Raw genomic sequence first — 57,107 nt, 5'->3', positions numbered from 1 at the left:
GCCCACGTGAAACTGCTGGCTGGGATCCGAATAGTGGTTCCAGAGGGTCTGGCTCGGGTTGCCGGCCCGGATCCGCTCGGGGGCGGGCATCAGCGGGGTAGGGGAGACGGGGTGCTGGTCCAGCAGGATCCAGTCGTTCAGGCTCTTCATGGTGCGTCCTTGGGGTGGCGAGGGGAGCGTCCTGCTCCCGTTTAGTTTGTTTAACAATGTTGCGCTTACGTTAAACGATGTGTGTCGCCTTGCCAAGGGGGCACCGATGACGGGGATCAGACGATATCGATGTCCACCACGGAGTCGAAGATGTGATTCGGTCTGAACGGCATGCGGTCGATGTCCGCCACCTTGCTCACCCCGGAGAGCACCAGCACCGTCTCGAGGCCGGCCTGGAAGCCCGCCAGGATGTCGGTGCGCAGGTTGTCGCCGATGATGATGGTGTCGTCGGAGTGGGCCTCCATCCGGTTGAGCGCCGCGCGAATGATCCAGGCGCTCGGCTTGCCGACGTAGAACGGCTTCTTGCCGGTCATCCGTTCTATGGGGGCGCAGAGGGCGCCGCAGGCCGGGTGCATCATGGGGCCGTGGGTATCGGGGTTGGTGGCGATGAAGCGGGCACCCTGATCCACGAACTTGGCCCCCAGCTGCATCATGGTCCAGTTGTAGTTGCGGGTCTCGCCCACCACCACGAAGTCGGGGTCGATGTCGGTGATGGTGAAGCCAGCCTTGTAGAGCTCGTGGGTCAGGGCCCCTTCGCCGATCACATAGGCCTTCTTGCCATCCTGGCGCTTGAGAAAGTCAGCGGTGCCCATGGCGGAGGTATAGAAGCACTCCTCTGGCACCTCGATCCCGGCGGAGCGGAAGCGGTTTTGCAGATCTTTCTGGGTCTGGGCCGGGTAGTTGGTGAGGAACAACAGCTTGCTGCCCTGCTCCAGCAGGCGATGAACGAAACGGTCGGCGCCGGGCACCAGATCGTTGTTGTGCAGGATGACGCCGTCGATATCGCAGATGACGCTTTTCTTCATGGAAACTCCTTGTAGGGGGAGGTGGTTGCCAACCTCGAATGTCTTCAATCACTTATGGCTTTTTTGTGCCGCCATTATAAGGCGCTTTGATGACAAGTCTCCCCCGGCGAGTCAGATGGGTGCACAATGACGGCAGAGGGAGGGCGCCGTTGGCGCCTGTACTTGCCTTAACCATCAGGCGCTGACGATGGAGCCGTCATCATGGAGAACTTTATTGCCGGCTTGCCCAAGCTGGAGTTGCACCTGCATATCGAGGGCACCCTGGAGCCCGAGTTGATGTTTGCCCTTGGCCAGCGCAACGGGGTGACCCTGCCCTGGCCCGACGTGGCGAGCCTGCGAGCCGCCTATGAGTTTGACTGCCTGCAATCCTTTCTCGATCTCTACTACCTGGGGGCCAGCGTGCTGGTCACCGAGCAGGATTTCTTCGACCTCACCTGGGCCTATCTGGAACGCTGCGCCGCCGACAAGGTGGTGCATGTGGAGATCTTCTTCGACCCCCAGACCCACAGTGCCCGCGGCATTCCCTTCGAGACGGTGCTCGACGGCATAGAGCGGGCATTGCAGCAGGGTGAGCGGCAGCTTGGCATCAGCTGGCGCATCATCATGAGCTTTTTGCGGCACTTAAGCGAAGAGGCTGCCTTTGCTACCCTGGACGAGGCGCGGCCTCATCTGTCCCGTATCCATGGCATCGGCCTCGACTCGAGCGAGCTCGGCAATCCGCCCGGCAAGTTTGCCCGGGTCTTCGCCCGCTGCCGTGAGCTGGGACTGCCGGTGGTGGCCCACGCGGGGGAGGAGGGACCGGCGACCTACATCTGGCAGACCATCCAGGAGCTGCAGGTCAAACGCATCGATCACGGGGTGCGCTGCGCCGAGGATCCAGCGCTGGTGCGCTACCTGGCCGATACCCGGTTGCCCCTGACCGTCTGTCCCCTCTCCAACGTACGGCTCAGGGTGTTTGACAAGATGGCGGATCACAACGTGCTGACCCTGCTGGAGCAAGGGCTCTGCGTCACCATCAACTCCGACGATCCTGCCTATTTTGGCGGCTACATGGGGGCCAACTTCCAGGCGCTGGCGAACAGTCTCGGTGCCACGCGGGAGCAGCTCTGCCGTCTCTCCCTCAATGGGGTGGAAGCGAGCTGGCTGAGCCTCGCCGACAAGGTGAAGCTGACCCAGGAGATCAGAGGTTATGGTGCCTGCCACGGGGTGGCTCTCTACTAGCGCCCGGATGTTCAACAACAACGCGCCCGCCGATAAGGGCGGGCGCGTGGCTCCGAGGCCAGGCTGGTTGCCAGTCTCAGGCAGGCTGTGACGCTGTCTCGGCCTGATAGACGGGATAGTCGATGAGCCCCTGCTCACCACCGCCAAACAGGGTGGCGGGATCGTGGGGGGCAAAGGGATAGCCGTGGCGCAGCCGGTTCGGCAGATCCGGGTTCGCCACGAAGGGGCGGCCGAAGCCAATCAGGTCTGCCCAGCCCGCCTGCAGCGCGGCTCTGGCTCGCTCGCCGTCATATTTTCCCGCATAGATGAGGGTGTTGGGGAAGGCGTCCCGCAGCCCCTGCTTGAAGCCCTCCGCCATCAGGGGCGCGTCGTCCCAGTCCGCTTCGGCGATGTGCAGATAGGCGACATCGAGTGCTCCCAGCAGTCTGGCGGCGGCCAGATAGGTCTCCTGCGGGTTCGCATCCACGGTGCCGTTGAGGGTGGTGAGTGGCGCGAGGCGCACGCCCACTCTGTCTGCCCCGATTTCGCTGCTCACCGCCTCGGTTACCTCTTTCAGGAAGCGCAGCCGGTTCTCAAGGGAGCCGCCGTAGTTGTCGGTGCGGGCATTTGACTCGGAGTCGAGGAACTGGTTGATGAGGTAGCCGTTGGCGGCGTGCAGCTCGATGCCGTCAAAGCCGGCCTCCATGGCATTGCGGGCGGCCTGGCGGAACTGACCCACCACGGCGTCGATGTCGGCCTGGGTCATGGCACGGGGAGTGACCGTCTCCACAAAGCCGGGGGCGTCGCTGCCGTTGTCGACAAACACTTTCACCCCTTCGGCCTTGATGGCGGACGAGGAGATGGGCTGGGCGCCGCCTATGTTGTCCGGGTGGGTGACCCGGCCCACGTGCCAGAGCTGGGCAAACATGATACCCCCCTTGGCGTGCACCGCATCGGTCACCTGCTTCCAGCCAGCCACTTGTTTGGCGCTGTGGATCCCCGGCGTCCACGCATAGCCCTTGCCCATGGGATCAATCTGGGTGCCTTCACTGATGATGAGACCGGCGCCCGCGCGCTGGGCGTAGTAGGTGGCCATCATGGCATTGGCCACGTCACCGGGCTGGCTGGCGCGGGAGCGGGTCATGGGCGGCATGACGATGCGGTTGGAAAGGTGCAACTGGCCGAGGCGAAGGGGGCAGAACAGGGGATCGTGGTTCATGGTGAATTCCTCGTGTTGAGATGGAGGAGACTCTAGAGGGGATTGTCATTGTGAAAAAGAGGGGTAATTGCAGAAGAGAATTGCCCTTGGCACAGCAATGGGCCTGAGGCCATGAAAAAGAGGGCCTGTCGGCCCTCTTTTGAGGTTGCGGCAGATCAGGCGGCGCTGGCGCCTATCGGGGTGACCCGCACCCGCTCTATCCGGCGCTCGCTCACCGCCAGCACCTCGAAGCAGAGCTGACCGAGGCGCAGTTGCTGGCCGCTGGTGGGCAGGCTGCCGAAGTGGGAGAGCAGCATGCCGGCGAGGGTCACGTACTCATCGCTCTCGCTCACCAGGCCGTCATGACCCAGGGTCTGTTCTATCTGGTGGATGTTGGTGCTACCGTTGATGAGCCAGCTCTCCCCCTCCTGGACGATGTCCGGGGTCTCATCCTCGTCCGGCAACTCGCCGACGATGGCCTCCAGCAGATCGTGGTTGGTGACCAGCCCCTGGATGATGCCGAACTCGTCCGCCACCAGAATGAAGCTGCCCCTGGCCTGGCGCAGCTCTGCCAGCAGCCGGATCACGTTGATGGTCTGGGGTATTATGATGGGGTCGTTCTGCTTGGCGAGCTCGGCCAGGGACTGCCCCTCGTTGAGGGAAAACAGCAGATCCCGCGCCTTCACCACCCCGATGATCTCGTCCAGCTCCCCGTCGCAGACCGGGAACAGGCTGTGGGGTGCCCGCTGCAGCAGGGCCCGGATCTCGTCCGGGGAGTCATTGACGTCGATCCACTCCATCTCGGCGCGGGGGGTCATGATGGTGCGGATGGAGCGCTCGGCGAGCGACAGCACCCCGGTCACCATGTAGCGCTCTTCTTCTCCGAAACTGATGGGGCGGGGGGCGTCCAGCTCCTCTTCCTCATCCTGCTGCGGGTGCTGGTTGGCCCGGCTGCCCCCCATCAGTTTGAAGATGGCGGCCGTGGTGCGCTCACGCAGGGGCTGCCTGGATTCGTGGCGCTGGGCACTGCGCTGGGCGAGCTGGTTGAAGAACTCGATGAGCACAGAGAAGCCGATGGCCGCATAGAGATAGCCCTTGGGGATGTGGAAGCCGAAGCCCTCCGCCACCAGGCTGAAGCCTATCATCAGCAGGAAGCTCAGGCAGAGCACCACCACGGTGGGGTGGGCGTTGACGAAGCGGGTCAGGGGCTTGGAGGCGATCACCATCACCACCATGGCGATGGTCACGGCCGCCATCATGACGCCCAGGTGTTCCACCATGCCGACCGCAGTGATGATGGAGTCCAGGGAGAAGACGGCATCCAGCACCAGGATCTGGGCGATCACCACCCCGAATCCGGCATAGACACCGGCCGGGCCCTGCTCCTCCGGCTTGGCCTCCAGCCGTTCATGCAGCTCTGAGGTGGCCTTGAACAGCAGGAACAGGCCGCCCCCCATCAAGATGAGATCACGACCCGAGAAGGGGTGATCCCAGATGTGCAGTATGGGGGTGGTCAGCGTGACCAACCAGGACATCACGCTCAGCAGGGCGAGGCGCATGATCAGGGCCAGGGAGAGGCCGATGAGCCGGGCCTTGTCCCGCTGGGCGGGGGGCAGCTTCTTCACGAGGATGGCGATGAAGACCAGGTTGTCGATCCCGAGCACTATCTCGAGGATGATCAGGGTGAACAGACCGACCCAGATAGACGGGTCCAGCAAGAATTCCATTAGGATGACCTCAATAAAAACAGACGCAGTGGATGTCGCTCACGGCAAGGGCCGTGGCAGGCTAAGGCTCGAGTGTTTTCAGAGGCGCTGATTGAGCAGGTACAGATAGGCTTTGATGGGGAAAGACGAAGGGCTACTTCGGGGGTTGTCCATGATGGGCAATAAAACCTCGGGTCAAAAGTGAGCCCTGATGATAACGGGAATCCCGTATTTGGCAAGAGAACACCCAAGGAAGAGCAAAGGGAAGAGGCATGCCGCCCACTGTGGGGGACAGGGGCGGGCGGAGCTTGCCGGGCAGGCTCCGCCTTGCTGCTTACTACAGCCAGCGCTTCTCGCGGGTGAAGCAGACCGAGAGCCAGGCATCCCCCAGGGTATCGCCGAGGCGGGACCAGAGCTCCTGGCGCAGGGCATCCTGGCGCTCGACGGGCCATTCCTGGCCGGGGGCCACCAGAATGTTGAGTTCGAGATCGAAGCGGCGGCCGCTTTTCGCCAGATGGCTGTAGCACTCGATGCCATGGCGCTGGCGCAGGGCATCTATCTCGCTCTCGACCCGCGCTGAAACATCCCCCTTGGGAGCGATTTTCAACACTTCTCGCAGGTTGCGACCGAGTACCTTGATGGGGATCAGGGTGGCGCACAAGGCGAGCAGGGTGACCAGCACGGGATCGATGTAGCGGTTGTAGTGGCCGTAGCCGAGGGCGTCGAGGCCGATGGCGACCACGAAGCCGATGAGCAGGGTGGCGCTGAGCAGGGTGTCGACCAACCACTCCTTGGCGTCGACCCGCACCAGTTCGGAGTTGAGCCGCTCGGCAACGCCCGCCTCGATCCGGTAGATGATGGCGCAGAAGAAGGTACAGACGGCGGCGTAGATGAGAGCGTGGCCGAGGTCTATCTCCCGTCCCCCTTCGAGCAGGGAGGTGATGCCGCTATAGAGGGCGCCGAGGCAGAGCAGCAGGATGACGGTGCCGTTGATGACGTTGGTGATGGGCTCGAAGTGGGCATAGCCGTACTGGAAGCGTGAGTCGGAGGGGCGAGTCACCAGGTAGGCGGTGATGAGTCCGAGTCCCGTCATGCCCATGCTGAACAGGGTGAAGATGCCATCGAGCATGATGGCGTTGGAACCGACGAACAGGCCGTAGCCGATCCCGAAGATGGCGAAGCTGATGCAACCGAACAGCGACAGGGTCAGCGCCTGTTTCTCGGTGCGAACCAGCGTACTGATAACATGGCTGTGATGAGCCATAAGAGTCCTCCTTTCAAATGGTGAAGATTGCACGCGCAAGCGGTTTTCTAGCTGATATACTGCCCGCTCACATGTGAGCGGACTGGTTCGGGGGCCCGCGAAGAGGCTGGCCCGAACGGTCGTTGTCGCCGGAGTTCCGGCATCAAGCAAAGGATGGGAACAAGGATTCATGATCCCGAGACTCGATTACCAGGACAGTTTGTCACCTACAACCCTGCAGTTTCTTGAGTTGCTGGCGCGCTCAGCATTTCGTGGTGATATCGAAAAGTCTTATGCAAGCCGGTTGGCGATGGCGACGGATAACAGCGTCTATCAGGTCGTACCTCAGGCGGTGCTCTATCCGCGTAGCGCGGATGACATAGCGGTGATGCTCAAGCTGGCCCAGGGGCCCGAGTACGCGGCCTTGAGTTTCTTCCCTCGCGGCGGCGGTACCGGCACCAATGGTCAATCCTTGGGCGGCGGCATTATCGTCGATCTCTCGCGCCATATGAACCAGATCCTGGAAATTAATCTGGAGCAGGGCTGGGTGCGGGCCCAGGCCGGGGTGGTGAAGGATCAGCTCAACGCCTACCTCAAACCCCACGGCTACTTCTTCTCGCCGGATCTCTCCACCTCCAACCGCGCCACCCTGGGCGGCATGGTCAACACCGACGCCTCGGGTCAGGGGTCGCTGGTGTACGGCAAGACCTCGGATCATGTGCTGGGGCTCAAAGCGGTGCTGGAGAACGGTGACATCATGGCGACCGAGCCGGTTAATGGCGCGCGTCTCGCCGACAAGCTGGCGCTGGAGAGCCGGGAGGGGGAGATCTATCGCACCCTCTATCGCATAGGCCGCGATCGCCGCGCCGACATCGAGGCCACCTTCCCCAAGCTCAACCGCTTCCTGACCGGTTACGATCTCAAGCATCTTTATGTCCCCGAGACCGACACCCTGGATGTGAGCCGGGTGCTGTGCGGATCTGAAGGATCCCTAGGTTTCATCACCGAGGCGCGCCTCAACATCACCCCTATCCCGCGCTACCGTACCCTGGTCAACGTCAAGTACGACAGCTTCCCGTCGGCGCTCAGAAACGCCCCCTTTATGGTGGAGGCTCACGCCCTGTCGGTGGAGACGGTGGACTCCCGGGTGTTGGGGCTGGCCCGTGCCGACATCATCTGGCATTCGGTCAAAGAGTTCATTCAGGACGTGCCCGGCAAGGATCTGCAGGGGCTCAACATCGTCGAATTCGCCGACACCGACGAGGCTGAACACCAGGCCAAGGTGGTCGAGCTGTGCCGCCGCATCGACGCCCTGCTGGCCAAAGGGGAGGCGGGCATCATCGGCTATCAGGTGTGCAGTCACCTGCCGAGCATCGAGACAATCTACGGTATGCGCAAGAAGTCGGTGGGGCTGCTTGGCAATGCCGAAGGGCGAAAGAAGCCGGTGGCCTTCACCGAAGACACCGCCGTGCCACCGGAGTCACTCGCGGACTTCATCATGGAGTTTCGCGCCCTGCTTGATGGCCACGGTCTCGACTACGGCATGTTCGGCCACGTCGATGCGGGTGTGCTGCACGTGCGCCCGGCGCTGGACTTGTGCGACCCCGAGCAGGAGGTACTGCTGCGGCGCATCTCGGATCAGGTGGTGGCGCTCACCGCCAAATATGGCGGCCTGATGTGGGGGGAGCACGGCAAGGGCTTTCGCTCCGAATACAGCCCCGCCTTCTTCGGCGAGCTGTGGGAGGAGCTGCAGCGGGTCAAGGGGGCGTTCGATCCGGCTAACCGCATCAACCCGGGCAAGATCTGCATCCCTTATGGCAGCGGTGCCGAACTGGTGTCGGTGGACGGTCCCAAGCGCGGCAAGTTTGACCGCCAGATCCCGATTGCGGTGCGCGAAAGCTACACCCGCGCCATGGATTGCAACGGCAACGGCCTCTGCTTCACCTTCGAGACCGACTCCCCCATGTGTCCCTCGGTCAAGATAAGCCGCGACCGCCGCCACTCCCCCAAGGGGCGGGCCGGGCTGATGCGCGAATGGCTGCGTCAGTTGGCGGAGCAGGGCTACGATCCCCTGGCCGAAGAAGTGGCGCTGCAAAGCGGCGGTCTGCGTTTCAAGCAGATTGTCGACAAGTTCCGTAATACCCTGGCCCGCGCCCGCGGCGAGTACGACTTCTCTCACGAGGTGATGGAGGCGATGGAGGGGTGCCTGGCCTGCAAGGCCTGCACCAGCCAGTGCCCCATCAAGGTGGACGTGCCCACCTTCCGCGCCCGCTTCATGCAGCTCTACCACAGCCGCTATCTGCGCGGCCCCAAGGATTACTTCGTCGGCACCGTCGAAGCTTATGCGCCCCTGCTCGCCAGGGCGCCCAAGCTGGTCAACTTCTTCCTGGAAAAAGAGTGGGCCCAGAAGGCGACCGAGAAGAGCATCGGCATGGTGGATGTGCCGCTCTTGAGTATTCCCACCCTGGCCGAGGAGCTGCGTGATCACAAGGCCCGCTACTTCGACCTGCCGGGGCTGGAGGCCATGAGCCCCGAGCAGCGCAAGAAGGTCGTGCTCATCGTGCAGGATCCCTTCACCAGCTATTACGACGCCCCCGTGGTGCGCGACCTGGTGAAGCTCGCCAGCAAGCTGGGCTATCAGCCCTACCTGCTGCCCTTCAAGCCCAACGGCAAGCCCCAGCACGTGAAGGGCTTCCTGCGCGCCTTCGCCCGCACCGCAGCCAGCAGTGCCCAGTTCCTCAACAGGATGGCGGCGCTGGGCATCCCCATGGTGGGAGTCGATCCCTCCCTGGTACTCTGCTATCGCGATGAATACGTGAAGGCGCTGGGCCCTGTCCGCGGCGACTTCCAGGTGCTGCTGCCCCAGGAGTGGCTGCTCTCTCTTCCTGCCCCGCAAGTCAGTGCCGCAGCGAAAGAGCCGGGAGAAGCCGAGCCCTGGTATCTGTTTGCCCACTGCACCGAGAAGACTGCCAAGCCCTCGACTCACGGTGACTGGGGTACCCTGTTTGGCCGCTTCGGCGCCACGTTGCAGCCGGTGTCGGTCGGCTGCTGCGGCATGGCCGGCACCTATGGTCACGACGCCAGGCAGGTGGACAACTCCAAGGGGATCTACTCCTTGAGCTGGGCCGAGCCGCTCGCTCGCCTGCCCAAGGATCGCTGTCTGGCCACGGGTTATTCGTGCCGTAGCCAGGTCAAGCGGATGGAGGGGGAGAAACTCAAGCATCCGCTGCAGGCGCTGCTGGAACTGCTCTGATGCTGCGCTTCCCCAAGCGGTTTCGGGTGCCGCAAGCCTATCGGCACCCGAGCTTTCTGCTGCTGCCTGCCAGCCCAACTCAGGCGGTGGTGGAGTTCGTCGCCATGCTGCGCGAGCGGGAGCAGCTTCATCAGCTGTTTCGCCCGGATGACGTCTGGCCCTCGGCTCAGTTCAGCCTGAGCCAGCACGAGGCCGATCTGGAGTGGCAGCGCTCGGAGTTTCTCGCCAAGCGCTCCTTCGCCTATGGCCTCTGGAGCCCGGAGCGGGAGCCCGAGTTCTGGGGCGGGGTCTATCTCTACCCCTCGGTGTTGCCGGAGGTGGAGGTGGAGCTCTTCTTCTGGAAGGTGGCCGAGGCCCCCCTTGATGACGTCGTGCTGGAGGCCGAACTCCGTGCCTGGCTGGGCAAGGTGTGGCACTGGCATCACCCGCGCCTGCCGGGGCGCGAGCTCCCCTGGGCCGAGTGGCCCGGGGTGACCTATCCCTGGTGACGCAAGGTACTTGTCAAGATGCCCCGGATCGGGGCATCTTTTTTCGCCGGCACTGATCGTGTCCAACTCATTGATCACATAAGGAGTCTGCTCGCCATGAGTCAAGAAAACGCCCCCATCTGGCGCAAACCCATGAGCCTCGAAGGGCTCAATGCCAGCTCCCGCAACACCCTGATGGCCCACCTTGGCATCCTCTATACCGCCTTTGGGCCCGACTGGCTCGAGGCCAGCATGCCGGTGGATCACCGTACCCATCAGCCCCTTGGCATGCTGCACGGTGGTGCCTCCGTGGTGTTGGCGGAGACGTTGGGGTCGCTGGCCGCCAACATGGCGGTAGGGGAGGAGAGCTACTGCGTGGGACTGGAGGTGAACGCCAACCACCTGCGTGCCAAACGGGAAGGGGTGGTGACAGGGCGTTGCTCGCCGCTGCATCTGGGAGCGACGACCCAGGTGTGGCAGATTGACATTCGTGATGAACGTGGGCGTTTATTGTGCACCAGTCGATTGACCATGGCGGTGCTCAAACACAAGCGGGACAAGGACTCCAGCGGGGCGTGACAAGCAATAACGCACCAGTAGTGCAAAATAAGCAAGCCATAGTCGCAAGATCCCTCTATAATTGCCAACGTCTTGAGACGCTTATCACATTTTTCAAGACAGCAGAACAAAGTGGCGCTATAATCGCCGCCTTTTTGCTATTCCGCGGTGCTTAGCCGCCTGCCTTACTCTGGAAGAATCTATGTCTGATACCCATACCGAACAAATGCCCCTTTTTAGTGAGCTTGGACTGGCCGCGCCTGTATTGAAAGCGCTGCAAGACGTGGGCTATGAGCGCCCGTCACCGATCCAGGCCGCAGCAATTCCCCACCTGATGGCGGGACACGATCTGCTGGGGCAGGCGCAAACCGGTACGGGGAAGACCGCTGCTTTTGCCTTGCCTCTGTTGTCTCGTCTGGAAGCTGGTAACCGTAACACCCAGATTTTGGTGCTGGCACCGACCCGTGAGCTGGCGCTGCAAGTTGCCGAGGCGTGCCAACGTTACGCCAAGCACATGCCTGACTTCCATGTCCTGCCCATCTACGGTGGCTCCTCTTACGAAACCCAGACCCGCGCCCTGCGCCGTGGTGCCCAGGTGGTCGTCGGTACCCCTGGCCGCGTGATGGATCTGATCCGTCGCAAGAACCTGGACCTCTCCGGCCTGAAAGCCCTGGTACTGGACGAAGCCGATGAAATGCTGCGTATGGGCTTCATCGACGACGTGGACTGGATCATGGAGCAGTGCCCGGCCACCCGTCAGGTTGCCCTGTTCTCTGCCACCATGCCGGACCAGATCCGTCGTGTTGCCCAGAAGCACCTGAAGCAGCCAAAAGAGATCAAGATCATCACCAAGACGTCCACCGCACCGACCATCCGCCAGCGCTACTGGCAGGTAACCGGTCTGCACAAGCTGGACGCCATGACCCGTCTGCTGGAAGTCGAGCCGTACGAAGCCGTACTGGTCTTCGTGCGCACCAAGAACGCCGCCGAAGAGCTGGCTGGCAAGCTGGCCGCCCGTGGTCACGCCTGTGAAGCCCTGCACGGTGACATCCCGCAGAAGCTGCGTGAGCGTACCGTCGACAAGCTGCGTCAAGGCCAGCTGGACATCCTGATCGCCACCGACGTGGTCGCCCGTGGTCTGGACGTCGAGCGCATCACCCACGTGGTGAACTACGACATTCCGTACGATACCGAATCCTACGTTCACCGTATCGGCCGTACCGGCCGTGCCGGTCGCAAGGGCGAGGCCATCCTGTTTGTGGCTCCCCGCGAGCGCCGCATGCTGCGCGCCATCGAGCACGCCACTCGTCAGGCCATCGAGCCGATGAAGATGCCGAGCACCGAGGACATCAACCAGCACCGCATGACCAAGTTCAAAGAGCGCATCCGGGAAACCATGATGGGCGAAGAGCTTGAGATCTACGTGAACCTGGTGAACGAGCTGATCGAAGAAGATTCTGCCGATCCGCTGGAGCTGGCTGCCGCCCTGGCCAAGCTGGTGCAGGGTGACCAACCGCTGCTGCTGGATGACTCCGTCACTGAACCGGCAAGCGACCGTGCTGGCCGTGAGTTCGAGCGCCGTGACTTCGGTGATCGTGCTCCCCGTGATTTCGGTGACCGTGGCGATCGTCCTGCCCGTCGCATGCCGTCCCTCGAGCCGCGTCCGCTGAAAGACAACCCTGACGTGGAGATGGAGCGTTACCGCGTAGACGTGGGTGCCCATCACGGCGTCAAGCCGGGCCAGATCGTCGGCGCCATCGCCAACGAAGCGAACATCGAGAGCCGTTTCATCGGCAACATCGACATCGCCGATGACTTCTCCACCGTCGACCTGCCCAAGGGCATGACCGCCGACGTGCTGGAAGTGATCAAGAAGGCCCGTGTCTGTCAGCGTCCGCTGATGATCACCCGCTACACCGAAGTGCCGGCTGGCAGCAACACTGCTCCCCGTCCGCCCCGCAGCGATCGTCCCTTCAACAAGGATCGCCGCCCCAGCGGTGACCGTCCGTTCAACAAGAGCGGGGAGCGCCGTGAAGGTGGTTTCAACAAGGATCGCAAGTTCGGTGGCAACAAGCGCCGCGACAGCTGAGTCCAGATCTGATTGATGAAAGGCCGCTCCATGAGCGGCCTTTTTTGTGCGCCTCGTTCGGGCAGGCCAATCGCACAAGACACCGGGGAGGATGGCATGCTGCCAACCCGCGGAGTGCGGCCGAGGGGACGGGATGCTACCTTGTGCCACGGGATGGCGGTGGCGCAAGATGACACGCCGCCAGGCGGTGACGGACAGGAGAGAGACGGATGGATAGATTGGGGGTGATGGAAGTCTTCGTGCTGGCGGTGGAGACAGGGTCTTTCTCTGCTGTGGGGCGTCGGCTGGGGCTGGGTCAACCCACGGTTTCCAAGCTGATTGCCCAGCTGGAGGAGCGTCTTGGCAGCCGCCTGCTGCTGCGCTCGACCCGTGGCCTGGCCCCCACCGAGGCGGGGGAGGCCTATTATCGGCGTGCCAGGGAGATATTGGCGCAAGTCAACGAGGCTGACGCCATGGTGCAGCAGTGCCGGGCCGGTCTGAGTGGTCGCTTGCGGGTGAGCGCCCCCGTCACCTTCGCCCGGTTGCACATCATCCCGCACCTGTCGGATTTTCTCAGGGATCACCCAGGGCTGGATCTCGAGATCCTGCTGGACGATGGCAACGTCGATCTCATCTCGGCCGGCATCGATGTCGCCTTGCGGCTCGGGGAGCAGGCGGATTCGGCGCTGGTGGCCCGCCGCCTCTCCCGCTGCGAGATGCGGGTGCTGGGCACTCCGGCCTACTTCGCGGCCAGGGGCATGCCGGCCACCCCCCAGGAGTTGCAGGATCACGATCTGGTGCTCTACAGTCCCAAGCCCGGCATGGGGCAGCAGTGGCTGTTTTGCCGCGAAGACGAACGGGTTGCGGTGCGAGGGCGGGGACGGCTGATGGTCTCGGCCGCCGAGGGGATGCGGGCCGCTGTGCTGGCGGGGCTCGGGCTAGGTATCGCCTCCGAGTGGATGTTCGCCCCCGAGCTTGCCCGGGGGGAGGTGGTGGTGGCGCTGCCGGGGTGGCAATTGCCGACGCTGGAGCTCTGGACCCTGCTGCCGGCAGGTCGCGAACTCAGCGCCAAGGCGCGCGCCTTCCTGACCTTCGTGGCCGGGCTGCCCGGCGTGGGGCAGGGGCCGGAGCATGCCGCGGTGGAATAGGTGTTATGGCGGGGGGCCTGCTACTGCCGCCCCGCGCCCAGGGGTAGTCTGTGTTCATCCAGCCCGTCTCTGCACGGGGTTCACTCATCAATGAGGATGACATCATGAGTTCATCAGATACCTCCGTTGGGACTGCCATGGCAAGCGGCACCCCCGGCCCCGCCCTTGTCTTTGCCATGGCTCTCTCCTGCGGTCTGGCGGTCGCGAACATCTATTACAACCAGCCCATGCTGGCGGTGATGGCACAGGATTTTCCCGGCCAATCCGCCATCCCCCTGATCGCCATGCTGACCCAGCTCGGTTATGCGACCGGCCTGTTGTTGCTGGTGCCGCTCGGGGATGTGGTCGAGCGTCGCTGGCTCGTCCTTGGGCAGTTCATGTTGATAGCGCAGGCGTCTGCGATGGCGGCCATGGCCACGGGGGCATCCCTGTTGATGTTGGCCTCGGTGCTGCTCGGGATCGGTGCCACGGCGGCCCAGCAGATTGTGCCGGTGGCGGCCACCCTGGCCGATCCCGCCAGGCGAGGGGCCGTGGTCGGCAGCGTGATGAGCGGCTTGCTCGGCGGCATCCTGCTCAGCCGTACGCTGGCGGGTCTTGTCACCGCCTATGGTAGCTGGCGGGCCATGTTCTGGTGCGGGGTACCATTGGCTCTGCTGGGGGGGCTGCTGATGGCCAGGATGATCCCGCTCGATCTGCCGCGCACCAGCCTGAGCTATCCTCGCCTGCTGGCCTCTCTCGCCGAGCTGTGGCGCGAGGAGCCCGCCTTGCGCCGCGCCACCCTGATCCAGGCCTTGCTGTTTGCCTCCTTCAGCACCTTCTGGACTGTGCTGGCTTTCTACCTCGCCGATCCCGCCTACGGGCTCGGGGCCGAGGTCGTCGGCCTGTTCGGGGTGATCGGCGTGGCGGGCGTGGTGGCTGCCCCGCTGGCGGGACGGATGGCCGACCGGCGGGGGGCGAGATCCGTGGTGCTGGTGGGTGCCCTGCTGGTGGTGCTGGCCTGGATCCTGTTCGAGACATGGCTCTCTCTGGTCGGGCTGGCGCTCGGGGTCATCTTGCTGGATCTGGGGGTACAGAGTGCGCTCGTCGCCCATCAGCAGCTCATCTATGGCCTGAGGGCCGAGGCGAGGGGGCGGATCAATACCCTCTTCATGACCGGCATGTTCCTGGGGGGAACGCTCGGCTCGAGCCTGGCCATGCTGGCCTGGCAGCAGGAGCGCTGGGTCGGTGTGTGCTGGGCGGGCCTAGCTCTGGCGCTGGCGGCCTGTCTTGGTGCCCTCGCCGGGAAGCGGAGTCTGCACCCCGCTTCCTGAGACGAACCAGAAACAACAAAGGCGACCCTGGAGTCGCCTTTAGTCTGCCTGCGTGGCGCCCTGTCAGAGCACCATGGCGGCTATCCAGCCGAAGATGATGAGCGGGATGTTGTAATGGATGAAGGTGGGCACCACGCTGTCCCAGATATGGTCGTGCTGGCCATCGGCGTTGAGGCCAGAGGTGGGACCGAGCGTCGAGTCGGAGGCGGGGGAGCCCGCATCCCCCAGCGCACCCGCAGTCCCCACCAGGGCGATGGTTGCCATGGGAGAGAAGCCGAGGTGGATGCACAGGGGCACATAGATGGTGGCGATGATGGGCACAGTGGAGAAGGAGGAGCCTATCCCCATGGTGATGAGCAGGCCCACCAGCAGCATCAGGAAGGCGGCCAGCCCCTTGTGGCCGGCCATCATGCCGGAGACGGACTGCACCAAGCTCTCCACCCCATGGGTCTCCTTCATCACGGCGGCGAAGCCGGCGGCGGAGATCATGATGAAGCCGATGAGGGACATCATGCGCACGCCCTGGGTGAAGGCATCCTGGCTCTCGCGAAACTTGATGACGCCGCCACAGGTGAAGATGATGAAACCAGCGAGGGCCCCCAGCACTATGCTGTTGGTCATCAACTGCAACCCCAGCGCCACGGCGATGGCCAGCAGGGCGACCCAGATATGGTTGAAGTTCAGTTCGACGGTTTCCGGCTCGGCGGCCAGGATCTTCTCCAGATCATACTGGCGCGGCTTGCGATAGCTGAAGAAGACCGCCACCAGCAGCCCGATGAACATGCCGAGCACCGGTATGGCCATCGCCAGCGGCAACTGGCTGAACTCGACCGCCACCCCGTTGTCGATCAGGTTCTTGGCCAGGATGTTGTTGAGGAAGATGCCACCAAAGCCCACCGGCAGCAGCATGTAGGTCGCAGTCAGGCCGAAGGTGATGACGCAAGCCACCTGGCGGCGATCTATCTGCATCTGGGCCATGACGTGCAACAGCGGCGGGATCAGGATGGGAATGAATGCAATGTGGACCGGGATCAGGTTCTGGGAGGAGATGGAGACGCCCAGCACCGAGGTGAGCAGCAGGCTCTTGACCCAGAGGATGCGGGACGAGCTAGCATCCTTGCCGAGCTGGCTGATGACCTTGCGGGCCAGCAAGTCGGTGATCCCTGAGCGGGAGATGGCCACCGCGAAGGCCCCCAGCATGGCGTAGGAGAGGGCGATTTCGGCGCCGCCACCCAGCCCGCCGGTGAAGGTGCCGAGGGTCTGTTCGAGGGAGAGGCCACCGAGCAGGCCGCCTACGATGGCGCCGATGGCGAGAGAGACCACCACATTGATCCGCAGCAGGCTGAGCACCAGCATCAGCGCCACCGCGATAACAACAGGATTCATTTGATTTCCTTATATATTGTGTTGCTGTCTGTCGGGGGAAAGTCAGCTAGTTTGCGAAAAACGTGACAAAAGTCGAGAAAAAAAACGGCAAAATGGCCTCTTCACGGCATTCCTGCCGAGCAAATTCGGATCAACCGGGATGGAATGCTGAAAACGGTGCTGTATGACCCTGTTTATGCCGTTCTGGTCAAACCAGCTGCCAGGCGTCGATTCCCCAGCAACCTCATGGAAAGAGGCTGCCAAGGCAGCCTCTTTCTCATGCTCAGGTGGAACTACTGGGGGTTGTCATCGGCGGGCGTTTCGTCCGGTGTGGCCAGTGGCCAACCCCCCAGGCTCTTCCAGCGGTTGACGATATGGCAGAACAACTCGGTGGTGCGCTCGGTGTCGTAGAGGGCGGAGTGGGCCTCTTTATTGTCAAAGGGGATGTTCGCGCTCTGACAGGCCTTGGCCAGCACCGTCTGCCCCAGTGCCAGGCCGGAGAGGGCCGCGGTGTCGAAGGTGGCGAAGGGATGGAACGGATTGCGCTTGAGGCCTGCTCGCTCGGCGGCGGCCATGACGAAGCCATGATCGAAGGTGGCGTTGTGGGCCACTATGATGGCCCGGCCGCAGTCGCTCTCCTTCATGCCCTTGCGCACCCCCTTGAAGATCTCGGTGAGCGCCTCCTTTTCGTCCACGGCACCGCGCAGTGGATTGAAGGGGTCTATGCCGGTGAACTCCAGCGCGGCCTTCTCCAGATTGGCCCCTTCGAATGGCGCCACATGAAAATGGAAGATCTGATCGGGCATGAGCCAGCCCTGCTCATCCATCTTGAGGGTATAGGCGGCGATTTCCAGCAGGGCATCGGTCTTGGCATTGAATCCGGCGGTTTCAACATCGATGACGACGGGGTAAAAGCCACGAAAACGGCCCTTGAGGGTGTGAACGGCGTCGGTCATGGTATCTCGGTCGGCGTGAAAGAAGGCGGCATTATGGCAAAAAAGCCGGCCCTTGTCCCTCCTGGGCCGCCATGCGCACGCCAACTGGTTCTATTAAAAGCAGTTGCGCTTATAATTGGCCACTTCAACCATGGAGGGGAGAGGCGATGAAGAAGCTGGGATTGGCGCACAAGATGTTGCTGGTGGTCTGTCTGCCACTGTTGGCCCTGCTGTTTTTTTCCGGTCGATACGTCTATGAGCGTTATCGGGTCGAGCAGGAGATGAGTCAGGCACAGGCTGCACTTGGAGTGGTGAGGGAGGCGGCGCAGCTCGCCCATGAGCTGCAAAAGGAGCGTGGCATGTCGGCCGGCTTCCTCGGCTCCGGTGGCAACAAGTTTCGTGATGCCCTGCCTGCCCAGCGCAAGGTGGTCGACACCCTGCTGGCGGGTTTTCATCAGGATCCTGCCTTGCTGGCCTTGTCCGAGGTGCAGCAGGAGCTGGTGGGGCTCACCGCCATGCGCGAGCGGGTCAGTGCGCTGGGAGTCGAGGTGGCGGAGCAGGTTGGCTTCTATACCCGTCTCATCACCCAGCTGCTGGCCGTGGTGGATCAGGTCAGCATCCGCAGTCAGGATGCCACCATAGCGCTGCAGACCAATGCCTACGCCGCCTTCTTGCAGAGCAAGGAACGCATGGGGTTGGAGCGGGCGACCCTGAGCAACGTGTTCGCACGAGACAGCTTCACCCCGGCGCTGTTGCAGCAGTTCATCTCCCTCCTTGCCGCCCAGAACACCTATCTCGAGCGTTTCCAGGCGGTGGCGAGTCCGTCCCAGCGCCAGTTGCTGGCCGAGAGCCTGGCTTCTCCCGTGGTGGCCGACGTGGCCGCCATGGAAAAACTGGCGTTGGACAAGGCGTCCAGCGGCGGTTTTGGTGTCGATCCCGAAGCCTGGTTTGCCTTGAGCACCGACAAGATAGGCCTGCTCAAGGAGAGCGAGGATCGCCTCTATCAACAGTTGGATGATCGGGTTGAGCAGATGCGAGCCAAGAGTGCCAGCGACTTCTGGTGGGCCGCCGTCGGTGTACTGTTGTGCGTGGTCCTGACCAGTGCCATCTGCTGGCGGGTGGTGCGCGACCTGCATCTGGGGTTCCTGGCGCTGCATCAGACCTTCAAACGGCTGGTGCAGGAGAACGACCTGACTGTGCGGGTCAACTGGCGATCCGGCGATGAGCTGGGTGCGTTGGCGCAGGATCTGAACCGCTTCCTCGAACACCTGGAAGGGCTGTTGCTGGCGGTACGCCGCTCCTGTGACGTGCTGGCTCGCAGCGCCGCAGCCTCGGCAGAGGTGATTGCCCAGGTCAACGCCGGTGTGGTCAAGGGGGTTGGTCAGGTGGATCTGGTGGCGACGGCCGCGACCGAGATGGCCTCGACGGTGGCGGAGATTGCTCGCAATGCCACCCAGACCTCGCTGGCGACCCAGCAGGCCATCGGACGTGCCCATCAGGGTGACAGGGAGGTAGACCAGACCATCGATGCCATCCAGCAGGTGGCGGGTACCCTGGTCGATACCCAGCAGTTGGTGGACAACCTGCATCGGGAGACGGAGTCGGTCGGCGAGGCGCTCAACCTCATCAAGCAGATCTCGGACAGAACCAATCTGCTGGCCCTCAACGCCGCCATCGAGGCGGCCCGCGCCGGTGAGTCCGGTCGCGGTTTTGCGGTGGTGGCGGAGGAGGTGAGAGCATTGGCCTCGCGCACTCAGCAGGCGGCGGATGACATCGCGCAGATGCTGGCCCGTCTGCGCCAGGGCGCCAGTCAGGCGGTGACGGCCATGCACCTGGGCACCGAGCAGGCGGGGCTGAGTGTGACCGAAGCTAAACGGGCAGGCAGCGAGTTGACCGATATCGTCAAGGAGGTGCGCAAGGTGAACGACATGACCGCTCAGGTGGCGACAGCCACCGAGGAGCAACGTTATGTGACCGACGACATCCAGCACAACGTGCTGACCATTCGGGAGGTCTATGAGGCCCACCGCCTGCACTCGGAGACCCTGCAACAAAACAGTGTCGAGCTGGATCAGCTGGCCCGGGATCTGACGGCCCGCATCGCCAGCTTCAAACTGATGGAGCGCCACGCTCCCCATTGAGGGTTTTGACCTAAAGCTTGGCTTGCCGCTGCCGATAGTTAATCCGAGATCGTGTGGAGGGCAAGCCGTTGAATGCTTGGGTGTTAGGGTTGATCAGCATATCCGTGAGTATGCAGTTGCAGGCGGGAGTGACCGAGTTCGGTGCCGGCTTGGATCAATCCGTCTGGCGGTTGACCTCGGATACTCAGGTGGAGTGCCGTCTCGAACATCCCATTCCCCGCTGGGGCACGGGCGCCTTCGTCAGCCGGGCCGGTCGCAAGATCAACCTGGACTTCGAGCTGAAGGGGCAGCGGCCGCAGGCCAGGACCCAGACGGTGAGTCTCGGGATCATGCCTCCCAGCTGGCGCCCCGGTGTCTCCGGACGCCAGATAAGTCAGCTGCAGTTCTATCAGCAGTTCGACGGCCTGGTGGCGGGGCAAACTGCCTGGACCATGCTGGACGAGCTGGAGGGGGGGCGCATGCCCACCTTTCAGTACAGAGACTGGTATCGTCAGGACAGGCCGGTACGGGTGTCGCTCTCTTCGGTCAACTTCAGGGTCAAATACCAGGCCTTCATGGATTGCCTGAGCGGCCTGCTGCCCTACAGCTTCAACGACATCGCCTTCAGCGTGCTCTCCTATGACAAGAACAGCGATCAGCTGTCGTCCGCTTCCAAGCGGCGGCTGGCGCTGATCGGCGACTATGTGAAGGCGGACAAGAGCATAGACGTGGTGGTGATCGACGCCTACAGCGACAGCTACGGCGGGCGTTGGCCCAATCAGAAGCTCTCCGAGAAGCGGGCAGATGCCATCAAGCAGGTGTTTGTGGATCTCGGCATCGAGGAGGGCAAGATCTCGGTGGAGGGGCACGGCGAGAAACAGCACGTGGCCTCCAACGAGACGGACGCGGGCAGAGCCAAGAACCGGCGAGTGGTGATAAACATGGGGCGCAACGGCACCATCTGATCGAGCTGATCGAGGAAACCCTGTTCTGGCTTGTGCCCGACCGCTTATTCTGCTCATCTGGAACGGGGCTGGGCCAGTTCCACGCTTCAGCGGCTTAGTTTCCCGATATCAGAGATAAAAAAATGCCAGTCGGCTGGGCCGACTGGCATTTTTTTCAAGGGTTCGCGACTTACTTGGCCAGCTTATTTAGCCAAAGAATCCGGCAGGTTTTCGCGGATCTTGCCGAGCATCTCTTTCAGGACGCGCGGGTTGGCAACCACGATGTTGCCGGAGTTTTCGTAGTTGTGACCACCCACGAAGTCGGTGACGATGGCGCCAGCTTCCTTGGCCAGCAGCTCACCGGCGGCCGTTTCCCAGGGCTTCAGGCCGATTTCCCAGTAGCCGTCGATGCGACCGGCGGCCACATAGGCCAGGTCCAGCGCAGGGGCGCCGGCACGGCGGATGTCGGCACACTCGATGAACATGCTCTGGAACATCTTCAGGTAGGGTTCGATGTGGTGCTTCTGCTTGAACGGGAAACCGGTCGCCAGCACGGTGCCAGCCATCTCTTTGGCCTTGCCCACGCGGATGCGGTAGCCGTTCAGCTGGGCGCCGTTACCACGGGTGCTGGTAAACAGCTCGTCACGAATGGGATCGTAGACAACGGCTTGTTCGGTCTTGCCCTTGACGCGCAGGGCAATGGAGACGGCAAAGTGCGGAATGCCCTTGACCAGGTTGGTCGTGCCATCCAGTGGGTCGATGATCCATTGGTAATCCGGATTGGTACCGGCAATCTCACCAGACTCTTCAGCCACGATGCTGTGTTCCGGGTAAGACTTCTTGATGGTGTGAATGATGGCCGCTTCGGCTTCACGGTCAACGTTGGTCACGAAGTCGTGGCTGCCTTTTTGGATAGCCTCGATATTCTCGGGCTGGGAGAAGGCTTTTACTACAACTTGACCGGCGTTGCGCGCAGCGCGCACGGCGATATTCAGCATCGGATGCATAGGTTCACCACTGGATGTTAAAGAACGGGGGATAAAAGGACGCGGTATCTTACCAAGATATTCTGGAATGGCAACCGTTATCCGCGGGCGCTGTCACGGCATTGACTGCCAGATCTGACGGCTCCAATAAAGGCCTGTTATCGGCTAGTCTTATCGCGACAGCCGGTTAACAGGCTGTGGTGAGCATAGGGACATGAGCCATGAATCTGTCATTAGTCAGTCAAAAACCGTCGGCAGCGACGACATTGGGTGTGCTGGCCGCACTGCGTGCCGCCAGTGGTGATGGGCATTACTTCACCGAGATCAGGGTCGCACAACCGGATAGGTGGCAACCGTCGAAGGAAGAGGCGGCCATCCTGCTGCTGGAAGACGATGATGCACCATGGCCGGAGTCGCGCTGGTCCGCCAGCGGCACTACGTTGGGATTGCCCGTTTTGCCACTGTTGGTTCATCGGCAATATGACTGCGCTCCCCAGGGACCGGATATCAGGGACCCGCGCTTTTACTTTGTCTCCAATGGCATAGTGCTGGATGAGACTGAGCTTGCTGATCCCGCCTGCAGCCTGGTCCTGCAGAGCAAACTCGAGTCCTATTTTCCGCTCCTCTCCCGCCTCATCCTGCTGCGCCAACGTCAACCCCTCACTCTGTGCGGCTAACTGTTTCCCCTGTATTCGGGCTGTTCAAGCGGTGCAATATTTGTCATAACAGACCGATGTTGCGCCGCTGGCCATGGTTCCCCGTGGGGATGGGAAGCGGCCAGCGGTCTTCATTCCCACGCAGGCGAGATGAAGATCTATAAGTTGAAGTGTGTCCCCAATGCCCGCCGGTTCAGGATGTTTCTGGCGGAGAAGGGCATCGAGATGAGTTATCAGCAGGTAGATCTGGGAACAGGAGAGAACCTCGAGCTTGCGTTTCTTGCCAAGAACCCGGCGGGGCGCATTCCGGTGCTTGAGCTCGATGATGGTACCTGTCTCAGTGAGACGATGACTATCTAGCGTTACGGTGAAGAGCTAAGCCTCTTTGCTGTACTCCATCGACTTTGGCAAGGTCGTCGGTCTTCGCATCGCCCCGCACCAGCATCACTTGCAGGCCTGGCATGAGCGGGTGAGTGCCCGTCCCAGCACCCAGGCCTGATCATTACGTTTGAACGACCAAGGAGTCCAAGATGATAGATTTGTACACTGCCGCCACGCCCAATGGGTTCAAGGTGTCGATCGCCCTCGAAGAGCTGGGGTTGCCTTACAGGGTGATCCCGCTGGATTTCTCGACCATGGAGCAGAAGAAGCCCGAGTTTCTGGCCATCAACCCCAATGGCCGCATTCCGGCCATCGTCGATCGGGATAACGGTGATTTCGCCGTGTTCGAATCCGGCGCCATCTTGATCTATCTGGCGGAAAAAACCGGCAAGCTGCTACCGCAAGATCCCAAGCGCCGCTCTCAGGCCATCCAGTGGCTGATGTTCCAGATGGGCGGCGTCGGCCCCATGATGGGGCAGGCCAACGTCTTCTACCGCTACTTCCCCGAGAAGATCCCGGCGGCCATAGAGCGCTACCAGAAGGAAGGGCGCCGTCTGTTCGAGGTGCTCGACGGTCACCTGGCGCACCATGAGTACCTGGCCGACGAGTACAGCATCGCCGACATCGCCACCTGGCCCTGGGTGCGGATCCATGACTGGAGCGGCATCTCCATCGAGGGTCTGCCCCATCTGCAGGCCTGGATGGCGCGCATGGAGGCCAAACCCGCCTGCCAGAAGGGCATCACCATTCCACCGCGCAACGAGAGCCCTGAGGATCAGGTCAAGCGGGCGCAGCAGATGGTGACCCGCTAGGATGATGACGATGGCCCGATGACGGGCCATCGCTTTTTATGATTGCCGCCCCATTGCCCGCCTGCTGGGCCGCTCATCTGTTCCCCCTTTCCCGCTGCAAATAAGCCATCTATCAAAAATGAAAAGTCATTCATCTTGATTAATTGTTATGTTATAACGTAAATTATTGGTTGGTAATCATTATCGTTTGGATGGAATGGATGACAAAAATACACACCTGTTCGGGGTGGTGCGCCCTGGTGTTGATGGCCGGAATGAATGTTGCTCACGGCAAGCCGCTGGCCATGGTGGGGCCCTGGGAGATCCACAGTGTCGACCCTGCCAGCAACGGGGTCTTCTTTACCCGCATGCAGGTGGCGGAGACCCTGGTCGAGGTCGACAGCCAAGGCAATCTGCAACCCGGGCTCGCGAGCCAGTGGTCTCACTCCGGGGATGGGTTGCAATGGCGATTCACCCTGCGCCCCGGGGCCCGCTTTCACGATGGCAGCGAGGTGAGCGCCGAGCAGGTCGCCTTTGCCCTGCAGCAGGCATGGCGCAAGCCCGGCGTCATGACCAGCGCCCCCATCGCGTCCATCGAGGCCCATGAGGGGGCTCTGCTGGTCACCCTCACCGGCCCCTTCGCCCCCCTGGCCGCCGTGCTGGCTCACCCCAGCACCCAGATCCTGGCGAAGGGGGCCTATGATGCCAAGGGGGAGGTGACCCAGGTCATCGGCTCTGGCCCCTATCGCATCACCCGCTTGCAGCAGCCCCAGCGAGTCGAGACCGAGCGCTTCGATGGCTGGCAAGGCCCCCAGCCTGCCATCTCGCAGGTGAGCTACTTGACGGTGGGCCGTGCCGAGAGCCGCACCCTGATGGCCGAGAGCGGTCAGGCCGACATTGCCTGGGGGCTGGATCCGGTCAGCATCCGCCGCTTGCAGCAGGCGTCCCGGGTCTCCATCGTCTCCGTTACCCTGCCGCGCACCATACAGCTCAAGCTCAATGGGGCCGATCCTCTTCTGAAGGATCCGGCGGTGCGCCGCGCGCTCAGCCTCGCCATCGATCGCCGTGGCATGGCGGCGGCCCTGCTGCGGGATCCCGAGATGGCGGCGACCCAGCTCTTCCCTCCCACCCTGGGGGAGTGGCATCAACCCGGGCTGACCCCGCTCGCCTATGACGTCAAGGCGGCTCAGGCGGCCTTGGCGGCGGCAGGCTGGCTGTTGGGGGCGGATGGCGTGCTGCACAAGGGGGAGGAGCGTTTCGCCCTGACCCTGCGCACCTTCCCGGATCGCCCGGAATTGCTCCTGCTGGCCACGGCACTGCAGGCGCAGTGGAAGGCGGTGGGGGTGGACCTCAAGGTGGCGGTGGGCAACTCGAGCGAGATCCCGGCCGGTCATCAGGATGGCTCGCTCCAGCTCGGCCTCTATGCCCGCAACTATGCCCTAGTGCCGGATCCCCTGGTCACCCTGCTGGGGGATCTGGCTCCCGCCGGTGCCGACTGGGGGGTAATGAACTGGCAATCCCCGGCCATGGAGCAAACACTGGCCCGCCTTGGCAAGGAGACCCTGCCCGCAGGAGAGGCCGCGGCACTGCGCCGTGAGATCGCCACCACCCTACAGCAGGAGTTGCCCCTCCTGCCCATCGCCTGGTATCGCCAGAGCGCGGCGGTCAGCCGTGAGCTGAAGGGCTTTGAGCTGGATCCCCAGGAGCGCAGCTATCGTTTGGACAAACTCACATGGAGCACACAATGACAGCGGCGCCCTTCTCTGCCGTCATGGGAATACTGGGCCAGCGGCTGGTACAGGCGCTGATGGTGGCCCTGCTGGTGGCCGGGCTCTGCTTTCTGATGGTGCAATCCCTGCCCGGGGACATCGCCTTTCGTATCGCCGCGGGCCGCTACGGCTATGACTATGTCACCGCCGAGGCCGCCAACGCGGTGCGAAGCGAACTGGGGCTGGCCGGCTCGGCCCTCTCCCGCTTCGGTGACTGGCTGGGCGCCCTGCTGCAGGGGGATCTCGGCAGCTCCCTGGTGACGGGCGCACCTGTGGCAAGCGAGGTGGGCCACCACCTGGGGGCCACCCTGTCCCTGGCGGTGGCCGCCGTGGCCCTGGCCCTGCTGCTGGCGCTGCCGCTCGGCAGCCTGAGCGCCCTGCGTCCGGGGGGATGGTGCGATCGCCTGACCCTGGGCTGGAGCGTGCTGATGCGCGCGCTGCCTCCCTTCCTGCTCGGCCTGGTGCTCATGGTGCTGCTCTCGGTGGAGCTGGGCTGGGTCAGCGCCGCCGGTCACGGGGAGGGGAGCAACCTGCTGTTGCCCGCCCTCACCCTGGGGCTGGGGCTCTCGGGTGTGCTCTCCCGGGTGGTGCGCGAGAGCGTGCTCACCGTGGTGCAGTCCGGTTATTACCGCTTCGCCTTCACCAAGGGGCTCTCGCCCGCCCGGGTCTTCAGGCGTCATGGCCTGCGCAACACCGGGGTCAGCGTCATCGCCTATACCGGGGTTCAACTGGTGCTGCTTATCGAAGGGGTCGTGGTGGTCGAGAGCCTGTTCGCCTGGCCCGGCATCGGCCATGCCCTGGTGCATGCCCTCTTCTGGCGCGACATCCCCATGGTACAGGGAACCGTGCTGGTGCTGGCGGCGCTCTTCGTGCTGCTCAATACCCTGACGGATCTGCTCTGCCTCGCCATCGATCCCCGCGGTCCCAAGGAGTCCTGATCATGTCTTTCTCTGTCAAGACGGGAGCAAGCCTGCTCCTGCTGGTGGTGCTGTTCGCCCTGCTGGGCCCCGTGCTCTGGCCCGATCCCGCCGCCCAGGATCTGGTGCTGTTCCTGGCCGATCCCTCCTGGCAGGAGCCGCTCGGGCGGGATCAGATGGGCCGCAGTCTGATGGCGCGGCTCGCGGCGGCGACCCGGCTCTCCCTGCTGCTGGGGATGCTGTGCGTCCTGACGGCGGCCCTGCTGGGATCGCTGCTGGGCTGGCTCTCAGCCTGGCGCGGCGGCTGGGTCGACGGCCTGCTGCGTAGCCTGGCGGACGGCGTGCTGGCCCTGCCGAGCCTGCTGCTGGTGCTGCTCTTCTCCGCCATGGCCCAGGGGGGCTTCACCATCCTCTATCTCGGGTTGGCCATGGCCCAGTGGGTGGAGTACTACCGGGTGGTGCGGGCCCGCAGCCGGGCGCTGCTTGCCTCGCCCCAGGTGGAGGCGTCCCGGCTGCTGGGCTTTGGCAACGCCCACATCCTGCGGCGCCACCTCTGGCCCGAGCTGGCTCCCCAGCTGCTCACCATGATGGCCTTTGGCCTCGCGGGGGCCATCCTGACCCTCTCCACATTGGGCTTCGTCGGGGTGGGCATCCAGCCACCCACCCCTGAGCTCGGCCTGATGATGACGGAGGCGCTGCCCCACTATCAGGAGGCACCCCGCCTGCTGCTGGCCCCCATACTGGTGATGGGAGTCATGCTGCTGGCCCTGGTGCTGCTCAATCAGAAGGGCACGCTTCATCCTGGATCCCCGCAAGGAGTCACCCCATGACGACCATTCATATCAAGGGCCTGCAGGTGGATGACGGCCGACAGACCCTGCTGCAGGCGCTGGATCTCACCCTCTATCCCGGCAGCGCCTTGACCCTGATCGGGGAGAGCGGCTCGGGCAAATCCCTGCTGGCCCATGCCCTGATGGGGACCCTGCCTGACCCCTTGCGCGGCCGAGGCGAGATGGCGATGGGCGGCCTGTGCCACAGCCTGGCGGACCCCCAGGCCCTGCGCGCCCTCTGGGGGCGGGAGCTGGCCATGCTGCCCCAGGAGCCGGTGCTGGCGCTGGACCCCACCATGGGGCTGCTGCCCCAGGTGGAGGAGGGCTGGTTGGCGGGAGGCAAAGAGGCGCGCTCGCGGGCGCGGGACGCCCTCGAGCGGCTCGGGCTTGCCGGGCGGGAGCGCCACTTCCCGCACCAGCTCTCCGGGGGCATGGCCCAACGTGCCGCCTTTGCCGCCGCCACCCTGGGGCAGGTGCGCCTGCTCATCGCCGACGAGCCCACCAAGGGGCTCGACAGCCGGGCCAGTGCCAGGTTGCAGACATTGCTGCAGGGCTATCTGACCGAGGGGCGCCACCTGCTGACCATCACCCATGATCTCTCCCTGGCCCGGGCGCTGGGGGGCAGAGTGCTGGTGGTCAAGGAGGGTGAGATAGTGGAGCAGGGGCTAGCCGAGCAGGTGCTGCGGGCGCCTTCCCATGCCTACACCCGCGCCCTGCTGGCGGCGGAACCCTCGGCCTGGCCCGAGGCCGTGCATCCCCCGACCGGTGACTGGCTGCTCAGGGGGGAGGAGCTCGCCATGGGCTACGGGGAGCAGACCCTGTTCGAGGGACTCGACCTGCCACTGGCCCGGGGGGAGCGGCTCGCCATCATGGCGCCGAGCGGTGCGGGCAAGAGTACCCTCGGCAATGTGCTGCTGGGGTTGCAGCGCCCGCTGCGAGGGAGGGTGCTGCGCCAGGGGGGCATAGCCCCCCACCGCTGGCAGAAGCTCTATCAGGATCCGGTGCAGGCCTTCGCCAGCCGGGTGTGCCTCGCCACCCAGTTTGACGACCTGCTGCGCCTGCACAGATTGCCCCGCCAGCCCCTCACCGACTATCTGGCAAGGCTCGGCCTCGATGAGCGGCTGCTGAGCCGGCTGCCGAGCCAGGTGTCGGGGGGGGAGCTGCAACGGCTGTCGCTGATCCGGGCCCTGCTGCTGCGCCCCGTGCTGCTGTTTGCCGACGAGCCCACCTCCCGGCTCGATCCCCTGAGCCAGCAGCAGACCATCGCCTGCCTGATGGGGGAGCTGGCGGAGATAGGCTGCGCCCTGCTGCTGGTGACCCATGACGAGGCGCTGGCGGGCAAGGTGGCCGGGCGCTGCCTGCGATTGGGGGCGGCGGGCACAGCTGAGCAGGGGCTGGCGCCCGCCGAGTTGGGACGGGTGGGCTAAGGGGAGCGGGGCGCCTGGACACAGGCGCCTCGATCCCGTTCGATGTCAGTTCGACAGGGCCGCTGGCCCCGTCACATTAGAAAAACTTGGGAAAGCAGATTATAAAGATTCGTTCGTTTTTTGTGACATGAATCACTAAGATCACCGCAAGCCAAAGAGCGTCCTGCTCCTGGCGGGTGCGGGTCCTCCGCCTTGCGTTTCACCTTTGATTGACCCTGTTTATTGGATCCCCTCTGCGGTTCTCTGCCAGAGGCGGGCAGCTTTTCGATGATTCTTCGGGACTGAGATATGTATCGGCACAGTTTTTATCCGCTGTTTTTCCTGACCATTCTGATGGTCGCCGTGGGCCAGATGACCCAGACCCTCTATGTGCCCTCCATTCCCATGATGGCGGGGGACTTTCATGTGGCTTCCGGCCAGTTGCAGGCGGTGATGGCCTGCTACCTGATCCCGTACGGCCTCTCCCAGTTTGTCTACGGTCCGCTGTCGGATCGCATCGGCCGTCGCCCTGTGCTGCTCATCGGCATGATGGTGTTTCTGGTGGGCACCCTGACCATTCAGCTGATCCCGCACTTTGCCGCCCTGCTGGCCGGCAGCTTCATCCAGGGGTTGGGCACGGGGGCCGGTGGTGCCATGAGCCGGACCGTGATGCGGGATCGCTACAGCGGCGCCGAGCTCAACCGCGCCAACAGCCTGGTGAGCATGGGGGTGATCTTCTCCCCCCTGCTGGCACCCGTGCTGGGGGGCTGGCTGACCGAGCTGTTCAACTGGCGCGCCGGCTACTGGTTCCTGTTCGGCTTTGGCGCCCTGACCACTTTGGCCCTGCTGGCCTGGTTTGGTGAGACCCTGCCGGCGAGCGCCCGTCAGCAACCACTGCGGGTCGGCGCCGCCTATCGCCACGTGCTCGGCAACCCGCGCTTTCAGGGCAACCTGCTCTGCCTGATGGCGACCTTCGCGGGACTCGCGGTATTCGAAGCGGCGGCCGGGGTGCTGCTCGGCGACGTGCTCAAACTGAGCGCCCGCACCGTGAGCGTGCTGTTCGTGCTGCCGCTGCCCGGCTACCTGTTCGGCGCCTGGCTCTCGGCCCGTCTGAGCTTTCGCCTGAGTCAGGGCAAGCTGATGCGCCTTGGTATCGCCTTCCTGGGGCTGGGGGCCCTCATCATTCTGGTGCCCGGGCTGTTCGGGGTGGTGAGTGCGGCCTCCCTGGTCGGGGGCGCGGCTGTCTACTTCATCGGCAGTGGCATTCTCTACCCGACCGCCACCTCCTGCGCCATCGAGCCCTTCCCGGGTCAGGCGGGCACCGCCGGCGCCATCCTGGGGGGCATGCAAAACCTGGGGGCCGGTGTGGTCACCCTGCTGGCCGCCAGCTTCCCGATGGAAGGGCAGGTGACCCTGGGGGCCATCATGGTGGTGATGGTGCTGATCGTAGCCCTGAGCTTCCTCTGGCTGCGCCACCATGGCTCGCCCCACGAGCAGATGGCCGTCTGAGTGCATCCAGGTCAGGTACAGAGCCCGCCCTCGTCGGCGGGCTTTTTATTGCGCTTGGTTCATGGACGATGGGCCCCTGGGCTGCACGCAGAAAAAGAAAGAGCCCGTCATATCAATGACGGGCTCTTGTGTTAGGTACCCCGGAGATGCCGTTGCCGGTTTGGGCCCTTGAACCGTGAGTTCAAGGCGGAGTTCTAAACTGGCCGCAGGCTTCTCGGTCGGGCCGAGCATGCGCAATAGTCAGAAGATAGAACTCCTGTTGGGTATGATTATCGGCTCGGGGACTTGAACCGGCTGACGCACACCCCAGGGAATTTTAAAACGGGTCGCGCTTAGGGCTGACGGCCCTCTTCGCTGGAATCACCATATTGACCGTGCTCGATCAAGGCCGCTTCTATGGTGCGCTGCAGCATCTTGATCCGCTTGTCCATGGTCTCAGAGTATTGGTGGTTCTTCTCTTTTTCAAGGCAGAGCTCATGACAGAAGTTGAGCGCGGCCATGATGGCAAGCTGTTCATTGCTGGAGACCTTGGAGCGTTGACGCAGCTCGATAAGCTTGTCACTCAGCTGGTCGGCGGCCTGGCGCAGGGCATCCTGTTGTCCCAAGGGACAGGATACCTTGTAGGGACGTCCCAAAATGACGATTTCTACGGCCTCTATGCTCATGCCTTCCTCAATACGGCGGGGCTGATTCCCGCTTTTATCCACGTGGACAACTGGGCGGGACTATATAGCGCAGATGCAGAAGTTTCAAGGCCTTGCTGGCTCTGAGAGGGGGAGAATGCTAGGATCTCGGCCATAATTTTTGCATATTTGCCTGAACTTTGAGCGGATCTTCGATGAGCAAAACGAACCCCCTGAAATACGCGGCTGTGGCCGACCTGATGGAGCAGCACGAGCTGATGGCGACGGCTGTCGAGGCCCATGGCGTGATCTGCGGCCTGGTGTGCGGTGGCGTGGTACTGGACGACAAGAGCTGGCTGCCTCCTTTCAACGATCTGATCAACGATGGTTTCGGCTTGCCGGCGCCGGTGCGCCAGGTGATGACCGACCTCTATCAGGGCGTCATCGAGAGCCTGATGGGACAAAAAGGGGTCGAGCTGCTGTTGCCAAGTGACGAGGCGCCGCTCGACGAGCGCATCGATGCCCTGGTGGACTGGTCCCAGGCCTTCCTGGCCGGTTTCGGTGTGGTGCAGCAGGAGCTCTCCAGGGCTTCCGAGGAGCTGCAGGAGATGATCCAGGACATCGCCAGCATCACCCAGGTCTCTGCGGAGTTCGATCAGGAAGATGACGAGAACGAAGCCTCCTTCCTGGTGCTCTACGAACACGTGCGCCTCGGGGTCATGATGGCGTTCGAGGAGTTCGGCAAGCGCCCGGATGCCCCGAGCACCCCGCCGACCCTGCACTGAATCCCGCAAGAGTGCCCGAACGGAGATAGAAAAGAGCGCCTGATGGCGCTCTTTTTCCGTGATGGTTCTGCGTGGAGGAGGGGAGTGCCGGGCGGGCTCTGGCGAGCCAACTGTCGGTGCCAAATCGGTTTTTTGCCCGTGGCCTCGCATCCCGCCCCCCGCCTTTGTGATAGCATTGGCCCACGTTTTTAGCCTATGCCCTCTTCTCATGTCTCATTCTGATCCGGTTCACGTCGACGTGGCTATCGTCGGCGGTGGTATGAGCGGCGCCGTGCTGGCCCTCTCCCTCGCCGCCCTGAAAGGGCCGAGCGGTGCCCCCCTGCAGATCCTGCTATTGGAGGCGAGCGCCCCCGAACTCAATGCCCACCCCGGCTTCGATGCCCGCGCCATCGCGCTCTCCGCCGGCACCTGCGAGGCGCTTGCCCGGCACGGGCTCTGGTCCCGTTTTGCCCCTCACTGCGCTCCCATCACCCATATCCATGTCTCGGATCGGGGCCACTGCGGCCAGACCCGGCTCACGGCGGCGCAGTTTGGTCTGCCCGCCCTCGGCCAGGTGATCGAACTCTCCGCCGCCGGCATCGCGCTGCAGCAGGGGATGGACGCCACCGCGAACATCAGGCTGTGCTGTCCGGCCCAGCTCTCCACCATAGCGCCGCTGGAGGAGGGGGTGACGCTGACGCTTGCCAACGGCGAGCGCTACCAGACCCGGCTGCTGGTGGCGGCCGATGGGGGCAACTCCTTCGTGCGCCAGCACTTCAAGCTGCCGGTCAGTCGCCATGACTATGAACAGAGCGCCATTATCGCCACGGTCAAGACTGCCGAGGATCCCGCCGGTCGGGCCTTCGAGCGCTTCACCGAAGGGGGGCCGCTGGCGCTGCTGCCCATGCAGGAGGGGCTCTCCTCCCTGGTGTGGAGCGTCCCGCGGGACGAGGCACAGGCCCTGATGGCGCTGGATGATGCCGCCTTCCTGGCCCGTCTGCAGCAGGCCTTTGGCTGGCGGCTCGGGCGCTTCGTGCGCACAGGGGCGCGCAACCTCTACCCCCTGGTGCTGACGGTGGCCGACTATCCCCTGGCCCAGCGCACCGTGCTGGTGGGCAATGCCGCCCACCTGTTGCACCCCATCGCCGGCCAGGGCTTCAATCTCGGCATGCGCGACCTGGACTTGCTCACCCAGGCAGTGGCCCGGGCCCTCGCGGCCGGGGAGGACATCGGCAGTTTCGAGGTGCTGAGCGCTTACTGGCAGCGGCGCAAGGGGGATCAGGAGCAGACCATCTGGCTCACCTCCTCTCTGGCCCAGCTCTTCTCCAACGGCCATGCCCCCCTGGTGGCAGGCCGCAATCTGGCGCTCTCCCTGATGGAGCGACTGCCCTGGCTGCAGGCGCCGCTTGCCTCCCGCACTCTGGGGTTTGTCGCCGACCTGTGCCGTGAATGAGGTGTGCCGAGAAGAGGCCACACCGAACAACTTGATGAGGGGATGCCAGCGGGCGTCCCCCTGCTGATCCTGGCGATCAGCCACGAAAGGATAGAGATGATGCAGATGCAAAATGTGGATGTGGTGATCGTGGGGGGCGGTATGGTGGGCCTGGGGCTCGCCGCCGCCCTCAAGAACAGTGCGCTCACGATCGCCATCGTCGAGGGGCAGCTGCCCGACACCCAGCTCGGGGAGGTACCGGACAACAGGGTCAGCGCCCTGAGCCTCGCCAGTCAGCGCATCTTGCAGGGGGTCGGCGCCTGGGACGGCATAGTGGCGCGGCGCCTGCAAGCCTACGACAGCATGGCGGTGTGGGAGCAGGACAGCTTCGGCCATATCGGTTTTGATGCCGCCAGCCTGCGCCAACCGGCGCTCGGCCATATCGTCGAGAACCGGGTCATCCAGCTGGCCCTGCTCGATGCCCTCAAGGGAGCAAACAATATCCAGCTGCTCACCCCTGCCCGGGCCGCCAGCCTGCAGAGCAGTGCGGCGGGCGCCCTGTTGCTGATGGAGGATGGCCGTGCCCTCTCGGCCAAGGTAGTGGTGGCCGCCGACGGGGCCCACTCCTGGGTGCGCCGCCAGGCGGACATCCCGCTCACCAGCTGGGATTATGGCCACCACGCCCTGGTGGCGACGGTGCGCAGTGCCGAGCCCCACGAGGCGGTGGCCCGCCAGATCTTCACCCCCGAAGGCCCGCTCGCCTTCCTGCCCCTGTGGGAGCCCAACCTCTGCTCCATCGTCTGGTCGGTGCCCGCCACGCGGGCCGAGGCACTGTGCGCCCTGGACGATGAAGGCTTCAATCGCCAACTCACCACCGCCTTTGATGGACGGCTGGGGCTGTGCAAGGTGGAGGGGGCCCGCAGCGCCATTCAGCTCACCGCCCGCTACGCCCGGGACTTTGCCCGCGAGCGGCTGGTGCTGGTGGGAGACGCGGCCCACACCATACACCCGCTGGCGGGGCAGGGGGTCAACCTGGGTCTGCTGGATGCGGCGGCCCTGGCCGAACAGCTCCTCAAGAGCCAGAACGCAGGGGCGGATATCGGCCTGCTGGCCAACCTGCGCGGCTATGAGCGCTGGCGCAAGAGCGAGGCCGCCCGCATGCTGGCGGCGATGGAAGGGCTCAAGCGACTATTTGGTGGCAGCCACCCCCTCAAGAAGCTGGTGCGTGGGGTGGGATTGCGGGCCGTCGATGGCCTGGCGCCGCTCAAGCAAAGCGTGATCCGGGCCGCCATGGGGCTGGACGGTGAGCTGCCTGCCCTTGCCAAGGGTGAAAAAATCTAATCTTACTCGCTAGTTTTAACAATAAAACTAATCTGACAAGGCTGAATGCCCCTCCGGGGTGTCAGCCTTTAATGTTGGCGGGAAGCGAAACGTTTTTCTGTAAATTGTGACGTAACGGTAAAAATCAATATTAAATCTCGCACATCCCGGGTTTGTACTGTTTTTATCACTGTTTTTGTCTTAGTGTCTGGTGTCAGTTTGTCGGAGCGGGATTAGTTTTTTTTGAGCGGCACACCGGCGCTCTTGTCATATAATCCGCTCCGTTCAAGGAATCACTCCTGCCCCACGGGTGGGAACGAGCACAGACCTTGCGGTTCGCCCTCCCGCTGTGCAAGGGAGCCGGAGCGGATTGCGAGCGTTGTCGCGAACGCTTAAGGAAACACAGCGATGATCCAGACTACTGTACTGCATCCCAAACACCTGGAAGCTGGCGCCAAGATGGTGGACTTCCACGGTTGGGAAATGCCCATCAACTACGGCTCCCAGCTGGAAGAGCACCACGCGGTGCGCAGCGATGCGGGCATGTTCGATGTCTCCCACATGACCATCGTCGATTTGACCGGCGAGCGAGTCAAAGCCTTCCTGCAACACCTGCTGGCCAACGACGTGGCCAAGCTCACCGTCCCCGGCAAGGCCCTCTACAGCGGCATGCTGAACCCGGAAGGCGGCGTCATCGACGACCTCATCACCTATTACCTGACCGATACCTTCTACCGCCTGGTGGTGAACTCCGCCACCCGCGAGAAGGATCTGGCCTGGATCCGCCATCACGCCATCGACTTCTCTGTGAGCGTGACCGAGCGCCCGGAGCTTGCCATGATCGCGGTGCAGGGGCCCCACGCCAAGGCCAAGGCGGCCAAGGTGTTCACCCCTGAGCAAAATGCAGCGGTCGAGGGCATGAAGCCCTTCTTCGGCGTGCAGGCTGGGGATCTCTTCATCGCCACCACTGGCTACACCGGCGAAGACGGTTATGAAATCGTGGTGCCCGAGCCCCAGGCCTGCGCCCTGTGGCAGTCCCTGCTGGACAACGGCGTGGCCCCTTGCGGCCTCGGTGCCCGTGACACCCTGCGCCTGGAAGCGGGCATGAACCTCTACGGTCAGGACATGGACGAGTCAATCTCGCCCCTGGCCGCCAACATGGCCTGGACTCTGGCCTGGGAGCCCAGCGATCGCCAGTTTATCGGTCGCGCCGCCCTGGAAGCCCAGAAGGCCGCCGGCACCCAACCCAAGCTGGTGGGTCTGGTGATGGAAGAGAAAGGGGTGCTGCGTGCCGGCATGCCGGTTACCTTCACCAGCGAGAGCGGTGAGCAGCGCGAAGGGGTGATCACCTCCGGCTCCTTCTCGCCGACTCTGGGTTACAGCATCGCCCTGGCGCGGGTACCCCGTGACATCGGCTCTGAAGCCCAGGTCGAGATCCGCAAGAAGCTGGTCACCGTGAAGGTCACCAAGCCGGCTTTCGTGCGCAACGGCCAGCCCCTGGTGTAATGATTGATTGCGGCGAAGGGGAGCCCCTTCGCCGACCCATTTTTGTTGAAGCGATCCAAGAGCATAAAGGAAGCACAAATGAGCCATATCCCGAGCGAACTGAAATATGCCACCTCCCACGAGTGGGTCCGTGTTGAAGCCAACGGCGAAGCCGTGGTCGGCATCACCGAGCACGCCCAGGATCTGCTGGGAGACATGGTGTTCGTCGACCTGCCGGAAGTGGGCAAACAAGTGAGCGCCGGCGAAGATTGCGCCGTGGCCGAATCGGTCAAGGCCGCCTCCGACATCTACAGCCCGGTGAGCGGCGAGATCCTGGCCATCAACGAAGAGCTGGAAGGCAGCCCCGAGCTGGTCAACTCCGACCCCTACGGTGCCGGCTGGCTGTTCCGCATCAAGCTGGACGATGCGGGCGAGCTCGCCAACCTGCTGGATGCCGAAGGCTACCAGAACGTGGTGGACGAAGAGTAATGCCCCCGGGCCCTGCCAACACAGCAGGGCCCTCTTGTATGACTGCCATCCTGCGGCCATGGCGGTTGCAGGAAGGGTGCAGCCTTTGCGCCTTCGGGATGCCCTTGCCGCATTCCCCGTCTGCCTGCGGCGGACACAGAACATGAGTGGAGCCGGTATTCGCCGGCTATCAGGAACATCAGGTCTTGGTTATCAGGACTTAATACCAGGAATAGGGAAATGACCCAGTCACTGTTTGAACTCGAGCAAAAAACCGATTTCATCCGCCGTCACATCGGCCCGGGTGAGGAAGAAGTGCGGGCCCTGCTCGCCACCGTGGGGGCCGAGAGCCTGGACGATCTGATTGAGCAGACTGTCCCCGCCGCCATCCGTCGCCCGGGCCCGCTCGGCATCGGCGCCCCCATGACCGAAGTGGAAGCCCTGGCCAAGCTCAAGGGCTATGCGGCCAAGAACCAGGTCGCCAAGAGCTACATCGGCATGGGCTATCACGACACCCACGTGCCTCACGTCATCTTGCGCAATGTCTTGGAAAATCCGGGCTGGTATACCGCCTATACCCCCTATCAGCCGGAGCTGGCCCAGGGCCGCCTCGAAGCCCTGCTGAACTTCCAGCAGCTGACGTTGGATCTCACCGGCATGGATCTGGCAAGCGCCTCCCTGCTCGATGAAGCGACCGCCGCCGCCGAAGCCATGGCGCTGGCCAAGCGCATGGCCAAGTCCAAGTCCAACCTCTTCTTCGTGGCCGACGATGTTCACCCCCAGGTGATCGACGTGGTCAAGGAGCGCGCGGTGCACTTCGGTTTCGACGTGGCCGTGGGCCCCGCCTCTGACGCGGTGAGCGAAGAGGTGTTCGGTGCCATGTTCCAGTACCCGGGCACCACCGGCAACGTGACCGATCTGCGTTCCCTGATCGCCGCCGTCCAGGCCCAGAAGGGGCTGGCCTGCGTCGGGAGCGACATGCTCGCCCTGCTGCTGCTCAAATCCCCGGGTGAACTGGGGGCCGACGTGGTGTTCGGCTCTGCCCAGCGCTTCGGCGTGCCCATGGGTTACGGTGGCCCCCACGCGGCCTTCTTTGCCACCCGCGATGCCTACAAGCGCTCCATGCCGGGCCGCATCATCGGCGTCTCCAAGGATGCCCGTGGCAAGAATGCCCTGCGCATGGCGATGCAGACCCGCGAGCAGCACATCCGCCGCGAGAAGGCGAACTCCAACATCTGTACCGCCCAGGTGCTGCTGGCCAACATGGCGAGCTTCTACGCCGTCTACCACGGCCCGGTGGGGCTGAAAACCATCGCCTCCCGCGTCCATCGCCTGACCAGCATCTTGGCGCTCGGCCTCAAGGCCAAGGGCGTGACCCTCAAGCACGATAGCTGGTTCGACACCCTCACCGTGCTGACCGCAGGCAAATCAGAACTGATCACCAAGGCCGAAGGGCTGGGCATCAACTTGCGCGCGGATCTGGACGGCGCCGTCGGTGTGTCCCTCTCCGAGACCACCACCCGTGGCGACGTGGCCGAGCTGTTTGATCTGTTCCTCGGCCAAGGCCACGGCCTGGATATCGAGGCCCTCGACAAGGCTGCCCAGGGCCATCAGGCCATCCCGCAGGATCTGCTGCGCACCGACGCCGTGCTGACCCACGAGGTGTTCAACAAGTACCACTCCGAGACCGAGATGCTGCGCTACATCCACCGTCTCGAAGCGAAAGATCTGGCCCTGAACTACGCCATGATCTCCCTGGGCTCCTGCACGATGAAGCTCAACGCCACCGCCGAGATGATCCCGGTGACCTGGCCCGAGTTCGGCAAGCTGCACCCCTTCGCGCCGCTCAACCAGACCCAGGGCTATCAGCTGCTGCTGGCAGACCTCGAAGACTGGCTGGTGAAGGTGACAGGTTATGACGCCGTCTGCATGCAGCCGAACTCCGGCGCCCAGGGCGAGTACGCGGGCCTGCTCGCCATCAAGAAGTACCATGAGTCCCGCGGCGAGGGGCATCGCGATGTCTGCCTGATCCCGGCCTCCGCTCACGGCACCAACCCGGCCTCCGCCCAGATGGCGGGCCTCAAGGTCATCGTCACCGCCTGCGACAAGTCCGGCAACGTGGATCTGGACGATCTGCGCGCCAAGGCTGCTGAGGTGGGGGACCAGCTCTCCTGCCTGATGGTGACCTACCCCTCCACCCACGGGGTGTACGAGGAGACCATCAAGGAGGTGTGCGACATCGTTCACCAGTATGGCGGTCAGGTCTATCTGGACGGCGCCAACATGAACGCACAGGTCGGGCTGACGGCGCCAGGCTTTATCGGTGCTGACGTCTCTCACCTCAACCTGCACAAGACCTTCGCCATTCCTCATGGCGGTGGCGGCCCGGGCATGGGTCCCATCGGCGTGAAGAAACACTTGGCACCCTTCGTGGCCGGTCACGCCGTGGTCAAGACAGAGAAAGAGAGCCGTGACAACGGCGCCGTGTCTGCCGCCCCGTTCGGCTCGGCCAGCATTTTGCCCATCAGCTGGATGTACATCGCCATGCTGGGGGACGAGGGGCTCAAGAAATCCACTCAGGTCGCCATCCTCAACGCCAACTACCTGGCCAAGAAGCTCGGCGAGTCCTTCCCCGTGCTCTACACCGGACGCAACGGCCGGGTGGCCCACGAGTGCATCCTGGACATCCGTCCGCTCAAGGAGGCCTCCGGCATCAGCGAGATGGACGTGGCCAAGCGCCTGATGGACTACGGCTTCCACGCACCGACCATGAGCTTCCCGGTAGCGGGCACCCTGATGGTTGAGCCGACCGAATCCGAATCCAAGCGCGAGCTGGATCGCTTCGTGGAAGCCATGACCGCCATCCGTGCCGAGATTGCCCGGGTGCAGGACGGCCACTGGAGCCTGACCGACAACCCTCTGGTCAATGCACCGCACACCCAGGATGACGTCATGGACGAGCAGTGGAGCCGCGGTTACACCCGCGCCGAGGCGGTCTTCCCGTCCGACGCCGTGCGCGCCAGCAAGCTGTGGCCCTCGGTGAACCGCATCGACGACGTTTACGGGGATCGCAACCTGTTCTGCTCCTGCGTTCCTACCGAGGATTACGCCAAGTAATAGCGGGGCTGATCACGGCCATTTAAGTTGGAAACAAAAAAGCCCTGCAATAGCAGGGCTTTTTTTGCTTACATGTTCATGAGGGTGATTTTTCTAATCAGTCGAGGTAGTGCTTTTAGATATAGGCACTGGTGGCTTTTTCGTTGAGTTCAACAAAGTGAGAGACGCCGATGGTTTTATGATCAAATCCGTTGTTGCGCGCTATGTGTCCGTGTGGACACGGACACATTGATCATCTCATCAGGTCAATCCTCATATCAGGCTACGGCACCGTATGACCGGATAATGGAAAGAAGAGCTCAAATAGGGTGCCCCCTTCATTGCTGCTGACCTCAACATGACCCCTATGAGACAGCATAATGGATTTCACGATTGCCAAGCCAAGCCCCCCTGAATCATCTGGTTGGTTACGTGATGGGTCGCAACGGTAGAAGCGTTCAAAGAGATACGGTAGATGCGCTGCAGCTATTGGCTCTCCCAAGTTATGTACTCGGAGCGTCATACAGGTTGCAGTGTGCGCGCAACTGATAGTGATCTGTGTGTCTGGTGCCGCGTAACGCAGGGCATTGGCAATCAGATTGGCCAGTGCCCGCCGTGCTAAATCGGGGTTGGCCACTAATTGGCCATGGGTTAGGTTGGCTAGCGTAATCCCTCGCTCTTGTCCCATTCCCTCGAAATATTCACACAGTTGCTCCACCAGGCTGTGGAATGCCATCGTCTCATGTCGCAGCGTTTTGTTGGGCTGCTCGGTACGAGCCAAGAACAACATGCTGTCGACCATCCGGGCCAAGCGTTCGTACTCTTCTTGGTTCGATACCAGCAGATTCTGATACTCCTCTATTGAGCGGTCACGGCTCAGTGCTTGCTGGGTTTGCCCTGTCAAATTACTGAGCGGGGTGCGCATCTCGTGGGCCAGATCTTCGGAAAAACGTGATAGCTGAGTGAAGCCCTGTTCCAAGCGTGTAAGCATTTGATTCAGCGCACGACTGAGTGCACTCAGTTCGTTCAACTCTTCAAACTCAGACAAGCGCAGATGCAGGTGCTGTACATCAATGGCGGCAGCATGCATCGCCAGTTGACGAACTGGTTTCAAGCCGCGCAGGCTGACCAACCAGCCGAGTAAAAAGGCTAGCAAGGCGCCGATGGCCAACGCTGCTAGCACGTTTAGCCGATAGGCGTTGAGCATCTGTTCGCGTTCACCGAGGTATTTTCCCGTGATCAAGGTCAGGCGGTGTTGCGCCGTGACCACATCCAACCAGGCCAGACGCAATAATGGGGTCTGCGAACTATCTGACAGCCTCGGTTCTGGTGCTGCAGGCAAGGTGGGACGTGGCAGGGCAAGCGGATTAATATCGATCTGTAATTGGTCATGGTCATCGACAATCCAGAGCAGGCTGTCCCGATTGCCCAACATGCTGTCGTAAAGCTGGGGGCGAGTGCGTAGGGTATCGATACTGGCACTGTCATGGATCAGTGCCTGCATCCGCTCCAGGCGGCCTAGCAATGCTTGATCATCGCGCCAGACAAGCTCACGTTGCAGTGATTGATATAAATAAAATCCCACCGCCCCGAGCAGCAACACGCTAACCAAGGCGAACATCATCGCCAGGCGAAGGCTCAATGTGCGTGGCCACCAGCTCATGGTTGAACATCCAGCTTGTAGCCAATGCCACGGATGGTGTGAATCAACTTGCTTGAGTAAGGATCATCGACCTTGGCCCGCAAGCGACGAATTGCCACATCAACCACATTGGTGTCGCTATCAAAATTCATCTGCCAGACATGTGAGGCGATCAAGGTTCGTGACAACACTTCACCTTCACGACTGAGCAAGAGATGCAGTAACGCAAACTCCTTGTTGGTCAGGGTTAAGCGTTCGCCATTACGAGTGACCTTGCGTGTGAGCAGGTCCAGATGCAAATCGGCGATCTGATAACGTTCGGCTTCACGCGGTGGGCCGCGCCGTAGAAGTGTCCGTACTCGGGCAAGCAACTCGGCGTAAGAGAAGGGTTTTACCAGATAATCATCGGCCCCGAGCTCTAACCCCTTGACCCGATCTTCGATAGCATCACGAGCGGTTAAAAACAGTACCGGCGTTTGCCATTTGCGCCGAATGATCTGTAATAGCTGCCAACCGTCCAGCTTGGGCAGCATGACGTCAAGGATGATCAGGTCAAATTCACTTTCCTGTACCAGATGTTGGCCATCGAGGCCATTCAATGCGACCTCAACCAAGAAGCCTGATTCGCTCAGCCCTTTGCACAGGTAATCTGCTGTTTTCACCTCATCTTCCACAATCAATATCCGCATCATCCCCTCCCATCACAGCCCTCTACTTTAGAGCTATATCGTCGAACGTCCCATTACAAATTTGTCATCTCAAGGCAATCAGTCTGAGCGCCACGTTTATGCACTATGGCGAAGAACCGCTCAAGGGAGCGTCCAATGGGAGGATTGATGCTTATCCGAAAAAATTACGCCTTATCAGCCATGGTGTTGGCACTGAGCTCCAGCGTGGTGTGGGCGGAAACCCCGCTAGTTGCCCAACGCTCAGATGTGACCTTGTCGATGGCCAATCAGTTGGTGCAAGCGACGTTGGCTGCCTGCCACGCAGAGGGGCGCACCGGCGTTGCAGCAGTGGTCGATCGTGGCGGTCATCTGGTGGCACTGCAGCGGGATGACAACGTCGGACCGCACAATACGTTGGCAGCCCAGCGTAAAGCGTTCACTGCGTTATCAACGAAAACGGCCACCGGCCTGTTAGCTGAACGGTCACGCAGTAATCCTGACGCGGCAAACCTCAACACAGTTGCAGAGTTATTGCTGCTAGGCGGTGGTGTTCCGCTAAAAGTGGGCGATCAGGTCATTGGCGCTATCGGTGTTGCTGGCGCTGGTGGCGCTCAGTTCGATGAAGGTTGTGCGCAGCAAGCAATCTCACACGTGTTACCTACCCTCAAATAACTTGGAGAATATGATGAACATTCTGAAAACACTGATCGCCGGCGCTGCTTTGTGCAGCATATCGACAGTTGCTCAGGCTGCAGCCAATCCGCTGAGTGTCCACGTGCTTAACCTGCAAGATGGCTTGCCGTCACCAGGGGTTAGCGTCACCTTGGAAAAGAAGAACGGTGAGACTTGGAACACGCTAAACAGCGGATCTACCAATGAGCAGGGGCGTATTACTGAACTGTATCCAGCAGGTAAAGAGCTGGAGAAAGGCACTTATCGCGTGACTTTTAAGACCGGTGACTGGTTTAAGCAGCACACAACGGCCACCTTCTTTCCAGAGGTGCCGGTGATTTTCGAAGCCGATGGTAGCGTGCCACATTACCATATTCCGTTGCTGCTCAGCCCTTACGGCTTCTCAACCTATCGCGGTAACTGAGTGCTGAGAGCCAAGTTGACCTGACAGACGGCTAGTGGAACCGTGGCTACAGCCGCGCCGAAGTCGTCTTCCCGTCCGACGCCGTGCCGCCGCCAAGCTGTGGCCGTCGGTCAACCGCATCGACGACGTTTACGGCGGTGTTCTGCTCCTGCATCCCGACCGCGGATTACGCCAAGTAATCGTGGCGCCCGAAATGGCTGACAGCCCATAAGTACAAGGCCACCCCTGCGGGTGGCCTTGTCGTTTCTGGCGCCCTCGATCTCGTGATCAGCCGCGGCGTGCCGCCTCGATGGCGGCGATATCAATCTTGCCCATCTGCATCATGGCCTCGAAGGCACGTTTGGCAGCCTCGGGGTCGGGATCGCTGATCGCCTCGGTGAGGGCGAGGGGGGTGATCTGCCAGGAGATGCCCCACCTGTCCTGGCACCAGCCGCACTCGCTCGCCCGGCCGCCGTTCTCGATGATGGCGTGCCAGTAGCGATCCGTCTCGGCCTGGGTTGTCGTTGCGACTTGAAACGAGAAGGCCCAGTTGTGGCTGACCCCGGGCCCGCCGTTGAGGCCGAGGCAGGGGATCCCCATCACGCTGAACTCGACAGTCAGTACGCCCCCCCGCTTGCCGGCGGGGTAGTCGGCCGGGGCGCGGTGCACGGCGTCGACGGCAGAGTCGGGGAAGAGGCTTGCGTAAAACCGTGCCGCCTCCTCGGCATCCCCGTCATACCAGAGGCAGATCCTGTTCTTTGCGGTTGTCATCATCTCGTGGCTCCTGCCGGTTGCTGTCATCCTGTGCCCCTCCCTTTCTCTTGCCCCATTGGTTGCTACCTGGCGCCCTCTGTTGCCAGCCGGGGAGTTGCATGATGTCGTCAAGTGTAGTGGCATAGGGATCCGGCCCGCCCGCCCTGGCGTGCAAAGCGGCATGAAGGGAAACGGGACGCGGGCAGATGGTGCCCGTCACTGACAAGAGAGGTGTGCGCGATGGACAGTACCCAGCGATTCTCGACCCGGGTCGAGGCTTATGTGAAGTACCGCCCCGGTTATCCGGCGGCCATGCTGGACTTTCTGGCTGACGAGCTTGCCATGGGGCACGAGGCTCAGGTGGCCGACATAGGGGCGGGCACCGGCATTCTGACTACCCTGCTCGCCCCCCGGGTGGCGCGGGTCTGGGCGGTAGAGCCCAACGATGAGATGCGTGGCGCCGCCAGACGGCTGCTGGCGGATATGGGCAACATAGGTTGGTCCCACGGCAGTGCGGAGGCCACCGGCCTACCGACGGGCTCGGTGGATCTGATCACGGTTGCCCAGGCGTTTCACTGGTTCGATCGCGCGGCCTTTCGGCAGGAGTGCCAGCGCCTGCTCAGACCCGGTGGCCGGGTCGCCCTGATCTGGAACGATCGGCTGACGAACACCGATTTTCTCAAGGCTTACGAGGAGGGGCTGCACGCCTATTCGGGGGATTACGAGGAGGTCAATCATCGCAACCTAAGCGAGCACGACTTTAGTGCCTTCTTCGAGGGGGAATACCGGCTCGATCGCTTTGAAAACCGCCAGCTGTTCGATCTGGACGGCGTGCTGGGGCGGCTCAACTCCTCCTCCTATGCGCCCGCCGTCGGCACCCCGGCCCATGAGCAGATGACGGCGCTGATCCGCCGTGAATTTGGCCGTCATGCGGTCAACGGCTGTGTCTCCTTCAACTATTGCACCCTGGTTTACAGTGGTCGGGTGTCGGCCTGACCGAGGCCGGCTTCCCGACATGACAAGGCCCTCGTCGTTCTCGACGAGGGCCTTGGTGATGACCCTGGGACCTCGCATGGGTGGGCTGTGAAGCAGACCGTCGCGAGGGGGTACCATGACCTTACTCCATGTCGATGCCCAGGATGGCCATGGCTTTGGCCAGGGTATCGACGGATTCCTGATGTTTGCCTGCCTTGTGCAGGGTCTCTCCTTCTGCTCTCAACTGTTTTACCTCGGCCAGTTGCTCGGCGCTGAGGGCGGGGTTCGTGGCCAGTGCATCATCAATCTTCTTCATGTCCATGGGGCAGTGGAAGGCGATGGCGCTCCCGGCGAAGAGCAGGGTTGCCAACAACAGCATGAGTCTCATCTCTATGACCTCCTTGATGGGATCCCGTTAAGAATAGCCCGGGAGGGCCTGGGCCATTGGGTTGAACCGGGCAAGAAACAAAGGCTACCATGACCCTTTCATCACGAGGAGGCGCCATGACACTCACGAGATTGCTGTCACCCCTGACCAGCCTGGTGATCTTCATTCTGGGCCACGGCATGTTCAACACCCTGCTGACGGTGCGCCTCTTTGCCGAGCAGGTGTCGGTGCAGGCCATCGGCCTGGTGTCGGCCGCCTATTTTGGCGGCCTGGTGCTGGGGGCCTTCGTCAATGCTCGCCTCATCATCCGGGTGGGCCATATCCGGGCCTATGCGGCCTATGCCTCCCTGCTCTGCTTCCTGTTCCTGCTGCACGGCATGGTGGTGGACCCTATCGCTTGGGCGGCGCTGCGGCTGCTGGGAGGCTTTGCCACCGGCGGCCTGTTCGTGGTGCTGGAGTCCTGGATGCTGGTCTCAAGCACCCCGGCGAACCGGGGGCGGCTGATGTCCCTCTACATGATCCTGCTCTATGGATCCCTGGCCATGGGCCAGTTGTTGCTCAAGTGGGTGGATCCCATGGTGTTGACCCCCTTTGCCCTGTGCGCCATGGCCGCCACCCTGTCGGTGGTGCCGCTCGCCCTCTCCCGGGTGCCCACTCCGGCCATGGTGGCACCCCAGCCGGTCGGGGTGCTGGAGCTTGTCCGGCTCACCCCGGCGGGCATGGGCAGCAGCTTCACCTCGGGCCTCATCCTCGGGGCCATCTACGGCCTGCTGCCGCTCTACTTTACCGACAGCGGCGCCTCGCTCTCGCGGGTGGCGGACATGATGGCGCTGGTGATCCTGGGGGGCATGTGCCTGCAATACCCCATAGGCCGGATGTCAGATCGTTATGACAGGCGGCTGGTGATCCTGCTGCTGTGCGGGGCGCTGACTCTGCTCGCCCTGCTGATGGTGCTGCTGCCCGAGGCGTGGCGCGAGCCGATCGTGGGTGCCCTGGTGTTCCTGCTGGGGGGCATGGCGTTCTCCATCTACCCCCTGAGTCTCAGCCACGCCTGCGACGAGTTGCGCCCGGATCAGGTGCTGGGGGCCAATCAGGGGCTGCTGCTCGCTTACAGTCTGGGGGCCATGACGGGGCCGCTGCTGGCGCCCTTCGTCATGGTGCAGTTCGGGCCAGAGGGGCTGTTTATCTACTTCGCCCTGTGCGGTGCCCTGCTGGCGGGCTATCTGGGCTGGCGCAGGCGGCAGCGGGCGCCCATTCCCCTGGCCGAGCACCAGGTGTTCATGCCGGTGCCGCCCAATACCCCCATGACGGCCGAGTTGGAGCCGAGAACGGATCTGGAAGGGGAGGCGGTGCCCGCGAGTTATGCCGCGCCCGAGGTTGAGGATGTGAAGGGGATGGAGGAGTCGCAGGTTCGCTGAGGGCAGGTCTGCCCGAAGACGCGCATAAAAAAGCCGACTCCAGGGAGTCGGCTTTTTGTCGGGCGTGGGGCCCGTCAGGCGGTCACGGCATCGGCCTTGGCGGCAGCGGCTTCCGGCGCCGCATTGCGGATGAGGTAATCGAAGGCCCCCAGGGCGGCGGTGGCGCCAGCGCCCATGGAGATGATGATCTGCTTGAAGGGCACAGTGGTGGCATCCCCTGCGGCGTAAACGCCGGGCAGGGAAGTTGCCCCCTTGGTGTCGATCTCGATCTCGCCGAAGCGGGTCAGGGCAACTTCGCTCCCCTTGAGGAACTCGGTGTTCGGTACCAGACCTATCTGCACGAAGATGCCGGCCACCGCCAGGTGCTTGATCTCGCCCGTGGTGCGATCCTCGTAGTCCATGCCCACCACCTTGCTGCCGTCACCGATCACTTCGGTGGTGCGGGCGCTCATGATGATGTCGATGTTGCCCATGGAGCGGGCCTTCTTCTGCAACACCTCGTCGGCGCGCAGGGTATCGGCAAACTCCACCACGGTGACGTGCTCGACGATGCCGGCGAGATCGATGGCTGCCTCGATGCCGGAGTTACCGCCACCTATCACCGCCACCCGCTTGCCCTTGAAGAAGGGGCCGTCACAGTGCGGGCAGTAGGCCACGCCCTTGGTGCGGTACTCGAGCTCGCCCGGCACGTTCAGGTCGCGCCAGCGGGCACCGGTCGCCAGGATCACGGCGCGGCTCTTCAAGGTGGCGCCAGAGGCGAGATCCACGTTCACATAACCATCCTTGCTGATGGCGGCGGCACGCTGCTCGGTGATCACTTCCACGCCGTACTGCTTGACGTGCTGCTCCAGGCTGGCGGCCAGCTTGGGGCCTTCGGTGTAGGGCACGGAGATGAAGTTCTCGATGCCGACGGTATCCATCACCTGACCACCGAAGCGCTCGGCGACGATGGCGGTGCGAATGCCTTTACGAGCTGCATAGATGGCCGCTGCTGCGCCAGCCGGGCCACCGCCCACTACCAGCACGTCGTAGGGGGCCTTTTCGCTCAGCTCTTGCGCCTTGCGCTCTGCCGTGCCGGTGTCGAGCTTGGCGACGATCTCTTCCAGGGAGGTGCGACCCTGGCTGAACGGCTGGCCGTTCAGGTAGACGTTCGGGACCGCCATGATCTGGCGCTCGTTCACCTCGTCCTGGAACAGGGCACCGTCGATCATGGTGTGGGTGATGCCGGGGTTCAGGGTGGCCATCAGGTTCAGGGCCTGTACCACGTCCGGGCAGTTGTGGCAGGAGAGGGAGATATAGGTCTCGAAGTGGAACTCGCCCTTGAGGTTCCTGACCTGCTCCAGAACGGCCGGATCGGCCTTGGAGGGGTGGCCGCCGCTTTGCAGCAGGGCGAGCACCAGGGAGGTAAATTCATGACCCATGGGGATGCCGGCAAAATGCACGCGCGGTGCCTGGCCTTGTGGCGCCACGCTCATGGAAGGCTTGCGGGCGGCAGTGCCATCGGTCATGGAAATCTTGGGGGACATCTCGGCTATCTCGTTGGCCAATGCTAGGAGCTCTGCGGATTTGTCGCTGTCATTGCCGGACACGCTGATCTCGATGGGATTGACGATGTACTGCAAGTAACCGTTGAGTTGTTGTTTGAGGTTGGTATCTAACATGGTCGAATTCCTTCTTGTTATGGCGGTCGGCACTATTAATGAATACAGAAAGCACTGGATGCAAAAAACAGTGAATGCAGGAAGCACTGGGCCAGAAAGCAGACCGGCCCTTGAGTGGGCCGGTCTTGGAGAGCAGGAGGCTTAGATTTTGCCTACCAGATCCAGGGACGGGGCCAGGGTGGCATCGCCTTCTTGCCATTTGGCCGGGCACACTTCACCCGGGTGAGCGGCAACGTACTGGGCAGCCTTGACCTTGCGCAGCAGCTCCAGAGCGTCACGGCCGATGCCACCAGCGTTGATTTCAACGATCTGGATGACACCTTGCGGGTCGATGACGAAGGTACCGCGGTCAGCCAGGCCAGCTTCTTCGATCATCACGCCGAAGTTGCGGGTGATGGTGCCGGTCGGGTCGCCGATCATCGGGTACTGGATCTTCTTGATGGTGTCAGAAGTGTCGTGCCAGGCCTTGTGAGTGAAGTGGGTGTCGGTAGAAACGGCGTAGATCTCGACGCCCAGCTTCTTGAAGGAAGCGTAGTTGTCAGCCAGGTCGCCCAGCTCGGTCGGGCAAACGAAGGTGAAGTCAGCCGGGTAGAAGAACACCACGGACCACTTGCCTTTCAGGTCAGCGTCAGACACCTGAACGAATTTGCCATTGTGGTAGGCGGTAGCGTTGAACGGCTTGATTTCAGTGTTGATATAGGTAGACATGTATTTGCTCCTTGGTGATGTACATATGCCCGTCTGGTCGTGAAGTGCTTGGCCAGGCGAGGCGCTTAACTTTCGATGGAGGCATCATAGGGCTTTTCGCTAATCGGTCAAAGCCACAATTTTGAATCACTTAAATCTATTTATTAGATAGCCCATCGCAACTGTACCTAACATGAATATCTCAGGCCTTCAGAGATAACTCATTGTCGAAGTTCAATTTCTGTCCGCCATGTCACATTTTCAAGTCCCGGATGGGAACTTGTTTTATGCCGGAGGTGATGAGAGGAGTGTTGAAGGTGCGTCGGGCAGAGGGGGAGGGCGTGAGAGACGGGCAAAAAAATCCCGGCGCCGTCGCACAGACAGGGCCGGGTCATCAAACAAGGAATGGCGATATAAAAATGCTTTACAGCAAAGACTAACTACGGGGTGTGCAAACTTGCAGACATATGAAGAGAAGACATCGGGTGCACAATCCTCATCTCCTCTTCGGCAACCATTGCATGGACGGCATCATAGTGTGATTAAGATCACAAAGCAAGTTTGTGGTGTAATTTTTCAATCAAACTGAAAGTGTTTCAGCTATTTAGGCGATTAACTAGGCTGAAAACGCTTTTATTGTAATTTTATTACAGCTTTTTGTGATCAGAAATCGGAGGGCGGCTCCTGCTCCTCCATCAGTTCCAGCAGATTGATGGCGACAGTGATGAAATCCGACTCCGTGACTATGCCCACCAGCTTGCGTCCCCGCACCACCGGCAGGCAGCCATATTTGTGGCGCTGCAGGTAGAGGGCCGCCTCCTTGATGCCGGCATGGGGATCCACGCTCGCCACCTGGCGGGTCATGATCTCGTCGAGCTGGACGCTGTCTGTGAACTCCGCCTCCCGCTCCGGGTTGATGAGCAGCAGCTTGGACTCGCGGGTGGCCAGGATGTCGGAGAGGGTCACCAGCCCCAGCAGATGCAGGTGCTCGTCGACGATGGGGATGTGGCGGATCTGCTCCTGCTGCATCAGCTCCATCGCCTGCTTGACGCTGTTCTGTGGCCCCAGGGTGAAGGGGTGTTCGGTCATGATTTCAGTCAGGGTCATCATGGTGGGCCTCCTCGTGTCTCTGTTCTCACCCTAGCTCAGCTCCTGGCGGTGGAACCTGATCAGGGTCAATACAGATCATTAAAGAATCATTAACCCAGGGTTGTTGGCACTGCGGGGCACAAATTGGCGCCCAAGTGCCCGTGTCGGTGCGCCAAGGGGCCCCCAGGCTCGCAAAAAGAGCGCTATCCCTTGCCGGCCTTGGGTTTTTGGTCTTTTGGGTTGCCTTGGAAGAGGGGGATAACTAGACTAGCCGCCGATTCCCCCGAGGTGAAAGATGCAAGTATCCGATTTTCATTTTGATCTGCCAGACGAGCTGATTGCCCGCTATCCGATGGCAGAGCGCACCGCCAGCCGCCTGTTGCAGCTCGATGGTCAAAGCGGCGCCCTGCGCCACGGTCAATTTGTGGATGTGCTGGACCAGCTCAACCCGGGCGACCTGCTGGTGTTCAACAACACCCGGGTCATTCCGGCGCGCATGTTTGGCCAGAAGGCCAGCGGCGGCAAGCTGGAGGTGCTGGTGGAGCGCATCCTGGACGAGCACAGCGTGCTGGCCCATGTCCGCTCTTCCAAGTCTCCCAAGCCCGGCACCCGCCTCATCCTCGATGGCGGCCCCGATGGGGAGACGGTGGAGGCAGAGATGCGCGCCCGCCACGATGCCCTGTTCGAGATCCACTTCCTGGACCCCCGCCCTGTGCTGGAGATCTTGGAAGCCATAGGCCACATGCCGCTGCCCCCCTATATCGACCGTCCCGACGAGGACGCCGACAAGGAGCGCTACCAGACCGTCTACAACCAGAAGCCGGGCGCCGTGGCTGCGCCGACCGCTGGTCTGCACTTCGACGAGCCGCTGCTCGAGAAAATTCGTGCCAAAGGGGTTGAAACGGCCTTCGTCACCCTGCACGTGGGGGCGGGCACCTTCCAGCCGGTACGGGTGGAGAAGATTGAAGATCACCACATGCATTCGGAATATGCCGAAGTGCCGCAGGAGGTGGTGGACGCCATCGCCGCGACCCGTGCCCGCGGCGGTCGGGTGGTTGCGGTGGGCACCACCTCGGTGCGCTCCCTGGAGAGCGCGGCCAAGGTGACCCTGGCCCAGGGCAAGCCGCTGGCACCCTTCTTCAGCGACACCGACATCTTCATCTTCCCGGGTTACCAGTTCCAGGTGGTCGATGCCATGGTCACCAACTTCCACCTGCCTGAATCCACCCTGATCATGCTGGTCAGTGCCTTCGCGGGTTACGACAACGTGATGGCGGCTTACCAGGCGGCCGTGGCCGAGCAGTACCGTTTCTTCAGTTACGGGGACGCCATGTTCGTCACCCGTCGCCAGGTCGAGGCATAAGCCTCCGCCTTCAGAAGCCGTTCAGGGAGGCCTTGTCAGGATCCTGGCCGGTTTCTTGTATCGGGCCCCATGGGGCCCTCCGTTGTCAGACTGTTTCTCTGACTGAATCGAGGTAGCAATGAAATTTGAACTGAAAACCACAGATGGTCGCGCCCGTCGCGGTCAGCTGGTATTCGAGCGCGGTGTGGTCCAGACCCCGGCCTTCATGCCGGTCGGTACCTACGGCACCGTCAAGGGGATGACCCCGGAAGAGGTGCGCGAGACCGGCGCCCAGATCCTGCTTGGCAACACCTTCCACCTCTGGCTGCGGCCGGGTCAGGCGGTGATGCGCGCCCACGGGGATCTGCATGATTTCATGAACTGGCAGGGCCCCATCCTGACTGACTCCGGTGGTTTCCAGGTGTTCAGCCTGGGTCACATTCGCAAGATCACCGAGGCCGGTGTGCACTTCCGTCATCCCATCAACGGCGAGAAGATCTTCCTCGACCCCGAGAAATCCATGGAGATCCAGTACGATCTGGGCTCCGACATCGTGATGATCTTCGACGAGTGCACGCCCTATCCGGCGACCTACGAAGAGGCGCGCAAGTCCATGGAGATGTCCCTGCGCTGGGCCAAGCGCTCCCGCGAGAAGTTTGATGCACTGGGTAACAAGAACGCCCTGTTCGGCATCATTCAGGGCTCCGTCTACGAGCCGTTGCGGGATGTCTCCCTCGACGGTTTGCTGGAAATAGGCTTCGACGGCTATGCGGTCGGCGGTCTGGCGGTGGGCGAGCCCAAGGAAGACATGCACCGCATCCTTGATCACGTCTGCCCGAAGATCCCGGCCGACAAGCCGCGCTACCTGATGGGGGTGGGCAAGCCGGAGGATCTGGTGGAAGGGGTGCGCCGCGGCATCGACATGTTCGATTGCGTGATGCCGACTCGCAACGCCCGCAACGGCCATCTGTTCACCACCGACGGGGTGGTCAAGATCCGCAACGCCAAGTATCGCGAAGACACCAGCACCCTGGATGCCGACTGCGATTGCTACACCTGCAAGAACTACACCCGCAGCTATTTGTACCATCTGGACAAGTGCAACGAGATCCTAGGTGCCCGTCTGAATACCATTCATAACCTGCGTTATTACCAGCGTGTGATGCAGGGTTTGCGGGACGCGATCGAGCAGGGTAAATTAGACGACTTTGTAACTGAGTTTTACCGTCGGCAAGGGAAGCCCGTGCCTCCGTTAACTGAAAATGACGTGAAATAACAACGACATATAAGTTAGTTTTCAAATCTACATCAATAAGAGGTTGTTAAATGAGCATTATCTCCAAGGCGTATGCAGAAGGCGCAGCTCCGGGTGCACAGGGTGGTGGCATGGAAATGATCATCATGCTGGCCGTGTTTGGCCTCATCTTCTATTTCATGATCTACCGTCCCCAGGCCAAGCGCGCCAAGACTCATCGCGATCTGATGAGCTCCCTTGCCAAGGGTGACGAAGTGCTCACCTCCGGTGGCCTGGTTGGCAAGATTGCCAAGGTGTCCGCCGATAGCGACTACATCGTGCTGGCCCTGAACGATCAGACTCAAGTCACCATCAAGCGTGATTTCGTCTCTGCCGTTCTGCCCAAGGGTTCTATCCAGTCCCTTTAATCTCCCGAGGAGCACAGCGTGTTAAATCGCTATCCGCTGTGGAAATACCTGATGGTGATCGTCGTGATCGCCATCGGTTTTCTATATGCAGCCCCCAATCTTTACGGCGAAGACCCGGCCTTGCAGGTCTCTGCCAGCCGTGGTGCCGAAGTCAAACTAGAGACGCTCGATCAGGTGAAGGAGACGCTCGAAGCGGCTCAGATCCCGGTCAAACATGCTGCGTTCGAACACGGTTTCATTCTGATCCGGTTCACCAATACCGAAGATCAGCTGAAGGCTCGTGACGTTGTCGCCAACAAGCTGGGCGACAACTTCATCACTGCCCTCAACCTGGCACCTTCCACGCCTGCCTGGCTCGAAGCCATCGGCGCCGCTCCCCTCAAGCTGGGTCTGGATCTGCGCGGTGGCGTGCACTTCCTGATGGAAGTGGACATGGCCGAGGCGCTGACCAAGCAGCAAGAGCAGATGGTGCAGGATTTCCGCTCCGAGCTGCGCACCCAGAAGATCCGTTACTCCGGCGTGCGCCGGGTGGGTGATCAGGTGCAGGTGGTGTTCCGCGAGGAGGCCGATCAGTCCAAGGCCGCCGCCTTCCTGCGTCGGCAGAATCCAGATCTCACCTTCACCACAGAGCAGAAAGGGGATGACTTCATCCTGCTGGCTGGCCTGAGTGAAGCCAAGATCAAGGAAGTGAAGAAGTACGCCCTCGAGCAGAACATCACCATCATCCGTAACCGGGTGAACGAACTGGGTGTGGCCGAGCCGCTGGTACAACAGCAGGGTGCCGAGCGCATCGTGGTGGAGTTGCCCGGTATCCAGGACACCGCCCGTGCCAAGGAGATCCTGGGGGCTACCGCGACCCTGGAGTTCCACATGGTCGATGAGGCCGCCGACATCCAGGCCGCGGCCGCAGGCCGGGTGCCGCCGAGCTCCAAGGTCTACAACGATCGCAACGGTCGTCCCGTGGTGCTGCAAAAGCGCGTGATCCTGACCGGTGACCACATCGTGGGTGCCCAGTCCGGTTTCGACGAATACAGCCGTCCCCAGGTCAACATCAAGCTCGATGGCCAGGGTGGCAACAAGATGGCCAACTTTACCAAGGACAACGTTGGTAAGGGTATGGCCACCGTCTTCATCGAGTACAAGCCGGTCGGTCAACCCGGTCCGGACGGCAAGCGCAAGTTCCGCAAGCAGGAGGAGGTGATCAACGTCGCCACCATCCAGTCGCGTCTTGGCAGCCAGTTCCGCATCACCGGCATCGACAACGCCAACGAAGCACACAACCTGGCGCTGCTGCTGCGTGCCGGTGCCCTGATAGCCCCGATCCAGATCGTCGAAGAGCGCACCATAGGCCCGAGCCTGGGTCAGCAGAACATCGACAGCGGGATGGAAGCCATCGGCTGGGCCATGCTGGTGATCGTGCTGTTCATGGGGATCTACTACCGTGCGTTCGGTTGGGTGGCCAATCTGGCCCTCTCCATGAACCTGGTGCTGATCGTCGGCATCATGTCGATGATACCGGGGGCCACCATGACTCTGCCGGGTATCGCCGGTATCGTGCTGACGCTGGGTATGGCAGTGGATGCGAACGTGCTGATCTACGAGCGTATTCGTGAAGAGATCCGTAACGGCCGCGGCGTGCAGCAAGCCATCCACATGGGCTTTGACCGCGCCTTCTCGACCATCGCCGACTCGAACGTCACCTCGCTCATCACCTGTGTGATCCTGTTTGGCATCGGCACCGGCGCCATCAAGGGCTTCGCCCTGACGCTGGGCATCGGTCTGACCGCCTCCATGTTTACGGCCATCACGGTATCCCGCGCCATCATCAACCTGGCCTGGGGCGGACGGCGCATCGACAAGCTGCCGATCTAAGGAAGAGACATGTTTCAGATTCTACATTTTGAAAAGCCCATCCCCTTCATGCGCTTCGCCAAGTCGGGAATGGTGTTCTCTGCCTTGCTGACGATGCTCGCCCTGTTCTGTCTGTTCGATCGCGGTTTGAACTGGGGTCTGGACTTCACCGGGGGGACCACCATCGAGGTGGGCTTCCAGCAATCGGTGAGCCTGGACAAGATGCATGAGGCGCTGGACGAGCAGAAGATTGAAGGGGCGACCCTGCAATTCTTCGGCTCCAGCCGCGACGTGCTGGTGCGCATGGCTCCGAAAGATGGGGTCAAGGTCGAGCAGCAGGGCAACGAGGTGCTGGCGGCCGCCAAGCTGATCGATGAAAGCGCCGTGCTCAAGCGGGTCGAGTTCGTCGGTCCTTCGGTCGGTGACGAGCTGGCGACAGACGGTGCCCTGGCCATGCTGGCCTCCATCCTCTGTATCCTGGCCTATGTGGCGGTGCGCTTCGAGTGGCGTCTGGCGATGGGGGGTATCCTCTCTCTGGCGCACGACGTGATCATCACCCTCGGCATCTTCGCCTATTTCCAGTACGAGTTCGACCTGACCGTGCTGGCGGCGTTGATGACGCTGGTGGGTTACTCCCTGAACGATACGATCGTCGTGTTCGACCGGGTGCGGGAGAACTTCCGCAAGGTGCGCCGGGGTGATACCGCCGAGATCATGGATCTCTCCATGACCGAGACCCTGAGCCGGACCATCATCACCTCGGGGTTGACCTTCGTGGTGGTGGTGGCGCTGCTGCTCAAGGGCGGCCCGCTGATCCACGGTTTTGCCATCGCCATGGTGATAGGGGTGGCCTTCGGGACCTACTCCTCCATCTATGTGGCGAGTGCCTCTGCCATGTTCTTCGGGGTCAAGCGGGAGCACATGCTGCCGACCCAGGTGGAAAAAGAAGGTGCGGATCAGCAAGAGATCTTGCCGTAACAGACAAGGGCGCCACAGGGCGCCCTTTCTCTTGGGGTGCGGCTGAGTCATTATGCTCCCCAACAGCCATCCTCATGACCCATTACAAGTACGCAAGGAGCAAGCCATGCAACACAATCCCCGTTTTCTGGCCCTGGTAGAGGCCATTCGCCCGCAGATACGGGAAACCGATGTGCACCAGATCAGGCGCTGGCAGGAAGAAGGCCGTGCTTTTCACCTGATCGACGTGCGGGAAGATAACGAGTGGGCGAAAGGGCACCTGCCGGGGGCGGAACACTTGGGCCGCGGTGTGATGGAGCGGGACATAGAGACCCGTTTTCCCGATCCCGACACCGAGCTCTACCTCTATTGTGGTGGGGGTTTTCGCTCCATCCTGGCGGCGGACAACCTGCAAAAGATGGGGTATTCCCGGGTGGTCAGCGTCGATGGAGGCTTTCGTGGTTGGAGTGATGCCGGATACCCTGTCGAATCCTGATTTATTTGAGGGATAGGGGTTGCGCCACATGACAAAAGGCCGGTTGACCTTTACCATATGCGGGGTCAAGCGTAAGCGTCGGAGTGTTCATTGAACGTCAGGAAAGGGATTGGATACCTCACCGGTATTCTGTTGTTGCTCCCCATGTGGGGATGCAGCAGTAGCAGTCAGGTTACAGCGCCTCAAGTTCCCAAGCCGCAACCCGCTTCATTGGTATTGGCGACCCCCTTGCAGGTCTCCTACCAGAGCGAGTTGGCGTTGGCGCGACTCGGGCAGATGCTCAGTGAAATGGAATTGACGACCGAACAGCGGGCGGAGCTCTTCTATGAGCGTGCCGTGGTGTTTGACCGGGTTGGCTTGCGTTCCCTCGCTCGGCTCGACTTCAACCGTGCCCTGCGGGAGAAGCCCGACTTTGCCGAGGCTTACAACTTCATCGGTGTTTATCTGGTTCAGCAACAGAACTATGACGAGGCCTATGAGGCGTTCGATTCGGCACTCGAGCTCGCCCCGGATTACGATTACGCCTATCTCAACCGTGGCATCGCGCTCTATTACGGCAACAGGCCAGAGCTGGCTACCGCCGATATGAAGCGTTTCTACGAGGCGCAACCGGAAGATCCCTACCGGGTGATCTGGCTCTATCTGGCCGAGCAGAAGCTCAACGGGCCGGCGGCCATGAGCCGGATGCGCGAACGCCTCAACAAGTACGACGACGACGCCTGGAACTGGGATCTGGTCCGCCTCTATACCGGCGAGATCAACGCCACCCAGCTGATGGGCAACGTGGTGAAAGGGGTGAAAGACAACCGGGAGCTCGCCGAACGTCTGTGCGAAACTTACTTCTACCTCGGCAAGTTCGAGCTGGCCAAGGGCAACCGCAAGGAAGCCATCAGTTACTTCAAGCTGGCGCTGGCCAACAACGTCTATGACTTCATCGAGCATCGCTATGCCCTGCTCGAGCTGGAGCTGATGGCGCGCAAACCCTTGCCGCCGGGTGCTCAGGGCAAAAGCAGCAAAGCGTGAGAAGGGCGTCAGCCCTCAGTAAAAAAGGCCTCTTGATGAGGCCTTTTTGCTGTCCGCTGCAGTCGTCCCTGCGTGATCACTCCACCAGGCTCATGCCGGGGATCTGTCGCCAGTAACCGTTGCAGTCCCATTCCTGCTGCAGGGGGAGGGGAGCCTGGCCCTGCTGGTTGGCTTTGAAACGCGCCAGCATGTCGAGTGTCTCCATCCCTTCGGGAGAGAGGCGCACTACATCCACCAGTCCCGCCATGCCTTTAAGCTCGTTGCCGAGGTTGTAGCAGTAGCCGGACTGGGTCTGGATGCCGTTGAGATTGAACACCTTCTGCCCCTCGCGGCTGCTGGCCAGCCGTCCGGTCGGGTAGTGGATGCAGGCGAGCTCGCAGTTGTCCTTGGGCTTGTCGAGGGAGCGGGCGGTGAAGCAGCGCGCCGAGTAGGCGAGCGGCAGGTGGCCGTAGGCGA

Annotated in this window: 51 protein-coding genes and 1 other RNA gene (2 of these 52 only partly in view); 34 read left to right on the top strand and 18 right to left on the bottom strand. The window is 62.1% G+C overall.

Annotated elements, in window-relative coordinates:
- Positions 1-150: the 5' end (the start) of a cupin domain-containing protein gene (locus tag KW824_RS12690; protein ID WP_005330238.1), read on the bottom strand. 219 nt of this gene lie to the left of the window's left edge; 150 of the gene's 369 nt are visible here — the first part of the coding sequence; its start codon is at positions 148-150; its stop codon lies beyond the left edge, outside the window.
- A gap of 116 nt (positions 151-266) precedes the next feature.
- Complete coding sequence (locus tag KW824_RS12685; protein WP_005302324.1) at positions 267-1,016, bottom strand: HAD-IIA family hydrolase; 750 nt, start codon at positions 1,014-1,016, stop codon at positions 267-269.
- A 201-nt stretch (positions 1,017-1,217) separates the two neighbouring features.
- Between KW824_RS12685 and KW824_RS12680 the strand changes: the two genes are divergently transcribed.
- Complete coding sequence (locus tag KW824_RS12680; RefSeq protein WP_218409962.1) at positions 1,218-2,237, top strand: adenosine deaminase; 1,020 nt, start codon at positions 1,218-1,220, stop codon at positions 2,235-2,237.
- Between the two features lie 76 nt (positions 2,238-2,313).
- Here KW824_RS12680 and KW824_RS12675 read toward each other — a convergent pair whose 3' ends face one another.
- From KW824_RS12675 to KW824_RS12665, 3 genes are all read right to left on the bottom strand, one after another.
- Positions 2,314-3,435 carry an alkene reductase gene (locus KW824_RS12675; RefSeq protein WP_218409961.1) on the bottom strand — a complete coding sequence of 374 codons (1,122 nt, stop codon included), beginning with the start codon at positions 3,433-3,435 and terminating at the stop codon, positions 2,314-2,316.
- A gap of 155 nt (positions 3,436-3,590) precedes the next feature.
- A complete protein-coding gene (locus KW824_RS12670) occupies positions 3,591-5,141 on the bottom strand; it encodes a TerC family protein (RefSeq protein ID WP_218409960.1) in 1,551 nt (516 codons plus the stop codon).
- Between the two features lie 316 nt (positions 5,142-5,457).
- On the bottom strand, positions 5,458-6,384 hold the full coding sequence (locus KW824_RS12665; RefSeq protein WP_005330229.1) for a cation diffusion facilitator family transporter: 927 nt from the start codon (positions 6,382-6,384) through the stop codon (positions 5,458-5,460).
- Between the two features lie 169 nt (positions 6,385-6,553).
- Here KW824_RS12665 and KW824_RS12660 point away from each other — a divergent pair, with 169 nt between their 5' ends.
- From KW824_RS12660 to KW824_RS12635, 6 genes are all read left to right on the top strand, one after another.
- Entirely contained in the window at positions 6,554-9,616 is a 3,063-nt protein-coding gene (locus KW824_RS12660; RefSeq protein ID WP_218409959.1) for an FAD-binding and (Fe-S)-binding domain-containing protein, read from the top strand.
- Positions 9,616-10,104 (top strand): hypothetical protein, encoded by a 489-nt coding sequence (locus tag KW824_RS12655; protein ID WP_042649317.1) that lies wholly within the window; start codon positions 9,616-9,618, stop codon positions 10,102-10,104. The genes KW824_RS12660 and KW824_RS12655 overlap by 1 nt, the downstream gene beginning before the upstream one ends.
- A gap of 96 nt (positions 10,105-10,200) precedes the next feature.
- Positions 10,201-10,662, top strand: coding sequence for a hotdog fold thioesterase (locus tag KW824_RS12650; RefSeq protein WP_005330220.1), 462 nt, complete (start codon positions 10,201-10,203; stop codon positions 10,660-10,662).
- A gap of 181 nt (positions 10,663-10,843) precedes the next feature.
- Positions 10,844-12,730 carry a DEAD/DEAH box helicase gene (locus KW824_RS12645; RefSeq protein ID WP_041205964.1) on the top strand — a complete coding sequence of 629 codons (1,887 nt, stop codon included), beginning with the start codon at positions 10,844-10,846 and terminating at the stop codon, positions 12,728-12,730.
- A gap of 209 nt (positions 12,731-12,939) precedes the next feature.
- Positions 12,940-13,857, top strand: a complete 918-nt coding sequence (locus KW824_RS12640; RefSeq protein ID WP_218409958.1) for a LysR family transcriptional regulator — start codon at positions 12,940-12,942, stop codon at positions 13,855-13,857.
- A gap of 104 nt (positions 13,858-13,961) precedes the next feature.
- Positions 13,962-15,167, top strand: coding sequence for an MFS transporter (locus KW824_RS12635; protein ID WP_043129598.1), 1,206 nt, complete (start codon positions 13,962-13,964; stop codon positions 15,165-15,167).
- 63 nt (positions 15,168-15,230) lie between these two features.
- Here the strand turns inward: KW824_RS12635 and KW824_RS12630 are convergent, their stop codons facing one another.
- Both KW824_RS12630 and rnt read right to left on the bottom strand, forming a co-directional pair.
- Positions 15,231-16,553, bottom strand: a complete 1,323-nt coding sequence (locus KW824_RS12630) for a Na+/H+ antiporter family protein (protein ID WP_041205963.1) — start codon at positions 16,551-16,553, stop codon at positions 15,231-15,233.
- Between the two features lie 272 nt (positions 16,554-16,825).
- Positions 16,826-17,488, bottom strand: a complete 663-nt coding sequence (gene rnt, locus KW824_RS12625) for a ribonuclease T (RefSeq protein ID WP_005330208.1) — start codon at positions 17,486-17,488, stop codon at positions 16,826-16,828.
- Between the two features lie 146 nt (positions 17,489-17,634).
- Between rnt and KW824_RS12620 the strand changes: the two genes are divergently transcribed.
- Positions 17,635-19,608 (top strand): methyl-accepting chemotaxis protein, encoded by a 1,974-nt coding sequence (locus KW824_RS12620; protein ID WP_218409957.1) that lies wholly within the window; start codon positions 17,635-17,637, stop codon positions 19,606-19,608.
- 68 nt (positions 19,609-19,676) lie between these two features.
- A complete protein-coding gene (locus KW824_RS12615; protein WP_218409956.1) occupies positions 19,677-20,552 on the top strand; it encodes an OmpA family protein in 876 nt (291 codons plus the stop codon).
- 182 nt (positions 20,553-20,734) lie between these two features.
- On the opposite strand, the gene suhB is transcribed toward KW824_RS12615, so the two are convergent.
- Positions 20,735-21,538, bottom strand: coding sequence for an inositol-1-monophosphatase (gene suhB, locus KW824_RS12610; protein ID WP_005326757.1), 804 nt, complete (start codon positions 21,536-21,538; stop codon positions 20,735-20,737).
- Between the two features lie 200 nt (positions 21,539-21,738).
- Here suhB and KW824_RS12605 point away from each other — a divergent pair, with 200 nt between their 5' ends.
- The 8 genes from KW824_RS12605 to emrD all read left to right on the top strand — a co-directional run bounded on the left by KW824_RS12605 (position 21,739) and on the right by emrD (position 29,776).
- Positions 21,739-22,194 carry a hypothetical protein gene (locus KW824_RS12605; RefSeq protein WP_182310071.1) on the top strand — a complete coding sequence of 152 codons (456 nt, stop codon included), beginning with the start codon at positions 21,739-21,741 and terminating at the stop codon, positions 22,192-22,194.
- Positions 22,195-22,323: 129 nt separating this feature from the next.
- Positions 22,324-22,533 (top strand): glutathione S-transferase N-terminal domain-containing protein, encoded by a 210-nt coding sequence (locus KW824_RS12600; RefSeq protein WP_218409955.1) that lies wholly within the window; start codon positions 22,324-22,326, stop codon positions 22,531-22,533.
- Positions 22,534-22,703: 170 nt separating this feature from the next.
- Complete coding sequence (locus KW824_RS12595) at positions 22,704-23,366, top strand: glutathione S-transferase family protein (protein ID WP_043129585.1); 663 nt, start codon at positions 22,704-22,706, stop codon at positions 23,364-23,366.
- A 200-nt stretch (positions 23,367-23,566) separates the two neighbouring features.
- Entirely contained in the window at positions 23,567-25,093 is a 1,527-nt protein-coding gene (locus tag KW824_RS12590; RefSeq protein WP_218409954.1) for an ABC transporter substrate-binding protein, read from the top strand.
- Positions 25,090-26,052, top strand: coding sequence for an ABC transporter permease (locus tag KW824_RS12585; RefSeq protein ID WP_218409953.1), 963 nt, complete (start codon positions 25,090-25,092; stop codon positions 26,050-26,052). The genes KW824_RS12590 and KW824_RS12585 overlap by 4 nt, the downstream gene beginning before the upstream one ends.
- A gap of 2 nt (positions 26,053-26,054) precedes the next feature.
- Positions 26,055-26,861, top strand: coding sequence for an ABC transporter permease (locus KW824_RS12580; protein ID WP_218409952.1), 807 nt, complete (start codon positions 26,055-26,057; stop codon positions 26,859-26,861).
- Positions 26,858-28,288, top strand: coding sequence for an ABC transporter ATP-binding protein (locus KW824_RS12575; RefSeq protein WP_218409951.1), 1,431 nt, complete (start codon positions 26,858-26,860; stop codon positions 28,286-28,288). Before KW824_RS12580 ends, KW824_RS12575 begins: the two co-directional genes overlap by 4 nt.
- A gap of 288 nt (positions 28,289-28,576) precedes the next feature.
- Positions 28,577-29,776, top strand: a complete 1,200-nt coding sequence (gene emrD / locus KW824_RS12570) for a multidrug efflux MFS transporter EmrD (protein WP_042649958.1) — start codon at positions 28,577-28,579, stop codon at positions 29,774-29,776.
- A 133-nt stretch (positions 29,777-29,909) separates the two neighbouring features.
- On the opposite strand, the gene ssrS is transcribed toward emrD, so the two are convergent.
- Positions 29,910-30,092: non-coding RNA, 6S RNA (ssrS, locus tag KW824_RS12565), on the bottom strand.
- A gap of 16 nt (positions 30,093-30,108) precedes the next feature.
- Positions 30,109-30,441 carry a cell division protein ZapA gene (zapA, locus tag KW824_RS12560; protein WP_041205956.1) on the bottom strand — a complete coding sequence of 111 codons (333 nt, stop codon included), beginning with the start codon at positions 30,439-30,441 and terminating at the stop codon, positions 30,109-30,111.
- Positions 30,442-30,614: 173 nt separating this feature from the next.
- Here zapA and KW824_RS12555 point away from each other — a divergent pair, with 173 nt between their 5' ends.
- The 6 genes from KW824_RS12555 (at position 30,615) to gcvP (ending at position 38,985) form a co-directional block, all read left to right on the top strand.
- On the top strand, positions 30,615-31,184 hold the full coding sequence (locus KW824_RS12555) for a UPF0149 family protein (protein ID WP_218409950.1): 570 nt from the start codon (positions 30,615-30,617) through the stop codon (positions 31,182-31,184).
- A gap of 208 nt (positions 31,185-31,392) precedes the next feature.
- The gene (ubiH, locus tag KW824_RS12550) at positions 31,393-32,616 is read left to right on the top strand and encodes a 2-octaprenyl-6-methoxyphenyl hydroxylase (protein ID WP_218409949.1); all 1,224 of its coding nucleotides are present in this window, start codon (positions 31,393-31,395) and stop codon (positions 32,614-32,616) included.
- A gap of 99 nt (positions 32,617-32,715) precedes the next feature.
- Positions 32,716-33,936: an FAD-dependent 2-octaprenylphenol hydroxylase gene (locus KW824_RS12545; RefSeq protein ID WP_218409948.1), complete on the top strand. Its 1,221-nt coding sequence runs from the start codon at positions 32,716-32,718 to the stop codon at positions 33,934-33,936.
- Positions 33,937-34,323: 387 nt separating this feature from the next.
- Positions 34,324-35,421, top strand: coding sequence for a glycine cleavage system aminomethyltransferase GcvT (gene gcvT / locus KW824_RS12540; RefSeq protein ID WP_005329285.1), 1,098 nt, complete (start codon positions 34,324-34,326; stop codon positions 35,419-35,421).
- Positions 35,422-35,499: 78 nt separating this feature from the next.
- Entirely contained in the window at positions 35,500-35,889 is a 390-nt protein-coding gene (gcvH, locus tag KW824_RS12535; RefSeq protein WP_005329287.1) for a glycine cleavage system protein GcvH, read from the top strand.
- A gap of 219 nt (positions 35,890-36,108) precedes the next feature.
- Positions 36,109-38,985 carry an aminomethyl-transferring glycine dehydrogenase gene (gene gcvP, locus KW824_RS12530; RefSeq protein ID WP_218409947.1) on the top strand — a complete coding sequence of 959 codons (2,877 nt, stop codon included), beginning with the start codon at positions 36,109-36,111 and terminating at the stop codon, positions 38,983-38,985.
- A 262-nt stretch (positions 38,986-39,247) separates the two neighbouring features.
- Here the strand turns inward: gcvP and KW824_RS12525 are convergent, their stop codons facing one another.
- A complete protein-coding gene (locus KW824_RS12525) occupies positions 39,248-40,627 on the bottom strand; it encodes a heavy metal sensor histidine kinase (RefSeq protein WP_218409946.1) in 1,380 nt (459 codons plus the stop codon).
- Complete coding sequence (locus KW824_RS12520; protein ID WP_218409945.1) at positions 40,624-41,295, bottom strand: heavy metal response regulator transcription factor; 672 nt, start codon at positions 41,293-41,295, stop codon at positions 40,624-40,626. The genes KW824_RS12525 and KW824_RS12520 overlap by 4 nt, the downstream gene beginning before the upstream one ends.
- A gap of 135 nt (positions 41,296-41,430) precedes the next feature.
- On the opposite strand from KW824_RS12520, the gene KW824_RS12515 reads away from it, so the two are divergent.
- Positions 41,431-41,946, top strand: coding sequence for a heme-binding protein (locus KW824_RS12515; protein ID WP_226172526.1), 516 nt, complete (start codon positions 41,431-41,433; stop codon positions 41,944-41,946).
- A gap of 13 nt (positions 41,947-41,959) precedes the next feature.
- A complete protein-coding gene (gene uraH / locus KW824_RS12510; protein WP_218409944.1) occupies positions 41,960-42,370 on the top strand; it encodes a hydroxyisourate hydrolase in 411 nt (136 codons plus the stop codon).
- Positions 42,371-42,637: 267 nt separating this feature from the next.
- Here the strand turns inward: uraH and KW824_RS12505 are convergent, their stop codons facing one another.
- Positions 42,638-43,123 (bottom strand): VOC family protein, encoded by a 486-nt coding sequence (locus KW824_RS12505; protein WP_218409943.1) that lies wholly within the window; start codon positions 43,121-43,123, stop codon positions 42,638-42,640.
- A gap of 219 nt (positions 43,124-43,342) precedes the next feature.
- Here KW824_RS12505 and KW824_RS12500 point away from each other — a divergent pair, with 219 nt between their 5' ends.
- Positions 43,343-44,098, top strand: a complete 756-nt coding sequence (locus KW824_RS12500) for a class I SAM-dependent methyltransferase (RefSeq protein ID WP_218409942.1) — start codon at positions 43,343-43,345, stop codon at positions 44,096-44,098.
- Positions 44,099-44,219: 121 nt separating this feature from the next.
- Here KW824_RS12500 and KW824_RS12495 read toward each other — a convergent pair whose 3' ends face one another.
- Positions 44,220-44,465, bottom strand: coding sequence for a hypothetical protein (locus KW824_RS12495; RefSeq protein ID WP_005324333.1), 246 nt, complete (start codon positions 44,463-44,465; stop codon positions 44,220-44,222).
- 116 nt (positions 44,466-44,581) lie between these two features.
- On the opposite strand from KW824_RS12495, the gene KW824_RS12490 reads away from it, so the two are divergent.
- On the top strand, positions 44,582-45,883 hold the full coding sequence (locus KW824_RS12490) for an MFS transporter (protein ID WP_218409941.1): 1,302 nt from the start codon (positions 44,582-44,584) through the stop codon (positions 45,881-45,883).
- A 74-nt stretch (positions 45,884-45,957) separates the two neighbouring features.
- Here KW824_RS12490 and ahpF read toward each other — a convergent pair whose 3' ends face one another.
- From ahpF to KW824_RS12475, 3 genes are all read right to left on the bottom strand, one after another.
- Positions 45,958-47,544, bottom strand: a complete 1,587-nt coding sequence (ahpF, locus tag KW824_RS12485; protein ID WP_218409940.1) for an alkyl hydroperoxide reductase subunit F — start codon at positions 47,542-47,544, stop codon at positions 45,958-45,960.
- A 141-nt stretch (positions 47,545-47,685) separates the two neighbouring features.
- Positions 47,686-48,252 carry an alkyl hydroperoxide reductase subunit C gene (gene ahpC / locus KW824_RS12480; protein ID WP_218409939.1) on the bottom strand — a complete coding sequence of 189 codons (567 nt, stop codon included), beginning with the start codon at positions 48,250-48,252 and terminating at the stop codon, positions 47,686-47,688.
- Positions 48,253-48,894: 642 nt separating this feature from the next.
- A complete protein-coding gene (locus KW824_RS12475; protein ID WP_005324325.1) occupies positions 48,895-49,341 on the bottom strand; it encodes a CBS domain-containing protein in 447 nt (148 codons plus the stop codon).
- 274 nt (positions 49,342-49,615) lie between these two features.
- Between KW824_RS12475 and queA the strand changes: the two genes are divergently transcribed.
- The 7 genes from queA to nlpI all read left to right on the top strand — a co-directional run bounded on the left by queA (position 49,616) and on the right by nlpI (position 56,651).
- Positions 49,616-50,683: a tRNA preQ1(34) S-adenosylmethionine ribosyltransferase-isomerase QueA gene (gene queA / locus KW824_RS12470; protein ID WP_218409938.1), complete on the top strand. Its 1,068-nt coding sequence runs from the start codon at positions 49,616-49,618 to the stop codon at positions 50,681-50,683.
- A gap of 118 nt (positions 50,684-50,801) precedes the next feature.
- Positions 50,802-51,938, top strand: a complete 1,137-nt coding sequence (tgt, locus tag KW824_RS12465) for a tRNA guanosine(34) transglycosylase Tgt (protein WP_005324320.1) — start codon at positions 50,802-50,804, stop codon at positions 51,936-51,938.
- Between the two features lie 50 nt (positions 51,939-51,988).
- Complete coding sequence (yajC, locus tag KW824_RS12460; protein WP_041205953.1) at positions 51,989-52,324, top strand: preprotein translocase subunit YajC; 336 nt, start codon at positions 51,989-51,991, stop codon at positions 52,322-52,324.
- Positions 52,325-52,342: 18 nt separating this feature from the next.
- Complete coding sequence (secD, locus tag KW824_RS12455; RefSeq protein WP_005324314.1) at positions 52,343-54,196, top strand: protein translocase subunit SecD; 1,854 nt, start codon at positions 52,343-52,345, stop codon at positions 54,194-54,196.
- A gap of 9 nt (positions 54,197-54,205) precedes the next feature.
- On the top strand, positions 54,206-55,153 hold the full coding sequence (gene secF / locus KW824_RS12450; protein WP_042650446.1) for a protein translocase subunit SecF: 948 nt from the start codon (positions 54,206-54,208) through the stop codon (positions 55,151-55,153).
- Between the two features lie 106 nt (positions 55,154-55,259).
- Positions 55,260-55,628 (top strand): rhodanese-like domain-containing protein, encoded by a 369-nt coding sequence (locus KW824_RS12445; RefSeq protein WP_042650447.1) that lies wholly within the window; start codon positions 55,260-55,262, stop codon positions 55,626-55,628.
- A gap of 90 nt (positions 55,629-55,718) precedes the next feature.
- Positions 55,719-56,651 carry a lipoprotein NlpI gene (gene nlpI, locus KW824_RS12440; RefSeq protein ID WP_284069885.1) on the top strand — a complete coding sequence of 311 codons (933 nt, stop codon included), beginning with the start codon at positions 55,719-55,721 and terminating at the stop codon, positions 56,649-56,651.
- A 76-nt stretch (positions 56,652-56,727) separates the two neighbouring features.
- Here the strand turns inward: nlpI and KW824_RS12435 are convergent, their stop codons facing one another.
- Positions 56,728-57,107 carry the 3' end of a U32 family peptidase gene (locus tag KW824_RS12435; RefSeq protein WP_218409937.1) on the bottom strand. The gene runs 493 nt beyond the window's last position, so the window shows 380 of its 873 coding nt (coding positions 494-873); its start codon lies beyond the right edge, outside the window; the stop codon is at positions 56,728-56,730.

The sequence above is a fragment of the Aeromonas sp. sif0611 genome (assembly GCF_019218845.1).
Lineage (GTDB): Bacteria > Pseudomonadota > Gammaproteobacteria > Enterobacterales > Aeromonadaceae > Aeromonas > Aeromonas media.
The sequence above is the reverse complement of the archived record's forward strand: the minus strand, read 5'-3'. Positions and strand labels throughout refer to the sequence as shown.

Bases quoted from the DNA above. Each gene is read 5' to 3' on its own strand.
- KW824_RS12685 (WP_005302324.1), bottom strand. From the start codon at position 1,016: ATGAAGAAAAGCGTCATCTGCGATATCGACGGCGTCATCCTGCACAAC.
- KW824_RS12680 (WP_218409962.1), top strand. From the start codon at position 1,218: ATGGAGAACTTTATTGCCGGCTTGCCCAAGCTGGAGTTGCACCTGCAT.
- KW824_RS12675 (WP_218409961.1), bottom strand. From the start codon at position 3,435: ATGAACCACGATCCCCTGTTCTGCCCCCTTCGCCTCGGCCAGTTGCAC.
- KW824_RS12670 (WP_218409960.1), bottom strand. From the start codon at position 5,141: ATGGAATTCTTGCTGGACCCGTCTATCTGGGTCGGTCTGTTCACCCTG.
- KW824_RS12665 (WP_005330229.1), bottom strand. From the start codon at position 6,384: ATGGCTCATCACAGCCATGTTATCAGTACGCTGGTTCGCACCGAGAAA.
- KW824_RS12660 (WP_218409959.1), top strand. From the start codon at position 6,554: ATGATCCCGAGACTCGATTACCAGGACAGTTTGTCACCTACAACCCTG.
- KW824_RS12655 (WP_042649317.1), top strand. From the start codon at position 9,616: ATGCTGCGCTTCCCCAAGCGGTTTCGGGTGCCGCAAGCCTATCGGCAC.
- KW824_RS12650 (WP_005330220.1), top strand. From the start codon at position 10,201: ATGAGTCAAGAAAACGCCCCCATCTGGCGCAAACCCATGAGCCTCGAA.
- KW824_RS12645 (WP_041205964.1), top strand. From the start codon at position 10,844: ATGTCTGATACCCATACCGAACAAATGCCCCTTTTTAGTGAGCTTGGA.
- KW824_RS12640 (WP_218409958.1), top strand. From the start codon at position 12,940: ATGGATAGATTGGGGGTGATGGAAGTCTTCGTGCTGGCGGTGGAGACA.
- KW824_RS12635 (WP_043129598.1), top strand. From the start codon at position 13,962: ATGAGTTCATCAGATACCTCCGTTGGGACTGCCATGGCAAGCGGCACC.
- KW824_RS12630 (WP_041205963.1), bottom strand. From the start codon at position 16,553: ATGAATCCTGTTGTTATCGCGGTGGCGCTGATGCTGGTGCTCAGCCTG.
- rnt (WP_005330208.1), bottom strand. From the start codon at position 17,488: ATGACCGACGCCGTTCACACCCTCAAGGGCCGTTTTCGTGGCTTTTAC.
- KW824_RS12620 (WP_218409957.1), top strand. From the start codon at position 17,635: ATGAAGAAGCTGGGATTGGCGCACAAGATGTTGCTGGTGGTCTGTCTG.
- suhB (WP_005326757.1), bottom strand. From the start codon at position 21,538: ATGCATCCGATGCTGAATATCGCCGTGCGCGCTGCGCGCAACGCCGGT.
- KW824_RS12605 (WP_182310071.1), top strand. From the start codon at position 21,739: ATGAATCTGTCATTAGTCAGTCAAAAACCGTCGGCAGCGACGACATTG.
- KW824_RS12600 (WP_218409955.1), top strand. From the start codon at position 22,324: ATGAAGATCTATAAGTTGAAGTGTGTCCCCAATGCCCGCCGGTTCAGG.
- KW824_RS12595 (WP_043129585.1), top strand. From the start codon at position 22,704: ATGATAGATTTGTACACTGCCGCCACGCCCAATGGGTTCAAGGTGTCG.
- KW824_RS12590 (WP_218409954.1), top strand. From the start codon at position 23,567: ATGACAAAAATACACACCTGTTCGGGGTGGTGCGCCCTGGTGTTGATG.
- KW824_RS12585 (WP_218409953.1), top strand. From the start codon at position 25,090: ATGACAGCGGCGCCCTTCTCTGCCGTCATGGGAATACTGGGCCAGCGG.
- KW824_RS12580 (WP_218409952.1), top strand. From the start codon at position 26,055: ATGTCTTTCTCTGTCAAGACGGGAGCAAGCCTGCTCCTGCTGGTGGTG.
- KW824_RS12575 (WP_218409951.1), top strand. From the start codon at position 26,858: ATGACGACCATTCATATCAAGGGCCTGCAGGTGGATGACGGCCGACAG.
- emrD (WP_042649958.1), top strand. From the start codon at position 28,577: ATGTATCGGCACAGTTTTTATCCGCTGTTTTTCCTGACCATTCTGATG.
- zapA (WP_041205956.1), bottom strand. From the start codon at position 30,441: ATGAGCATAGAGGCCGTAGAAATCGTCATTTTGGGACGTCCCTACAAG.
- KW824_RS12555 (WP_218409950.1), top strand. From the start codon at position 30,615: ATGAGCAAAACGAACCCCCTGAAATACGCGGCTGTGGCCGACCTGATG.
- ubiH (WP_218409949.1), top strand. From the start codon at position 31,393: ATGTCTCATTCTGATCCGGTTCACGTCGACGTGGCTATCGTCGGCGGT.
- KW824_RS12545 (WP_218409948.1), top strand. From the start codon at position 32,716: ATGCAGATGCAAAATGTGGATGTGGTGATCGTGGGGGGCGGTATGGTG.
- gcvT (WP_005329285.1), top strand. From the start codon at position 34,324: ATGATCCAGACTACTGTACTGCATCCCAAACACCTGGAAGCTGGCGCC.
- gcvH (WP_005329287.1), top strand. From the start codon at position 35,500: ATGAGCCATATCCCGAGCGAACTGAAATATGCCACCTCCCACGAGTGG.
- gcvP (WP_218409947.1), top strand. From the start codon at position 36,109: ATGACCCAGTCACTGTTTGAACTCGAGCAAAAAACCGATTTCATCCGC.
- KW824_RS12525 (WP_218409946.1), bottom strand. From the start codon at position 40,627: ATGAGCTGGTGGCCACGCACATTGAGCCTTCGCCTGGCGATGATGTTC.
- KW824_RS12520 (WP_218409945.1), bottom strand. From the start codon at position 41,295: ATGCGGATATTGATTGTGGAAGATGAGGTGAAAACAGCAGATTACCTG.
- KW824_RS12515 (WP_226172526.1), top strand. From the start codon at position 41,431: ATGGGAGGATTGATGCTTATCCGAAAAAATTACGCCTTATCAGCCATG.
- uraH (WP_218409944.1), top strand. From the start codon at position 41,960: ATGAACATTCTGAAAACACTGATCGCCGGCGCTGCTTTGTGCAGCATA.
- KW824_RS12505 (WP_218409943.1), bottom strand. From the start codon at position 43,123: ATGATGACAACCGCAAAGAACAGGATCTGCCTCTGGTATGACGGGGAT.
- KW824_RS12500 (WP_218409942.1), top strand. From the start codon at position 43,343: ATGGACAGTACCCAGCGATTCTCGACCCGGGTCGAGGCTTATGTGAAG.
- KW824_RS12495 (WP_005324333.1), bottom strand. From the start codon at position 44,465: ATGAGACTCATGCTGTTGTTGGCAACCCTGCTCTTCGCCGGGAGCGCC.
- KW824_RS12490 (WP_218409941.1), top strand. From the start codon at position 44,582: ATGACACTCACGAGATTGCTGTCACCCCTGACCAGCCTGGTGATCTTC.
- ahpF (WP_218409940.1), bottom strand. From the start codon at position 47,544: ATGTTAGATACCAACCTCAAACAACAACTCAACGGTTACTTGCAGTAC.
- ahpC (WP_218409939.1), bottom strand. From the start codon at position 48,252: ATGTCTACCTATATCAACACTGAAATCAAGCCGTTCAACGCTACCGCC.
- KW824_RS12475 (WP_005324325.1), bottom strand. From the start codon at position 49,341: ATGATGACCCTGACTGAAATCATGACCGAACACCCCTTCACCCTGGGG.
- queA (WP_218409938.1), top strand. From the start codon at position 49,616: ATGCAAGTATCCGATTTTCATTTTGATCTGCCAGACGAGCTGATTGCC.
- tgt (WP_005324320.1), top strand. From the start codon at position 50,802: ATGAAATTTGAACTGAAAACCACAGATGGTCGCGCCCGTCGCGGTCAG.
- yajC (WP_041205953.1), top strand. From the start codon at position 51,989: ATGAGCATTATCTCCAAGGCGTATGCAGAAGGCGCAGCTCCGGGTGCA.
- secF (WP_042650446.1), top strand. From the start codon at position 54,206: ATGTTTCAGATTCTACATTTTGAAAAGCCCATCCCCTTCATGCGCTTC.
- KW824_RS12445 (WP_042650447.1), top strand. From the start codon at position 55,260: ATGCAACACAATCCCCGTTTTCTGGCCCTGGTAGAGGCCATTCGCCCG.